This window comes from Peribacillus sp. NPDC096447, from assembly GCF_044762725.1.
GTDB lineage: Bacteria > Bacillota > Bacilli > Bacillales > DSM-1321 > Peribacillus.
The window spans coordinates 692,059-749,729 of the sequence record NZ_JBIWEV010000002.1 but is presented as its reverse complement, the minus strand read 5'-3'; the positions used below and the strand labels follow the sequence as shown (position 1 = coordinate 749,729).

Here is a 57,671-nt window from a genome sequence, read left to right as displayed (position 1 = left end):
ATTGGAAAGTGTGAATGCAAACTTGAATATCGGTAAGCTAAAAGCTGTTTGCTCTACATATATGGAAGATTGTTATGGGAATATGAAGGATACCCTCAATGAAGGACTGTCCACTGATCGATTCATGGTGGAATGGAATATACGGCAGGAAGCAAAGGAAGAGACTCGGCTTCCTGATAAAGCCATACACATCGTAACGACAGCAATGAATGACCAAGGCTTTCCTTACATCAAGGATTATCATTTCGAAACCAATGCCGAGGTGATCGCCATACCCATTCCGACAGATATTCAACAAATCAAAAAAGCTGATCTTCGCCTTGCGATTGATTGGCGGTTAAAAACCGGTGAATTATTCAAAGCTCTTTTTGCCAAAGGATATGTTGCAGCCGGGATCGAACGGGAACAAGGTGAAAACATTCAAAACTATTTATTAAAAAAACAAGAATAAGAGGGGAATCGGGATGAAAATAACAGAAGTGCGTCTACGTCATTTAAATATGGATTTGGTAGCTCCCTTTACAACAAGCTTTGGAACGTTTGTGGATAAGGAGTTCATTCTTGTGGAAGTGAAAAATGGAGAAGGGCTTTCGGGCTGGGCTGAATCTGTGGCGTTTTCAGCACCTTGGTATAACGAAGAAACCATAAAAACCAATTGGACGATGCTGGAGGATTTCCTGATTCCGCTTGTATTGGATAAAGAAATAGAGCATCCTCGTGATGTATCGGATATGTTCTCGCATATTCGTAAAAATAATATGGCAAAATCGGCAATCGAGGGAGCCATCTGGGATTTATATGCGAAAGAAAAGAATATTCCATTAAGTATGGCTTTAGGCGGAAAACTGGAAAAAATCGATGTTGGAATCAGTATCGGCATCCAAAAAACGGTACCTGAATTACTAGCGAAGATAGAAGCTGGATTGAAGGATGGGTATAAAAGAATCAAAATGAAAATACAACCAGGTTGGGATGTAGATGTAATCAGGGAAGTACGCAATCGATATCCCGATGTACCGATCATGGCAGATGCAAACTCCGCTTACCGGCTGAAAGACATCGAATTACTGAAGCAACTTGATCAATTTGATTTAATGATGATCGAGCAGCCCTTGTCATCAGATGATATTGTCGATCATGCCACATTACAAGCGGAAATCAAAACACCTATTTGCTTGGATGAAAGTATACATTCCGTCGAAGATGCAAGAAAAGCCCTTGAATTGGGAAGCTGTAAAATCATTAATATTAAGATCGGCAGGGTTGGCGGTTTAATGGAAGCAATGAAAATACATGAATTATGTAAAGAAAGGAATGTACCGGTTTGGTGTGGAGGCATGTTGGAATCTGGTGTCGGGCGTGCCCATAATATCGCATTGACAACACTTGATAACTTTACGATGCCTGGTGATACGGCAGCATCCGCGAATTATTGGCATAAAGACATCATCCAACCAGAGGTTACAGTGGAAGATGGGGTCATAACCGTTCCAAAGGCGGCAGGCATTGGCTATGAAGTCGATTATGCTGCGGTCGATGAATTCACTTCCTATAGTAAAAGATATCCTAATAAATAAGAGTAAGAATAAAAGAACTCCCGGCTTCATGGACATCGGCCCGTTAACTTGAAGCTGGGAGGCTATTAAAGAACAGGATCATGATGAAAGGGAACATATTTCTTTTAACTTAAATTGTCAGAATAATCATATAATTAGGGTGGTATTTGATATGAAAAACAGCATAAATCTTGCAGGAGCATATATTGGAATCATCATTGGAGCAGGTTTCGCTTCAGGACAAGAAGTATTACAGTTCTTCACGAGTTTTGGAATCTACAGTGTATTGGGAATTGTGGTGGCGACAGCTTTATTCGCGTTTTTAGGCATGCAAGTTACCAAGCTGGGGAGCACTCTCCAAACTCGCTCCCATAAAAGCATCATCGATCATATTTGTGGCCGCTATATAGGCAGGGTGGTCGATATTATCATCACATTTTTCTTGTTTGGCGTTACAGTCATCATGATTGCCGGTTCCGGAACGATTTTTGAGGAACAATTCGGGATTCCAAGCATAGTCGGTGCAATCGTCATGACGGTGCTCACGATTGGTACGCTTTTACTTAATGTTAATAAAATAATGTCCATCATTAGTGCCGTCACACCGTTTTTATTCGTTATCATGATCATTATTTCAGGTTATTCATTTTTTACATCCGATCTAAGTTTCAATCAAATCATTTCATCTTCAAGTAAAGGAACGGCTGCAACCGGGAATTGGATGATGGGTTCATTACTTTATGTTTCATATAATATGACTGCCGGAATTGCCATGCTAGCCGTAATGGGAGGGACCTTCAAGAATAAGAAAGAGGCTGGTATGGGAGGAATTCTAGGAGGTATCGGTTTGGGGATCCTGCTATTCTTGATCAATTTGGGGATGATGTCCGACTTGAAGGGCATAGAAGGCTCAGGAATGCCTACCCTTCATTTAGCGAATCAGATTTCTCCATGGTTGGGATATATCCTATCAATCATCCTTTTAGGAATGATTTATAATACCGCTGTCGGGATGCTGTATGCGTTCACCGCCAGGTTGGTGCCTGCCGAAACGAAACGCTTTAAAATATCCGTGATTATAGTCGGGATCCTCGCTTTCCTTGCAAGTTTCGTTGGCTTTATTAAATTAGTTGGGACGGTATACCCAGTCACAGGATACTTAGGTTTTGTCATCATTGCAGCGCTCATCATTTCCTGGATCCGTTCAAAAACGAAAAAAGAGGCTGTGAATACGGAATTCGTGAAATTTTAATTTCAAAGCGATTGAGTGCAGAACTACACGAAACTTTTGGCCTGACATCTTCTACATGGAGGTGTTTTTTTTCTGTTATCGAGGACCTTTCTCATGATCACGGCATTTTTCCTCCTTTTTTTCATACATTAGTTTAAAGGCGAAAGACAAGGGGGATATCGGATGAATGAAGCGGAGCAAAAGGCTCTGGAATATGCCATTAGTGAAATTACCGAAATAGCAACAGGGTTCGGGTTGGATTTTTACCCGATGCGTTATGAAATTTGCCCTTCAGAAATCATTTATACATTTGGCGCCTATGGGATGCCTACCCGTTTTTCTCATTGGAGCTTTGGGAAGCAATTTCATAAAATGAAGCTGCAGTACGACTTTGGATTAAGTAAGATCTATGAACTGGTCATTAACTCTGATCCTTGTTACGCTTTTCTGCTGGACTCCAATTCACTAGTACAAAATAAATTGATTGTTGCCCACGTTTTGGCGCATTGTGATTTCTTTAAGAATAATATACGTTTCAATAATACTAAGAGAGATATGGTAGAAAGTATGTCGGCAACGGCAGAAAGAATCCGTGAATATGAAATCCTGCATGGCAAAAAGGAAGTGGAAACCTTCCTTGATGCACTTTTAGCCATTGAAGAACATATCGATCCGTCGCTGATGAGACCAAAGCTTGCCTGGACGATGGAGGATGAGGAAGAAGAAGAGGAAATAAAACCGACAGCCACACAATACGATGATTTATGGAACCTTGATAATAAGGATAAACCGAAGAAATCCAACATTAAAAAAAGAAAAAAATTCCCGCCAAGGCCTGAAAAGGATATAATGCTTTTCATAGAACAGTACAGCAGGGATTTAACCGATTGGCAACGGGATATCATGACGATGATCAGGGAAGAGATGCTGTATTTCTGGCCGCAGCTGGAAACGAAAATCATGAACGAAGGCTGGGCATCCTACTGGCATCAGCGCATAATCCGTGAATTGGATCTATCCTCAGGGGAAGCCATTGAATTCGCGAAACTGAACGCAGGCGTCGTTCAACCATCACGGACCAGCATCAATCCTTATTATCTCGGATTGAAAGTGCTTGAAGATATTGAAGAACGCTATGATAATCCAACCGAAGAAATGATCAGGCTGGGCGTCAAGCCTGGATCTGGCCGGGAAAAGATGTTCGAAGTCAGGGAAATCGAATCGGATATTTCCTTTCTCCGCAATTATTTGACGAAAGATCTGGTCATGCGGGAGGATATGTACTTATTCCAAAAGCAGGGCAAGGATTATAAAATCGTCGATAAGTCATGGGAACATGTTCGTGATCAACTCGTCAGTATGAGGGTTAACGGCGGATTCCCCTATATCACAGTAAATGATGGGGACTTCATGCGCAATGGGGAACTTTATCTAAAACATTGGTATGAAGATATTGAACTGGATCTGAAATATCTCGAAAAAGTCATGCCATATATCTATCAGCTCTGGGGCCGCCCCGTGCATATGGAATCAGTCATGGAAGGAAAAGAAGTCCTGTTTTCCTATGATGGAAAAGGTATTCACCGGAAATATTTATAAAGCTGTAAAAACTGCCGGACACTCGGCAGTTTTCTTGTTTCTGTCTCATAAAGATTTACGAAAGAGCGCCTACATTCTGGCAACAGGCTACTAACAAGTCCGTTCCGTGGTGGCTTATCTGACAGGGGATGTCGAGGGTGCAAAAGAAGTTTGCTTGAAACTTCTGAAACAGGAGTTTGCAGTGTGAATCTGGCATCCAGTTGCTGCGATTCTGATATTCCTCCAACTGAAACAATCGATAGTTCTTGCTGCGGCAGTCCTGTTCCAGTGAGATTGGAAATAAAAAATAGTTCCTGTTGTAAATAAAATAGAAGACCAGTCTGAAACCAGGCTGGTCTTTTTATATGATACTTTTTATTTCGAGATGCACCATTAATTTACTTTCGGATAGTCGGACCACTTTCTTTTGCCATATGGAACTCGCACCCGTTAGTTCCATAACAAAAGGAGCTGATTCCAGCTCCTGATTAAATTGTTTTTCTAATTAGCCTTTTAAAACTTTGAATGCTTCTCTAACTTTTCGAGCAAATTCCAGTGGTGGTTCGATTGATTCAAAATGCATATACATGGCTCTAGGATTTTCAAACAACCAGTGATTATGAACCGCTGTTACAATAATATCCCTTTTCCTTAATTCTGTTAACAATGGATTTACCTCGACTTGAAGTAGAACTGTTTCACCTAGATTTAGTGCATTTCCTTTACTATCTAAATTCTCAAAGGTGAAAAATTGAGGGTTTACTAACGGTGAATTAGTTCTCCTTCCAAGTATTTTAAATGGTATGTCTCTAAATCTTTGAACTAGACATACTCCGTTCATAAAACTTGCATCACCGTCAAGAATCCTTGCAAATTCACTACATAAATCCCTTTTTGAGTCCTTACCCATAATACTCACTCCTTATAATATAAAACCATTTGTACCCTTTAGTAATTTGGTTATTGTATGAGAGTAGATTATTTAAGATTGGGCAAATGAGTTGAAATAACAAACCTTATTGGGTCATTTCATAAAAACACTTACTTATTTATATATAGTAAGCACGGTATCTTTTCTTTTTTTATTTTTTGACACGAAAAATTGTGCAAACCATTTATAAAAGAATTTCCGAACTTTGAATTCAATGTTAATCAATAATCCTGCCCCGTTAGAAAATCAACAACACCCAACAACACCCTTTATGAATCTAAGCAGACTAAATTTTAAAATTTTATTGTTGAATAGTTAATGATTGATTAAATAAGAATATGCTTATACAATGATGATGCATAATCAAATAAGCATATACTTATTTACTATGTGCTAGGGGGGATGAAAAGCTATGAATGAAGCGTTGGATTTGGAAACTACGGCAAACATTCTTAAATTACTAGGTGATAAAACCCGTTTGACCATGATTAAGATCATGGCTGAGCATGAATGCTGTGTCTGTGAATTTGTGGACCTATTCGAGATGAGCCAGCCAGCTATCAGCCAGCATTTACGAAAGTTGAAAGATAGCGGGATCGTGAATGAAGCGAGGAGGGGACAATGGGTTTTTTACTCGTTAAACCCGTCTTCTTCCCATTACACATTTATTCAGGCGGTCATCAAGGATTTGCCAAGTCAAAACTTTAAATTAGACTTAACAGCACAAGGAAAACGGATTTGTTGTGACTAACTAGGAGGTACTACTTCAGTGGGATCAGTTATTTTGGCAGTTATCATCTTTTTATTAACACTCATTCTCGTCATCTGGCAGCCGAAGGGATTGTCAATCGGATGGTCAGCATGTGGGGGTGCGGTTTTGGCCTTACTTGTTGGAGTGGTGGACTTTACTGATGTCATAGACGTGACATCGATAGTCTGGAACGCAACACTCGCCTTCATCGCGATCATCATCATCTCGCTTATTTTGGACGAGATAGGATTTTTTGAATGGGCAGCACTGCATATGGCGAGAGCCGCCAAGGGAAATGGAGTAAGGATGTTTGTCTATGTAAGTATCCTTGGTGCTCTTGTGGCTGCTTTTTTTGCGAATGACGGAGCCGCCCTTATCCTCACCCCGATCGTATTAGCAATGGTTCGGGCCTTGAAATTTAGTGATAAAATGATTTTCCCTTTTATCATCGCCAGTGGGTTCATTGCCGATACAACCTCACTTCCTTTAGTGGTGAGTAACCTTGTAAATATTGTATCCGCAGACTTTTTCAATATCAGTTTTGCCGAGTTTGCCTCAAGAATGATCGTACCGGACATCTTTGCACTTGTAGCAAGCATCTTGGTTTTATATCTATTTTTCCGTAAAAGCATACCGAAAAATTACGATGTGTCACAGCTTAAAAAACCAGCGGAAGCCATTCAAGACCACAGGATGTTTAGGCTGTCCTGGATCGTATTAGGAATATTGCTTGTTGGTTATTTTACCAGTGAATTCATTGGGGTTCCTGTATCCATCATTGCAGGCATTGTCGCCATCTTCTTCCTCATGATGGCTAGAAGGAGTCCAGCGGTCAACACGAAAACCGTTATCAAAGGCGCACCATGGGCAATCGTCTTTTTCTCAATTGGTATGTATGTAGTGGTTTACAGTCTAAGAAATGTTGGCTTGACGAATGTATTAACGGATTTAATCCAAGTTACCGCCGATCAAGGATTATTTGTAGCAACAATTGGAATGGGATTCATCGCTGCCATTCTGTCATCACTTATGAATAACATGCCAACCGTTATGATTGATGCCCTTGCCATTTCCGACACCCATACAACAGGCGCAATCAGGGAGGCCCTTATTTATGCAAATGTCATCGGTTCGGACTTGGGCCCGAAAATCACTCCTATCGGTTCTTTGGCTACGTTATTGTGGCTGCATGTCCTTTCATTAAAAGGCGTGAAAATCTCATGGGGAACCTATTTTAAAACGGGTATCATCTTAACCATCCCAACATTGTTCATCACATTAGTTGGCTTATATATATGGTTGCAAATCATTCATTAAACACTTACTTACAAACAAAGGAGAGAAGCAGCATGGCTAAAAAAACACTTTACTTCTTATGTACAGGTAACTCTTGCAGAAGCCAAATGGCTGAAGCATGGGGTAAGAAATATCTAGGGGACGAATGGCAAGTGCTAAGTGCAGGAATTGAAGCACATGGCTTGAATCCGAATGCTGTTAAAGCGATGAACGAGGTTGGAATGGATATTACCAATCAAACTTCCGATATCATTGACCCTGACATTTTAAATAATGCCGATTTTGTGGTCACATTATGTGGCGATGCGGCAGACAAATGTCCAATGACGCCACCGCATGTGAGACGTGAACATTGGGGATTTGATGACCCGGCAAAAGCGGAAGGAACAGATGAAGAAAAATGGGCTACCTTCCAACGTGTTCGTGATGAAATAGGAGAAAGAATTGCACGTTTCTCTAAAACGGGTGAATAAATAAAATTGAAAAGCCGTGGGTGTTAATAGGCGACCAAAGACCATAAAGAAAGAGCTGCCAAAATTGGCAGCTCTTTTCATCATTAAATCTTAATATCGACCTTGGCATTTTTCTGAAGTTCTTCCACATGCTTCACAAGCTTTTCTTGTTTCTTTTGCTGCTCTAGTTGTTCCTTGATTTGCGGCTTCATTTCCTCAAGTTTCTGTACCTTCTGTCCGCTTGTTTTAGCTTGCTCTGCAACCTGGTCATAATACTTTTGGATTTCTTCATCAGTTGCTTCTTCCACTTTAATCTCTTTTTCAACGTACTTCGTATATGGGATGTTCTCTGCAATCTGAGCATTCAGAGTTTCCGGATTCAGGCCTGCTTGCTTCATCGCTTCCTTGAATTTCTCTTCACTCTCATATTGCTTTTTGATTTCGGCAAGTTGCTTATCAATTTCGGCCTTGGAAGCTGTGTAGCCCTTTTTATCAGCTGCTTGAAGCAGCAATGTTTGCCCCACTAAAGAGTTGAGCGTTTGCTCTTTAGTTTGTTTGGCTCCCTCCTTGGTTGTCGGGTCTTGTCCGAATTGCTGCATCTGCATTTGTGTGGTGGACAACACGGTATTATATTCCGCACCTAAAATTTTTTCGTCATTGACGATGGCCACCGTTTTCTTTTCATCCACCTTTTGCTTGTCTAGTTTCTTCTGCATTTCTTCCATCTGTTTTTGCTGTTCCTCAGTTGCTTTAGCCGTTTCTTTCTCAGTTGTTTTAGTCTCTTTCTCGTCATTTTTCTTATCAGCTTCATCGTTCGAACCACAAGCCGTCAGAACAACTGCCAATAATCCAATGATGATTGGGTACAATAGTTTCTTCATATTTCAGTCTCCTCTCGTATTCAATGCTAAAAAATCATCTAATGCGCATTATAAAGGAATTTCCCATTAAAACACAATAAATTCATTCTTTTTTCCAGAAAACAGGAAGATAGTATAGGCATCATCTCATTATATAAGTGTAACATTCGCGGAAATGAACCCATTTACCCTTCGACATGCAAAATTCTTAATGGGAATGCGAAGGCTGATACCTGGTGCAGTCAGAAACTTGTAATCAATCTCTTAATCACAAAACGATACTTAGTAACTATTGTATATAAAACTTGTATGGTATTCTATACCTTATCATTCGAATATAGTTCATTTAACCTATCTAATTAAATTATCAAATCATGAACGGAATGAGCCGTGACACTATGAGACAGAATTGGAAAATCCAGCAGGTTATTGGAGGTATAGATTTTGAAAGGGAAATCAAGGCTGCCATGCGAATTGGCAGGGTATTTAAAGTTGGGGGATGACGTCATCATTACGGATCAAGATCATCGCATACTTGATATTAATCCCCATGTTATGAAAGGACGACAGGGTATTCAAGGAACAGTATCATTGGGTTCAAAGCTGGATTCTTGAAGTCAGGGTTAACACCTTTATGTACATACACATCCCTGAAAAATGAGTTAAGGAAGGGGAATCCTTGGTCAGGGGTTTTCACCAATCGAAAGAAATCGGGTGAGATTTGGCATTCCTCGATTACGATTACCCCTATTATCTGGGGGATCAGTGGTATTTTGTAGGGGTTTTCCGTGAACTGGAACAATTGAAGAAGGGATCTACCTTTCGGAAAAGAAAAGGGCAGAGACTCAAAGCGAATTGTAAAAGGTACTCGCCATTTCATGCGAAATCCGTGATCAAGGCATTGAAGCGCATTTATTGAGAGTTCAAAATCTAACCGAGGAGCTAATTATCGTTCATAATCGAAGATGCCAGCTGGAACTATCTAAAAGCTATTTGAATCATATCGTCCATTCAAGTATTCTACATGATATCGGGAAAGCGGAGATTCCTGAGGGGATATTATACAAACCTGGCTCGTTATCTCCTTATGAACGAAAAATCATCGAGATGCATCCGTTAATGGGATCCGATATTTTGAATAAGATTTCAAGGGAAATAAACAATGATGTGATCAGCAGCATGGAAGTGGCTGAAAACATCATCCTCCATCATCATGAAAAATGGGATGGAACTGGATATCCACATCGGTTGAAAGGTAAGGACATCCCATTGGAAGCTAGAATCGTTGCCATTGTGGATGTATTCGATGCATTGACCAGCAGAAGGACGTATAAAGATTCCTGGTCAGTGGAGCGGGCATTATCTTTCATAAACGAACAAAAAGGAAAGTATTTCGATCCATCCATCGTTGTGTCATTCTTTTGCTATTTTAATGAAAAGGCTTCGAAGCCGTTCTCGGCACAGTGATATAAATCAAAGAACTCGTCGAATATATTTTCCCGATATAATGGGGTCATGCCTCATCCGCCTTCTGAATCTGGTAGTAACCCTTGGAGACCAAGGGTTACTGATTCTTGAAAGGGAGGATTTTTACTACATTCCTTTTTTCTTATTTCTATTAAAGTAATAAACGACTGCGATTACCAGAATCAACAGTACCAAAACAATCCTTACATCGTCCGATGCCTTCAATACTTGTGTCACCGAATACGCCTCGACAAGGAGGGCAGGCAGTTTTCCGATGGATGTGGCGAGGAAGAAAATCATCATTCCCGTCTTGCTTAATGCTGCTGTAAGGTTGATCACGCCGGATGGTATAAAAGGAAGGAGCCTAAGCATCAGGATCATCCAAAATGCATGAAACCCTTGTGACTTTTGCAGCTTCATGACCCACCGGTTCTTCATGAACTTGGGTTGGAATGCTTGAAAGCCCTTTCGATATAACCAAAAGCTGACCACTGCACCGGCAATTTCTCCCATGTAAGAAAGGATCAATCCCTTTTCAAATCCAAATACGGTGATATTGGCGGCCGTGATGAATACGCTTGGAATAAAACCTAGCACGCTAATCAATATATTGAATACTAAACTTACAGCAATGGAAAAAGGGCCGCTGGATAGTAATGCCTCAGAAATGAAATTCATATCAACCCACAGAACTCCATTTATACCCGATGCCCCAGACCGTTTTCAAGTGTTGATCTTCTGGAAAACCGGCATGACGCAATTTCTCTCTAATATTTCGAATATGGGAATCGATTGTCCGATCCTCCGTATCCGTTTTAAATCCCCATATGGTCGAAAGCAGGTGGTCTCTGGAATACACTTGATCTGGTGATTTTAAAAACAAGCACAACAGTGAGAACTCTTTTGGTGTCAATGGGATTGTTTTGGTATCATAATGTGCTTCATAAGCGGATTCATTTAATTTTAGCCCCCTAAAGATCACAGTATCATCCTGATTATGCACTCGCCGCGTCACTGCTTCGATTCTGGCAAGTAAAACATCTTCATTAAATGGTTTCGTAATATAATCGTCTGCGCCCTTTTTCAACCCTTTTACCATTTCTTGTGCAGCATCCCGGGCGGTGAGCATGATTATGGGAATGTTGGTAAACGCACGGATCCTTTCACACGTTTCCCACCCATCCATCTCAGGCATCATAACATCAAGAAGGACTATGTCCGCATGTTTATGCGCTAAGAACTGTAAGGCTTCATGTCCAGATTTCATCTTCATGCATGTATATCCGTGAGGTTTAATGTATAGCTCTAATAGATCAAGCATTCTTTGTTCATCATCAACCAGAACTATTGTCTTCATTTGTTATCTCCTTAAATGTGATAGTGAAGCACGTTCCTTGCTCCACGTTGCTTTTTACCGAAATGGTTCCTCCTTGTATCTCCACTAATTGCTTGACGATGGAGAGCCCCAATCCAAATCCACCGGTATCTCTGGCGCGTGATTTCTCGACACGATATAAACGATCAAAGATATGGGGGATATCTTCAGGGGGAATGCCAACCCCTTGATCGATTATGGAGATGGAAATCCTGCCAAGGCATTCAGTGGCTTTGATGGTGGTGACAGTATATTTGTTCGAGTACTTCAGCGCATTATCGAGCAGGTTAAGAATGACTTGCTCAAACCGCGAGGGATCTATATCTATAAATAAATCATCCTTACATTCCAGATTCAATTGAATACTTTCATTTGCAAAAGCCGGCAGCACTTTTTCATGAATGTTTTGCAGGAATGAAGAGAGCTGGACGGTTTCTTTTGATATGGTGAATGTATTTACATCCATTCTAGCCATATTGAATAGTTCGTCCAATAATCTGTTTAATCGTTCGGATTCATCATGGATGATCTCTAAGTATCGTGTTCGTTCGGCAGCATTCAAGTCTTTCCGGCGGGTAATATCAGCGTACCCTTTGATATAAGTTAGCGGCGTGCGCAGTTCATGAGAGATACTTGCCAAAAATTCATTGCGCTCCTTCTTTAAATAGTTCAATTCATTAGCCAAGCTTTGAATGGATTGGGCAAGCTCCCCGAGTTCATCATGAAATCGTACTGGCACAGCCACTGAAAAATTTCCTTTGCTGAGTTTGGTTGTCGCTTCCTTCATCGCAATAAGCGGTCTAGTCAAAGCTTTTGATAGAAAATAAATGGTGATAAGCATGAAGAAAAGGAGCAAAGCAGTCGCAAAAAGGAAATGCTTATTCAATTGTGCGATTAAATCCTCAACATCTCTAGTATCTTTGAACATATAAACATAGCCTTTTTTTTCTTTATCACTGATAAATGGCGTAACGGTGGCAATATATCTTTCATCCTTCCAACTTGATTGGATGACCATACCTTTTCGGGGGAGTTGCGGGATGTTTTTTGCCAAGATTTTTTTCATTCCCCCATTAACCTTTGCGGAAGATATCAGAATGTCTCCTCTTGTGTTCGTAATCACGACATCTGTATCGGTATGGTATTCCATCAGGCCGATATGCTGAAGGGTAGAGTCGGAATACGTGATTTCCAACACATCACGATGACTATTGCCACGGGCCTTCAGTGATTCCAATTCTTGATTGATACGGGAATGGATCACTTTATTATGCAAGTAAATCATCGAAACGGTTTCCATCAAAAAAATGCAAACAAATATAGATAGTCCGAGCTTAAAGGAGATTTTCATGAGCATTCACCCTCTTATGGAATAAAGTCAGTTTAGCGAAAAAGTATGAAGAAAGTATGCAGTATTTTCAATTTCTTCGCATCTCTTAAACAACGATAATCTGAATGATGACCTGTTGCAAGAGAGACAATATTTTTAATGGACCCAAACTGCATTTTTTCAGTCTTGTATATGGTAATGGGGGGATCGGTTTTTCCGTGCAATAACCCTTTAGGAAGAGGTTATTTAAAAAATAGATGATGATCATTCATACTTGAATTTATATAGACTGCTCTTATTTTATTACACCTATAATAAATTGAAACTGCCGTGAAAATGGGCAGTTTTTTTTATTTAGTCTATTCAAAATGTTTTGTATTAAGGAAACATTTTGTCGTAAATGAATACTATGTAAAAAAGGAGCTGATCCATATGAATTGTACAAACCGTACGCAGAAAAAAATAATGGCTTATTCCGCATTATTCAAAAAAATGGGCATTCTCAATGATGAGGAATACAAAAATATCGCAAAAACCTTTCAAACAAAGGATTGAGGAAGTATCCATTGGAAATTCAAAAACTATTATCCTGCATTAAACGGGCTGTAAAACCCCCGCCTTCCAATTTTAGAAGTAGGAGGGGGACTGCAGTCTGGAACTCAAGGGGGTGTCGGAGATACCGTCATTTGTCCGGCCCTGAGTCTATTCGAATTCCATCTTTTTGGCGGCTGCACTCAGCTGGATGAATGCTGTATCTTAAGTTTGAAAAACTACATATATGATGGACATTCATATGCAAATAGAGGTGGAAATTAGGGCTGACCAAAATTTTCTGCCTTTATTAGAAGTGAAAAGGAAGATTGTTGTGATCCGGTGGTGTTCTCTGCGATAATGGAATAAAGAAATCGAAAAGGAGTTACGTAGGATGGCAGAGGACTTTAAGATTCCCAGCTTGAAAGTTGATGAGATCGATAAGAAAATCATATCGGTTTTACATGAAGATGCACGAATTTCGTATACCGACTTAGCGAAGAAAGTGGAGCTTTCCAGAGTTGCGGTTCAGATGAGAATTAATCATCTTGTTGAAAACGGGGTGATCGAGAGGTTTACTGCGGTCATAAATCCAGCAAAGGTCGGCATCCATGTCTCGGCATTCTTTAACGTTGAGGTAGAGCCAAAATATCTGGAATCGGTCGCACAGCAATTAGAAAGTGAACCGGCTGTAACGAGTTTATATCATATGACCGGTCCGAGTAAGCTCCATATGCACGGAATCTTTACTGATAATCAAGAGATGGAACGCTTTCTTAATGAGAAGCTGTATGCGGTAATCGGTGTTGTCAGCGTTGATTGCCAAATTCTCATTAAACGTTATAAAAGCCGGATGGGCATGAAGCTTTAAATGAAAAAATCCCCCAATATAGGTGGATTTTTTTATTATGTGAGCGGGATGATAAAGCCGCCATACGCAAAGGCAAGAATGATTACGAATGCGGGGTGAATCTTGAATTTACCTAAAGCCAAGAATGCCAAACCAGCGATGACGATTGAATGGATGTAGCCGATGGAACCGACGGCATCCGCGGCCATATTCCAGGTGAGCAATAACATCATGATTGCAATCACGGGCTGCACAAGCAGGGACATGCCTTTTACGATAGGCGATTGCTTGTATTTTTTCAGGATTTTTAATAAATATATCAAAGCCACGGCTGAAGGGATGATCGTGCCTGCCAATGCAGCTAGAAATCCTGGCCAGCCATATACATCATATCCGGCATATGCGGCTATTTTCGTGGCGATCGGTCCTGGGAGTGAATTTCCTAACGCAAGCATTTGTGAGAACTCGGTATTATCAAGCCAGCCATAACGGGTGACGATTTGATCATACATTAGCGGAATCGAGGCTGGGCCTCCACCGTAACCAAGAATATTGGCTATGAAAAACGCCAGAAAAACAGCGACTCCAATTGGGATTATAAGACCCATTAAGCGGATTCCTCCTTCCTATCAACCTTTTTATTTTTCAATCTATCCTTTAATTTAAAATGGAACGCCCCATATAAAAGGAAAATCATTATGACGATACCCGGATGCAGGGAAATGACTTGCAGCAGTAAAAAGGAAATCGCAAAAAAGGTGATTCCGAGCACCTTTCCTAAACCTTTTACCGCCTTTTCGCCAAACTCATAAGCCATTTGGCCAAGCATGACGGCAACCACCGGCATGACAGCAGCGATCATATTATTGATCATTGCTGAATTACTTAAAACATTAATGAATGCAATCAAGAAAACCATCGCAAAGCATGAAGGTAAAACGTGAGCGGCCACACTTACGAGGGCTCCCGGCCAGCCTTTTAATTTATAACCAAGATATGCTGCCATCTTCGTGGCAATCGGTCCTGGGAGTGTATTGGCAATCGCCAAAGTGTCCCCGAATTCATCATCGTCGAGCCAGTTATAGCGGGAAACTGCTTCATGGCGGATGAGCGGGATGACAGATGGCCCACCGCCAAAACCTAAAATGCCCGTTCTCATCATCCCAACCGTTAATTCCGTATATGGATTTTTCAAAAGCGATTCCTCCTTTGCGTTTAATATTTAGAGTTCATTTCCATGATTATGAATTAATGATAACAAAAATGATTTCGAAATGTATATAAAATTCAAATGATATTTACGTAATGAATGTATAAATGGTATTTACTAATTAAATAGACTGATGATAATGAAGAAAAACAACTTTTTGTCTTAAAGAAGGATTTCGATTTCCAAAAAAAACCAAACCGGTTATAATACAATTAACATTAATTTTTAGAAAAATCAAATAATTAAGAAGGAGTAGATTTATGAACCAATCGATAATTGGAACGAAAAGTATGGTGGTAACCCCACACTATTTAGCATCGGTGGCAGGGCACAAAATTCTTGAAAAAGGGGGGAATGCTTTTGATGCGGCAGTGGCAGTCAGTGCCTGTTTGGGTGTAGTTTATCCACATATGACCGGACTCGGTGGAGATGCTTTCTGGCTTACATATGAAAAGAAGGACGGGGAAATTCGTGCTTTCAATGGAAGCGGACGCTCCGGTAGCGATGTTAATCGTGATGCATATAGAGGTGAAAAGAAAATCCCTTTTCGCGGGGTAAGAAGCGCAATTACAGTTCCGGGGATGGTAGACAGCTGGGATGAGATATTGAAAGAATGTGGAACACTTACTTTTGCTGAAGTTCTCGAGCCGGCGATTGAGTATGCTGAAGATGGTTTTCCGATTACGAAAAATCAAGTGATGTATACGGAAAAGAACTGGGATTGGCTTTCGACGGAACCGATAACAGCTGAAATATATGCACCGGGTCGGCAAGTTCCGAAGGTAGGTGAACGGTTTGTTCAAAAAGATCTTGCCCGGAGCTTAGCGTTGATTGCTGATCAAGGCCGTGATGTCTTTTATAATGGAGAACTTGCAAAAGCAATCGTATCCTATTTGAAAGGGCAAGGGGGTCTGTTAACCGCATTGGATTTCGCTGATCACCATGGAAAATGGGTAGAACCCATTTCGACTCAGTATCGAAATTATACGATTTATCAGGTTCCGCCAAATTCTCAGGGGTTCGTCGGGCTGATGGCGCTCAATATTCTTGAGAATTTCAACTTTGACAACATTGATCATGGTTCTGCTGAATACTATCATTTATTGGCAGAGGCTCTAAAAGCAGGTTTCCGCGATCGTAACGAAGTCCTTACAGACCCTGAATTCTTTGATATTCCAATAGATAAGTTGCTAGATAAGCAGTATGCAGCGAAGCTAGCATCAGCAATTCAGACAAATGCCGAGAAAGTTACGAGTCCACCAATGGGAAGTGACACGGCCTATGCTGCAGTGGTCGATAAAGATGGAAACTCGGTTTCCTTTATTCAAAGCCTTTATTTTGAGTTTGGATCTGGTGTCACTGCCGGTCAAACAGGGGTCATGTTACAAAATCGAGGATCGTTTTTCTCGCTTGATTCCAATCATGTCAACTCACTCGAACCTAACAAGCGCTCATTCCATACATTGATGCCGGCTATAGCCTGCAAAGATGGAAAACCGAGCATTTTATATGGTACTCAGGGTGGGGAAGGACAGCCGCAAACACAGACTGCTATCATTACCAGGATGATAGATTACGGAATGGACCCACAAGCTGCAATCAATGAACCGCGATTCGTCTGGGGAAGAACCTGGGGTGAAGATAGCGAGTCGTTGAAAATCGAAAGCCGTGTCAAAAAGGAGGCGGTTGATGAACTGAAAGAAAGGGGACATCATGTCGAAGTGGTGGAAGAATTCGATGGGGTGATGGGCCATGCACAAGCAATTCGGATTGATGAGCATAACTTCCTCAAAGGCGGGGTCGATCCGCGTGGGGACGGTGCGGCGGTCTGTTCTTGAAGGTTTCTCCTTCTTAATAAGACAAAAGGGAATAATGAAAAAAATTACAAACAAAAAAACTTTTTCCCAATCTCCCTTTTTAACACAAAAAGAACCCTATAGGCAGCCTTTTTTAAAGAGACCGCTCTATAGGGTACATTTTAATATATAACACTAATAAACTTTTTAATGTGGGTTATTCTTCCCGAATGACTAATAACACACCGATAAAAATTAATATTGTACCGATCCAAAAAGACAAGCCGATTTGTTCACCTAGTATTAACCAACCTAAAAAAGTACCGACTATAGGCTGTAAAAAGAAAAATAATCCACCACTTGAAGCGGTAAGCATTTGCAGTCCGCGATTCCACAGTAAAAAGGCACATGCAGTGGAAATAACGCCCAAGTATAATAGGCCGCCCCATATGGATGGATGCATGATTGCTTGGAAATCAAGCTCATCCAATCGACTGATCGTAACAGGTGTTAAAAAGACAATTGCCACAAGCACTGCATAGGTCGTTATAACAATTTGTGAATATTGCCCAGGGACCCGTTTAATTAGAACAGACATGAGTGCCCAAGTTAAGGCAGCAATAAGCAGTGATAGGCCCCCAAGTTGGTGAGATGAGCCAATATGGGCATTCCCGACAATGATACCGACTCCGATTGTCGCTAAAATTACAGAAATCGATTTCTTGATAGTGATCTTTTCTTTTAAAACGATACGTGCAAATATCACCATAAATGCAGGTGTTGTGGAAGTAATGATAGCTCCCATTTGTGCAGTGGATAGCAGTGTACCGACTTCCTGGGTTACGATGGAAATTGTGTTTCCAACAAGTCCTATAATGAAAACCAAAAGCCAGTCTCGTTTTTCAATCCGCCAAGATTGTTTTGTTATAAAACCAATTGTCAGCAAAGCAAAAATCGCAATTACATATCGTAATAATACTAATTCAAGTGGCGGAACAACTTCTACCACAACTTTTACCACAACATACATCCCGCCCCAAATGCTAGCAGCGAGTGATAAATATAAAGAACCTAATATAGTGTTTTTCATTTTGTACCCTCCGTTTTAACTAAACATTTCCAGTCCTTAACGGAGATGCAATTTTTCTGCCGTTAAGGAAGAATAACTGCAGGTACATCATTTTCGAATAGTGGTGACCACATCATCAGCTTTCAGCTCACTTTCAAAAAATATTTATTTTCAATGATTAGCTATTCCGAGCTGCTACTGATCATTCGTTTCAAACATCAGTAAGTTATAAAATATACTCATTTAAATATACAAGATTTTAGATTGATAAAACAACAAATAATAGTTTTAAAGCTAGCGTACCATTAAGATTATCCGTCAATCAAGATAGTATACTAAAACTTGAAACACATGAAAAAACCCCACCTGATCCTATTAACAACTGGTGGGGATTCTATTTGGGATAAAAAGAGGGGTTTAAAGGGAAGGGAAGCAAATGGTACAGTAATAATGCTGGTCAAATGGTCGGTAGCTAATAATGTAAGTGATAAAGCTGGAAAGAAAAGGTGGATTAGGATTAAAGAGCTCCCTTAAAGAGTTTAATCCTAATCCACCGTTAAGTTAAATTTGGTGCATGACCTTTCCGGAAGCATCACAATCCGTTATATTTTCTTTCAATTTTCCTGAACTCGTCTGATAGTTCAAATAGGGTGTGTAATACGGCTGTTTGAATATATAGATTCATATAATTATCATTGCTCTTCTTTTGAAAAGATAAATCATGTTTTTCATTAATTTTCCGAGTTATACATGCATTAATTTCGCTCCACATTTCTTTCGTTCCTTCTTTAATTTTAGTCTCCATAATCTCCCACTCCTTTTTTATTAGTTTATCCACTCTATTACATTCTTATACTTATTTTTTGGGCAATCTGGTAACTTTTTTATCTTAAAATTAATGTCTACAGTTTTTTGGGTATCCTTCTGTTTGAGTGCATACTCGAAAAATAGGAGAAGTCATCACCCATTAGTGGTTATTAATTGCTGATAAAAATATTGTGGACTAACACTATAGTCGCTTGGCTCAGTTTGTAGACAAAAGGGCTCTAGCTAAAAGTTAAAACAAGTTTATTGGAGCGGGTGTGGGAGACTCCTGCGGGAAAAGCGCGTCAAGGGAGACCCCGCAGGCGCAAAGGCGCCGAGAAGGCTCCCGGACCGCCCGCGTATTTATCCTGGATTTCTTCAATATTCAATGCCTGAATGACTGGTTTCAGTCGTCTTTCCATCTCATCCGTAGAAAATTTCCTCAATGAAAGGGGCAGGAGAATGTTCTCTTTTATCGTTAAAGTATCAAGCAAGTTGTAATCTTGAAAGATGAACCCCATTCGTTCTTGGCGAAACGTACGCAATGCTTTTTTGTTTAAATCCAACAGGGCCTGTTCTTCAAGCCAGACCTCCCCGCCAGAAAATTTATCTATTGTCGAGAGCACATTCATCAGTGTGGTTTTTCCTGAACCGGATGGCCCCATAATAGCCGTAAATTCACCCGAAGTAATGGTAAGGTCAATATTTTTTAAAACCTGTGCCTTTCCATAGGATTTAGATAAGTTTTTAGTTTGTAATACTTTTTTCAACGTAAATCTCCTCCTCATGTTACATACTATAAAATTCATCCCTTTTCCCACCATAGATGTAACAGGAAGTAAGATTACAATTTTGTCACATTACAATTTGAATATATAAAATTATCGTGTGAACAGTGAATGTAATAAATGGAACTTCCTAAATCAATTATGCATTTTCAGCAACTTGGTAGCAACAAGTTGAAATAAAGAGGGATAAGTGAATCTCAGCAAAAGGGGATTAAATTGAAAGATAAGGAATAAAAACAAATTTTCTACAAAGAATACTTCTATTAATTACAAGTTAGGAGTGTATATATGGAACAAACACTTTATGAAAAAGTCGGCGGGGAAGAAGCGATAGCAAAAGTTGTGGACTATTTTTACTCCGAATTGGTTCTTAAGGATGAGACAGTTAATCACTTTTTTGAAAAGACGGATATGGAAAAGCAACGCCGTCATCAAACTAAGTTCATTAGTTTTGCATTAGGTGGTCCAAAACAATATTCTGGACAATCCATGGCAAAAGCTCACCAAGGATTGAATCTGCAACCAGACCATTTTAATGCCATTGTAAAACATCTTAACGATGCACTAGCCCACTTTGGAGTAAATGAAGCTGACATAGATACAGCTTTAACTAAAGTTGCTACACTAAGAGATGATATCTTGTATAAATGATTGTTATTGAGCTATCAGGTGCTTTGCTAAGGAGCTGACTAGCAGCTCTCCTTTGCAACCAAATTAATAGTAATAATATATTAATGGATGAGAAAAAATAGTGTTAGGGAAGGAAGGATTGCGAATGTCTGTGAAAAAGCGGGTAATAGGATTGGTTGTTGTGCTTGCAATGTTTGTAGTTGTGACAACTCTAGGCTCACTCGGCGTATTTGCCGAATCCGGTGTTGTAGCTCAGCCTTCGGTGAAATCGATTGAGGTAGAGTTGAACGATGATTACTTTAATCCGGAAGTCATCACTATTCCGAATGGAACAGCCACAACGTTGATATTGAAAAACAAAGGTACAAAAGAACACACCTTCACAGTGGAAAAGCTCGGAATTGACGCCGAGGTCCAGCCAGGTAAAGAAAAAACCATTACCGTGCAACCGAAACAGCCCGGTACATATGAACTGACTTGCCGGTACCATTTCCAGGAAGGAATGGTTGGGAAAGTAATAGTCAAATAAAAAGCAGGGCCAATAAGGCCTTGTTTTTTTATTTATTAAGCTATTTTTCATTACACAGGAAATTGATGTTTGGATTATTAATAATTGTTCCACCTCTAATAAATGGTAATATAATGTATCGTAACGTATAAACCAAATGGAAGGAGGTGGAAAGGTGTATTTTTTTAAACCTATTTCTGATGAGGTTCGTTTATCTCAAATAATATTCAATAAACATAAAAAAACGATGAAGCTCATTCTAGGATCTATTTTTGCCTGTATTGCTGCTATTCTACAGGCTGCTGCTGGCTTTTTACCAGGTATAGGATATTTTATAAGTCCGCTAGCCACTGCACCTATTCTGATATGTTCCATGTTTTCCATTCCATATGGAGTGATGACCTACCTTCTGACAATTATGTTGTTATTCATCCTACAGCCAACCGAACTGATTGTATTTCCTTTTACAACAGGATTGTTAGGACTTGGCATAGGGGCATCTTTTTACTTCTTTAGGAAGAGATTAAGTATTATTGCTGCTGGTGCAATTCTTTTAATGTTAGGGATTCTGAGTCTAATATTTATTTTTCACTTTCCGGTTTTAGGTCCAGCCGTCTCTGTTTCCTTTTCATTTCTAATAACTGGCTTTATATTTGCTTTCATTTATAGCTGGTTATGGGTTGAAATTGCTTTAATCATTTTTAAAAGATTAAAAATGATTATAATTTAGTGATTCTCCATCACTTGGTTTTAATTTCGATTCGTAAGAGAATTATCAAGAATTTTATAGTTATGATTCAAGGAACAATTTCAAAAACAGTACCCTGGTTGAAATCAGTCACTTTCATAGAGCCATAAACCCCTAAATATAATCTGCTTTGATCCAGGTTCGTTCCCAAATTAACATAATAAGCTGATTGAGACCCAAAATCATAATCGGTTTGTATCACACTAAAATCATTTTGTTCACCATTTGGCCTAACGGTAGTATAAGCTAGAGCCCCTCTAACCTGAGGGTGAGATTCTTTCCGGGCAAGATCGGTAAACAGAACGCTTCCTGTTAAACCAGGGATGCTTTTCCCCATATATGCTTGCACTCCTGTAAGTGCAGTTCCCCCAAACTTATCGGGTCTGGTATCTTTATGAAAATAACTAGTTAAAGGCTGAAGACGACTCCCTGAAAGTGTTGCTGCTTCATTGTAATAAGCAATTGTTTTTTCATCCAAATTCCGATTTTCAGTGCAGCCTTTTATAATCGAAGCAGGAAAAGCACCTTCCCAACCTCGCCAGCCAAAGTTAATAAATCCTTCTTTGTCAGGTTCAGAATTCATGAAAGAAGCTTGAATAAGCTGAGTAACCGGCATTGGTTTATAATGAACGAATGAAAAAATCGACTCGACCATACTCTGGCCGACATTTCCCGCATATTTAATATACTGATTATAAAACCTTTGAAATGAAATGCCTGGTATATTGCGAACCCCTTTGGCCATTACCATGAGCGCTTCCTGAATGGTTGTGGGAAGTTCATTGAAACGTGTGACAATGGGTGGATCATTGACGTACATATTCTTACCTACATCAATTTCAATTATTTTACCAGCGATTTCTAGATTATCCTGGCTTAAGTTAAATGGATCATAGCCTGATCCACCATCTCCGGTTGTTAAAACAAGATTTCCTGTTTCAGGTGAAAAGTTTAAACTATTGACCCCATTATGATTTGAAAATGGTCTTCTTAAGTTAAGTAATGTCCGTCGTTTTTGGGGTTGGCCATTCGATTGTAAAATCCATTCTTCAATTGTATCAATATGATCATATTGAGTTTCTCTATTTATCCACCTTAGGTTTAAAGTTCTGGGATTACACGGATCAGGCTTAAAAGATTCAGGAAGAGCACCTGGTCCTTGTGTTCCAGCCACTGAATAATGAAGATAAAACAGACCGTTATAATAAAACTCGGGATGAAACGCTAGCCCTAGCAATCCCCGTTCATCATATCCGCCAGAAGCACCTAGTTTCAGGATTCGCGGGCGAATATCTAAAAAAGTCCTTATATCTCCGTTTCCTATGTAAAAGATCTCTCCTACCTGGGTTGCAATAAATAATCTTTCAATTGAGTCACCTGGAAGTATGGTTGTTTTCAAAACAGTAGGTAAATTTATTTTACTTACAATGGGCCGTAAACCAACCTTAACTTTTATCAACTGACTTTGCACCCCTTCTTATTGTTTTCTTTTTATAAGAATATGATTAGAGCTGTCCATTAGTACCAAATTAGGCCGGGGAATCTGATAAGGCATTGCACCACTTTCCGTACGAGCGGAATTAAACTGAAGGAGTGCGTTAGTTGAACTTTTTTTAAGAATGAGGATAAATTCAAGTACTATGGTTTAATGGGTAGAAAAATTGGAGCCTTTTTAAATAAAACTGGATTTATTGCTAGTCAAAATCTTAACAGATTTCTAAATGTTAGGCCGTATGAGTATTTTAAAAAGATATGCATGTACTGGGTTAACTTAACAATTATTATATGAAATATAACAAAAAATCACGGTCCCTTTATACGGATATAAAATTCAAGAGTTATTCTTAATTTACATCTAGAGGGAGGGATCGGAAATTGTCAAAATTTCAGGCCATATCTTCTTTGTTCATCTTGGTATTTATCATCATTTTCGTAACTTATAAAATCTCAGCATTCTCATCCAATCATTCCACAACGGATCATTCCACATCCAACCGCTACATTCAAGTACAATTGTTAGGCGTTAATGATTTTCACGGCCAACTAAACAAATATCAAATGGTTTCAGGAACCATGGCAGGTGGGGCTGAATACCTGTCTGCCCATTTAAAAAAATATAAACAAGAAAACCCAAATACACTACTTGTTCATGCAGGTGATATGGTAGGAGGAAGTCCTCCAATCTCTTCTCAATTTAAAGACGAACCCACGATTGAATTTTTAAACCTTCTGCACTTTGATGTCGGGACACCTGGAAATCATGAATTGGACCAAGGCGTAAATGAAATGAAACGTCTTATTTATGGAGGATTCAATAAAAAAACAGGTTATTTTCAAGGGGCCAATACTTCTTATAGTTCTGCAAATATAATCGATAGAAAGTCGGGTACTCCCTTGTTACCACCGTATGTTATTAAACAAATTGACGGAATTAATATTGGATTTATCGGGGTGGTAACAAAAGAGACCAACCTGTATGTGGCACCTGAAAATCGAAAAGAAGTAGAAATTACGGATGAAGTTTCAGCTATTAACCGAACCGTTAAGATTTTAAAGGAAAAAGGGATTAAAGTAATTGTTGTACTGGCACATAATTCAGCTAAATCAGATAAGGCAGGAGCAAATTCCAGTGGAGATTTAGTGGAGATGGCACCAAAAATCGATGATGAGGTCGATGTCATTTTTGCCGGTCACAGCCATGAATATGCCAATACCGTTGCAGCCGGTAAACTGATCGTTCAAGCTTATTCTAATGGGAAAGCCTTTTCTCAAGTAAAACTTGAAATTGACCCACATACTAAAAATATCGTTAAGAAACAAGCAAAGATTATTGTCACTGCACATCATCATATAAAACCAGATAAAGAAACGGTTGCTCTTCTAAATAAATATAGAAAAAGATTGGGGAGCCATTTTAATCAGGTAATAGGACAAATGCCTAAAGAAATCAAACGAAATCAAGATGCAAACGGTGAATCCCCATTAGCGAAAATGATTGCAGAATCTGAGCGGGAAGCCATGGGGGTAGATATAGCTTTTGTCCATCAAGGCGAAATGCGGAAAAGTTTAAAAAAAGGGGAAATCACTGTAGAAGACCTTTATACAGGCTTGCCTTTGGGTCATAGTGTCAGTAAGTTAATCTTAACAGGTGACCAAATAAAACTAGCTTTAGAACAGCAGTGGACGAAGGATTATGAAAATAGGTTGCAAACGGTGGGTTTAACGTATAATTGGGACCCCGATGCTCCAATTGGCAACCGCATTAATGGGCTGAAAGACATGAAGGGTCAAGAGATTCAGGCAAGCAACGAATATGAAGTAGCGGTTAGTAATTATTTGGCTTCAGGCGGTGATAACTTCACTGCATTTGAACAAGGTAGACTCGTAGAATCCGGTCCGCAGGTTGTCACTGCACTAATACGCTATATCCAACAGAAGTATCCCCACGAAATTTTTCACCCTTCATTGAAAGAATGAAGGGGAAAATACAAGGCCTTGCATAAGTAAGTGAACCCAAAAAGTTAGACACTATATTTACTTAGGCAGCCTTGAGGGCATGAACCCGGTAATCTACCGGGCTCATGCCTTTTAATTTTACCTTGATTCGTTGATGATTTTAGTAAATGAATAAAGATGATATTTGATACATCTCCCGAAATCTTACTACCAATATAAATATTCGGAGGGGTTTTGAGCAAAGGGGTAACGTGTCATACGACGGTAGATATATGAATAGAACATCACTAAATTAAATAATATGATAACGGGGAGAAATGAGGTGATTGTCTGTTAGAAAGACTTAGAAAAATTGATATGAAAACAGCTTTATTTATGGGGATTAGCTTTTACTCTTTGACAATCTTAATCCATGTTCTTATTATTAACGGCATTATTCCATTGACATGGGTTAATGGTGGAAGGTCTGAATCTCTGGCTGCTCAGCTACCAATTTCTATTATGAATACCATTATTTCTATAATTGGAGGTTTTTTCACACTGTTTGTTGGCAGAAATATATTATATAAAGGAATAACCGTGATATGTTGGTTTTTTGTTGTGCTTTGGTCATTTGGGTTTATCCTGCAATTATTTGGAACAGCTTTTGAAAAAATGGTTTGTTCGTTAATATTGCTTCTTGGAGTCATCTCGAACCTGCGTATGGCGATTGAAACAAGATAGCATTAATACTTAAATCTTTATATGTACAGAAAAATGCACGTAAATAAGGGGTGCCTTAGCTTAAGAGCGAAACTGTCTTTAGAGAAACTTATTATAAACCTATAAATATTTTCGACTATTGTTAATTTACTCTTTCAAAGGAGTTGCTTTGGCAGCTCTTTTTCTTATGGAATAAAAGGGGAATTCAAGAAGTAGTCGAGCTGGTATTAACTTCCGACACTGACGACTAATTATGCAATATTAAATAATTGATGTAGAATTGCATAAACCTATTAATTCATTAAATAATCTGTATATTGCAATTGTTGGCAAAATACCATTAATCCCCACTTGGTATGGTATTTGCATATAAGTTAATTAATCACGAATAAGGGTGGAGTGATACATGGAAAATGCAAAATTAAGACGTTCGTTAACAGTATTTCCTTTAGTGCTATTTGGATTGGCTTATATGGCACCTACAACAGTTTTTTCTACTTATGGGGTTGTTGCGGAAATAACGAAAGGGATGGTACCTGCTGCCTATATCATAGCTTTGGCTGGTATGTTGTTTACAGCCTATAGTTATGGCCAAATGGTTAAGGCCTACCCTGTTGCCGGTTCTGCATATACATTTACTCAAAAGGCTCTTAATCCTCACCTTGGGTTTTTAGTGGGCTGGGTTATCCTATTGGACTATTTATTTTTGCCAATGATCAATGGATTACTGATCGCTATATACTTAAACGCATATTTTCCATCCGTTCCTTTTTCCGTCTGGTTAATTGCCTTTGTCATTTTAATCACCACTGTAAATATAATTGGAGTGAAAATAGCAACAAAAATAAATGTTTTATTAGTTGCCTGTCAATTTCTAATAATCGTTATATTTACATTCCTCTCGATTAAAGGGTTACTTAACGGAATGGGTTCAGGAACATTATTCATGAGTTCTCCATTTGTGAATGGAGATATACCACTATCTTTAGTATTAGCAGGATCTTCTGTTTTATGTTTATCATTTTTAGGATTTGATGCTGTTACCACATTTTCAGAGGAGACCATTAATCCGAAAAAAATAATACCAAAGGCCATTTTCCTCGTCGCATTAATAGGGGGAGGTCTGTTTGTCACCATCTCATACATCAGTCACCTTGTTTACCCTAATTTCCAAGCTTTTAAAGATCCAGATTCCGCTTCCTTGGAAATTGCCATGTACATAGGGGGTAATTTATTTCAATCTATTTTTCTAGCAGGATATATTACCGGGGGGCTGGCATCTGGTTTATCAGCTCATGCAAGTGTTTCGCGGCTTTTGTATGCGATGGGGAGAGATGGAGTTCTTCCAAAGAAAATATTTGGTCATATTCATCCAAAATTTCAAACTCCAACACACAACATCATCTTAGTGGGTATTTTTGCTTTATCTGCTTTATTTGTTGATTTAGTGACAGCATCATCCTTTATTAACTTTGGGGCGCTTGTTGCCTTTACATTTGTTAATCTTTCGGTTATTTCCCATTATTTTATTAGAGAAAAACAGCGAAACGGAATGAACACACTAAAATACCTAATATTGCCGCTGATTGGTACCGGTTTTACAATTTGGTTATGGACCAGTCTTGATTCAAAGGCACTTTTACTCGGACTGGGATGGTTTGGAATTGGTGTCATCATGCTGCTATCAAATACGAAAATGTTTAGTAAGCGGCCGCCAGAGCTTTCTATCGATAGTGCGATTGAAAAAGAAATTCAGGCATAAAAGCTATATTCATCAAGGAGGATAAAAATGGTAATTGCAGACATCATTCTTTCTGGTCAACATGTTTTTACTGGGTTACAAGATGAGCCAATAAAAGCAGCTATCGCCATTAAAGATAATAAAATTATTAAAATCGGTTCTAAAGAAAATATAATGTCATTCCTTGGAAAACAAACAAAAGTGTATGACATGGAAGACGGACTAATTGTTCCGGGATTTCATGATTTTCATATGCACATTATGATGGGAAGCATTTTACAGAAGGATAGTGCCAAATTATTTGATGCCGCTTCAGAAGAAGATGCAGCCAAAATAGTAGGTGAATTTGCAGAAACGAGACCAAATGATGAGTGGATATTTGGTGTTGGCTGGGATCATACCAATTGGAAGAACAAAGTGCTGCCACATAGAACAACACTAGATAAATATATTTGTGATCGTCCCGTATTATTATTCAATGCAGAAGTGCATTACGCATGGATTAATAGTAAAGCAATGGAAATGATTCAATTAACGAAGGATACACCAGATCCGGAATATGGAGAAATTGGAAAAGATGAAAATGGGGAACTGACAGGCCTTTTATTTGAACAGGCAATTGGGTATGCATCAGAACATGCATACAAATTACCGAAGGATAAACGTGTAAGCCTATTCCAAGGTTTTCTTAATGAAACAAAAAGATTGGGAATCACATCCGTTAATGATTTATACGGAGCTAAAATTGCTCCAAATCCATTAGACGATCTTGAAATTTTCAAGGAATTTGAGAGAGAAGGATTACTTACAACTAGAATTCACTTTTCGCCGGAGTTAAAAATGGATTTAGCTGACGCAAAGGAATTACAAAAAAAATATCAGTCAGACAAGCTTACCTTTTCTGGGTTAAAACAATTTATAGATGGTGTTGTGACAAGTCATACTGCTTTTTTATTGGATCATTACAAAGACCGTCCTGAAACAAAAGGCGGAACCACTTATCCAGCTGAAACAATTAAACAATTAGTAAAAAAGGCAGATAAGGAAAATTTTCAAATTCGTTTCCATGCAATTGGTAACGGTGCTGTCCGCTTAGCATTGGATGCATTTGAAGAAGCGAGAAACGTAAATGGACAAAGAGATGCCAGACATGTCATTGAACATGTGGAGGTATTGCATCCGGATGATGTTCGCCGCTTTAAGGAATTAGATGTAATCGCTTCCTTTCAACCTAAACATATCGAATTAATGGAAAGTGAGGCATATACAGCCAGAATCAGTGAAAAACAACAACCTCTCTATTATCCTATCAAAACACTAGTGGATACTGGTGCTAAAATTGCCTTTGGTACAGATTTTCCTGTAGTGCCCCTAAATCCCATGATGGGTATTTATCAGGCAATCACGAGAAAAGATTTAACCGGGAAGGCGTGGCAAGAGTCGGAAGGAGTAACATTAGCACAAGCGTTAAAATATTACACGGCTACACCGGCATTCGGATCTTTCAGAGATAAAGAATTAGGCACATTGGAAGCAGGGAAGATAGCGGATATCGCAGTATTAAATAAAAATTTATTCAGCATATCAACAGAGGAAATTCTTGAAACAGAAGTGAAGATGACGATTATGGATGGAAAGATCGTATATGAAAACCAGGTCGTCCAAAAGGTATAAGGTAAAAAATATTAAAAGGTAGGTAGTGAGAAAATGTCAAAAGTAAAAGTTGGTCTTATTCAAATTCATTGCGGAGAATCCATTGAGCAAAATATCCAAAAAACGATAGAGAAAATAAAAGAAACAGTAAATAAAGGTGCACAAATCGTTTGCTTACAGGAATTATTTTCTTCACAATATTTTCCGCAAACGGTCAGTGTGAAAAATTATGATTTAGCTGAAAATGTGGATAGCGGTACATTAGCCGAAATGGGTGAATTAGCAAAGGAATTAGCAATTGTCCTGATTGTCCCTTTTTACGAAAGAGCAGGTGCTGGAATTTATTTTAATAGTGCAGCTGTATTTGATGCTGATGGAGAATGTTTAGGGATTACAAGAAAAAATCATATTCCGGATGGTCCCCAGTATCATGAAAAATATTATTTCGTTCCAGGCAATACTGGATATCCTGTCTATGAAACGGCTTATGGAAAAATAGGAGTCGGGATTTGTTGGGACGAGTGGTATCCAGAAGTTGCTCGAATTTTGAGCTTACAAGGTGCAGAAATATTATTCTATCCTTCCGCTATTGGTTCAGAGCCAGATCATCCCGAGATATCAACAAGATCATCCTGGGAAAAGGCAATTTCCGCTCATGGCATTTCTAATGGTGTATTCGTTGCTGCGACAAATCGAGTGGGCCAGGAAAAGGACATGAATTTTTATGGCGGTTCATTCATTAGCGATACCTTCGGGAATATTCTAGCTTCACTTGATGATGAAGAAGGAATTATTGTGCAAGAAATTGATTTGAAAGAAATAGAAGAGACTAGAAAAATTCTGCAATTCTTTAGAGACCGTCGTGTCGATACATACGGCCCTATTTTACAAAAAGAAATACTCCCAACCCCATCCCCTTCAAAAAAGGGAACAAACAAAGCGCTGTTTAGTTAATCATTAAAAAATAATGCTCTTAGGAGGTCCCGTACCCATCAAGCTAATTCTGTTTTTTTAAAAGTAGGGTTGCTGTCTTATTTTACGCTTACCATATCGTAATTAAGGCTGTGCAATCCTTCTTCTCAAAATTTGGTATACTTGGCCTGAAATTTAAACGAACGGTAGATTAATAGAACGATTGTTGGTGATCTAATGTTTACTTTATAAAGGTAATTTTAAGAGCATGAATAAGGGACATTGGAAGTGGGGAAGCTTGCTGATATCGTTGTCCTCGACCGTGATCTTTTTGCGGTTCCGCTTGAGGAGATACCTGAAACAAAAGTGAAAATGACCATCATGGACGGTAAAATCATCTTCACTGTTCCTGAATAACACAAATATGCTTAAATGCGTAATAAATTATACAATGGAGGTATAATAGGGTTCAGTCGATTATAGCGAAATATATTTAAAAGAAATAGCAGGTGGGACTACCTGTTATTTCTTTTTTGCTAACTGAGAGCTATGCCTTAAAAGGTATAGCGTTTTTGTTTATACAAGCAGTTTTATCAAAATTTAAAATAAACAGGTGTATAAGTATAAAAACAAGGAAATAAATTCTGAGGAAATAAAAATTTTAGGTGGAGTTATTAGTTTATTATACATGACTAATAGGTGTGCTTTTTTATATTTTAAGATTATTTCAGGACAGGGATTTTCTTATAGGGGTACCGCTAAAAGGTCTGGCAAATACAGTCCTAGTATCAAAAAAGAATCCATTACGTGTTTTTAGATACCCCTGAAATACGTGGAGCATATATACTTTTTCTTATTTACCCTCAAAAAAGCCAGATTCCTCTTGAATTATATTGGGAGAAAGCAATATTATTTTGCTATTCTTATTTTAAGGAGGATTGTTTTATTGGGTATCTTTATCGTATGTTTGTTCTGCTTATCTATTGTTTTTTCTTTACTTCATTTGTTCCATTGTTTACCTTGGTTTCGTGGACAAAGCGAAGGGATAAAACAAATTCTTGAAAAGGAAAAAGGAATTAGTATTCTAGTCCCTTGTTACAATGAACAGGGAATTATAGAAACCTCCATTAAGAGTATGAAATCATTATCTTATTCACAGTTTGAGGTCATTTATATCAATGACGGTTCAAATGATAAGACTATGAATCTCTTTCATAAATTTCTAAAGTTAAAACCATGTTCAAAATCTGCACTTAGAAAGCTTTCCCATAAGAAAGTAGAAAATTTTTATCAATCCAAACTTTATCCTAATATCTACGTTATAGATAAAAAGAATGGGGGAAAAGCTGATTCCTTAAATGCAGGTATTGAATATTCTAGCCAAAGTTTGATTGTAACATTAGATGCTGACACCATATTGACAGAACAGGCCTTATCAATTGTTAACAACACATTTGAGGATAAGGATGTAGTTGCTGCAGGTGGTATGGTGCACGTTTTGCAAACAAAAACATCTAATCCTTTGAGAGACTTGTCTTTACTTCATACAAATATGCTAGTTCGTGTCCAAGTGTTGGATTTCCTAAAAGCATTCTATATTACTAAAGTATCTCTTGCACGCTTTCGTGCATTAGCTATCATATCCGGAGCGTTTGGTATTTTTACAAAACAAGCTCTTGTTGATGTAGGAGGATATCGTACAACAATAGGAGAAGATATTGATATAACACTGCGCATTCATAGGTACATATCGGGACAGAAAAAAAAGAAGATTGTTTTTGTACCGGAAGCTGTTTGTTATACAGAATTACCTGAGAACTGGAAGGATTTTATCAAACAACGCATACGATGGCAAAAAGCATTTATTGATTGTTTTATCCATTTTAGATCTTTTTTTTGGAAAACGTTTTTCACTAAGCCGGTTTCCTTTTTCTACATAGCCGAATCTTTTCTAGTAGGGACCATCGGTACTTATGTTACGACAGGTATTTTTGTGATAAATAGTACCTTAACCCCTCCTACTTTCTCTCCTTATTATATATTTACCTATTTGTCTTACATTTTTTTATTTAGTTTAACGTATGACTTGGTGGCAATTGGTATGGGTAAGCATTACGGGTTTACGTTTCAGAAGAAGGATAGATATCGATTATTTATTACAATTATTTTTGATATATTTGTCTATCGATTTGTAACTTTGTATATTGTTATGTATGGGAGCATTGCTTATTTCTTTAACAAAGACTGGAATAAAGTTGCTCGAACAGGAAGAAATTATCAAACTGATTCAAAATCTGCAGCATAGTTTGAAATCTGGCCTGATGTTCTGTTTCATCACACTGCTTTTTTTAATGTCAAATTAGGCATCTAAATGCCAATTATTGCGTTTATAGAAAGATTAATTTAGCACAATTCTAGAAGACCGCCCTTAAAAGGGGGCGGTTATTTTGTTCAGCTGTAGCTTTAAATGAAGATTGTAGCTTTCATTGTCGTAGCTTTTTCTAATGCAACTAATGGGGACTTTATTTCCATAATAGGGTTGTATTAGGGGAGCCTTGGAACTAACGGTGCAGGTTAGTTCCATAGGAAATATAGAATGAATAAGATGAAAATGTGAAACGATAAATGAATAAAATACCTCGATTCATATTAACGTCATAAGTGAGCCGCCAATAGCACCGGTTATCACTATAAACCAAGGCGGCAATTTCCAATACACAAGCATGCTGAATAAGATGGCGGCAAAAGCAAAGTCTATAGGAGCTAAGATGGAGCTGGTCCAAATGGGATTATAAAAAGCCGCAATCAAGATGCCTACAACTGCTGCATTTACTCCCATTAATGCCCCTTTTACTTTAGAATTACGGCGTAATGTGTCCCAAAATGGCAATGTCCCTAGAATAAGAAGAAATGCAGGTAAGAAAATAGCAATTGTTGCTAATAAGCCACCTTGCCATCCATTTATCACGGCACCTATGTACGCTGCAAACGTAAATAATGGTCCTGGTACAGCTTGTGTTGCACCATATCCAGCAAGAAATGCCTCTTTGTCTAGCCATCCAGTAGGGACAAATTCACGTTCAAGCAATGGCAAGACTACGTGTCCACCACCAAACACTAAAGAACCAGACCGATAAAAGCTGTCAAACAGAGCAATCCAATTTGATGAAGTAACCTCTCGTAAAATTGGAAGTAGAAACAGTAATCCGAAAAATAAAGCTAAACTAACAAAACCGACACCACGCGAAATCGGAAAATGAACGTTAGATTCATAACTTTCGTCGTGTTGTTTATAAATTAGAAAACCAATAAATGCGGCCAGTAAAATAATACCAACTTGCACATAGGCAGTCTGCCAAATCAAGGTCCCAACCAAGGCTATTAATGCAATTGTCTTTCTCTTTATATCTGGAGTTAAATTTTTTGACATCCCCAAAATGGCGTGTGCAACTACGGCTACTGCTACTATTTTTAATCCGTGGATCCAGCCTGCATTTGAAACATCCATTCCTTTGAAAAATAATGCTAATATTACTAACGCTATCACTGAAGGCAGTGTAAAACCAAGGAAAGCTAAAATTCCACCGAAGAAACCTCCCCGCATAACTCCGACTCCAATTCCAACCTGACTGCTAGCTGGACCAGGCAAGAATTGACACAAAGCAACTAAATCAGCATAGCTTTTTTCATCCATCCATTTTCTTCGTCTAACATACTCATCATGAAAGTAACCTAAATGTGCTATTGGCCCACCAAACGATGTTAAACCAAGCCTTGTTGAAACCAATAGTATTTCAATTAGTGACTTAAAACTTCTGTTTGTTTTGTTTTGATCCACTAAAGTATTCCTCCTATTATTTAAGTTCATAAGCTTTCTTTCTGGCTTCCATAAATATTTCCTTTTTCAGTGGTCGAATAAATAATTATCTTATTTTCCCATCGACGTTTCGTTCCTCATTTATTAAAAGTCCATCAGATTCCATTGTGTATAAAGTACCTGAATTGACGGTTTATCCATGTCATTTTAGTTCTTCGAACATAGACCAAAATCGATTATCTATATTGAAGTATACTATTTATAAATATTTAGTTTCTAATTCCAACAATTAATTTACACACTCTTAATATTTGCGCTCAACCTAACATTATTTATCAAAAAGTGGAAACATTTATAGCCTTTAATGTTTAGGTAAATCCATAATGAAAGTCATTACCGGAAGCTGATCAGCAGCTTCTTTTCTTTTGGAGGAAAAAAGCAGTATTTAAAAAGAGGAGGGATTTAACACTTAGCGTACTCCTTTTTTTTGTTAAGTGAGACGGTTAGCGAAGAACAATATGGGAAATACTAAGGGAATGAAAATGTTACCGAATTTTCAGAAAATACATTGACGGGAAAGTATAGTTGTTATATATTATTAATAAGATAAATTTATTGTTATATAACAGAAGGAGGAGTCAAGATGATGAACATTCAGGATAAAGCTTATGAAAGTTATTTAAAGATTTGTGAAAGGTATGAAATCGAGTCGATAAACTTCGACCGCTTCATCAAAAATTTAACTAAAGATCAGTTGGATGAATACAGTAAATTAGCCGTTTAAATGAAAGGACGTGATTGCACAAGATGGACCTCCCGGTTGATGTAGATGTAGAAGCCAGTTAGAAACCCCACCAGTTGCTATTGGGAACAGGTGGGGTTTTGTCATGTGTTTTATAATCCAGACTGTAATCGATCAAAAAAGAAACTGCCGGAGAAGGTCTTCTCCGGCAGTTTCTTTTAACTTCCCCGATACACTTGATAGCCCCATGGGGAAACGAGCAGTGGCACATGATAATGAGAGGTTGGGGAAGATAGTCCGAAACGGACGGGTACCTGGTCCAAAAAGGGCGGATCAGGAAGCTCGATGGACTTATTACGGAAGTAATCCCCGATATGAAAAATGATTTCGTAGTTTCCCCTTTTAGTGTTTTCTGCGTTTAGTAGCGGGGCATCGAGCCTCCCGTCTGTATTTGTGACAGCTGACTGGAGCAGCTGCCAGTCAGCGGTGGATGATTCGGAAAAGTATAATTCAATCGTCACGTTTTCGGCAGGCTGGCCATGCATTAAATCCAATATATGTGTTGTTATACCAGGCATAAATACTCCTTAACCGATGTTTTCTTCAGCAGCAGCCAGGATTTTGTTATTTTCGAGATTTTCTTTTTTAACGGTGAAGACCTGAAAGCCGTATGGCGGGCGCGGCTCTGTATATACTTTTCCTTTGGATTCCGGGATTTCGGAAACGACAGTATCCCATGTGTGGTTTTGGGATTCGAATGTAACTTCAAGAAGCTGAGGGAATCTGGTTAAAATACGGCAGCCGATTTCATAAATCAGATTTTGGATCGAAGGAGTCTCCATTTCATGGAAAACGGATGTAGCGATATCGATTATCTGTTCAGCAGCCACGTATTTAGAGGGTTCCACGCCGAATGCATCCTTTTGATCCTCATAGACCCAGTGGAGATTCAAATAGATGAAAAGCGGACGATTTCCATCTTCGGGAAGCGTGGTATACTCATCATGGACAAAACCGACAAAAGAGTTCCCGCTTACTTTGATTAATTGGAGGTCAAGGATGGAACTGCTTTGCTGAACGATTTCGCTGCCGTTTTCCCCGCGGATGATTTCGACGGATGCCTTGGCCCGTTCGTTGCGGGATTTTTTGAATACAAGGTCACTCGGTTTCAATTGAAGATCCGTCGCTTCAGTCACAGTTTCGAAAGGGATATCCTCGGCAATCAATTTAACAGTATCGATTTGAGGATATTTGTTAAGGAAGGCTTCTGACACATATGAAGCAAATCCTTCTAATGTTGCTCCTTTGAATGTGGCTAAATGCCGTTGAATGAAGTTTTTCATCGAATCTGTAGCGACGACCATGGAATTGTCTCCTTCCGTGAAGGAGGGAAGAAAAGATGAGCCGCCAACGGAAACTTTTACATTGGTGCCAAAAATGATATGAGCTCTGCCTGAAAAAGTGGATTCTGGTATTTGTTTGATTCCGGTTAAAGGCTTTGAATAGGTCCTATAGGCAAAAACATTTCCTTTTCCATAACTTAGTGTTTGTGCGGCTGATTTATTTTTCATTGAATTCTCTCCTTCGATTTTGATTTTATCCTGTAAACGAAATAGGGCAATTTTATGAATTTCAGATAGTGCCTTATCGAACTCTATTGTTTCTGAATGGTGAATCCTTGTTTTCATCGATTGATATATGTCATTTTTATCTTTGCCGCGTACAGCCAGGATAAATGGAAAGCCGAATTTATTCATATATTGCCGGTTCAATGATATGAAATTTTCATATTCATCGGCAGTAAGGTCCTTTAAACCGGCGCCATGCTGTTCCTTAGTCGAATCATCACTCATTTCAACTTTGTCCCCTAGGTTCGGGTGCTTCCTGATTAATGTTAACTTTTCTTCCTTTGACGAATTGCTTACAATGTCCACCATGCATCGATGCAGATTGATTATGGATGAAAATGGTCTATTGGCTGCCGCCTTTTCTGCAATCCAAGGTGAATGTTCGAAAGTATCACCAAGGAACATTGTGAACTCCTTTTCGCTAATTGCATTTAGTGACTTAATAGTAATCATTCTAAGGGCTCCTTTTTAAATGCTTTTTGCCATGAACTGATCTGCATCCGTGAAGGTTTTATCTGCCGCCTTTTTCCTTCGAGGAGTCAAGATCACATTCAGGATGATGGCTGTCAGGCTTCCTGTGATGATTCCATCACCGACAACTATTCGGATTGTTTCCGGCAGGCTTGAGAATAACTCGGGAACGACGGTGGCCCCCAGTCCGAGTGAGACGGAACAAGCAATGACCAATAAATTAGCATTATCCGAAAAATCGACGTCATTCAACATTTTAATTCCTGATGAAACGACCATTCCGAACATGACGACGGTAGCACCTCCGAGAACGGCAGTAGGAATCAGTGTAGCGAGTGCTGCGATTTTTGGTACAAGTCCAAGCCCGATTAGAATAAAGCCGGCTACAATGGTGATTGTTCTTTTTTTCACACCGGATAATTGAACGAGGCCTACATTCTGGGCGAATGTACTATAAGGAAAGGCATTGAAAATCCCGCCTAAAGTGAAGGCAAGACCTTCTGCACGGTAGCCCTTGACTATATCTTTTTCACTCAATTCCCTGCCGGTTATTTTTCCTAGAGCAAGGAATGCGCCAGTGGATTCGACAAGGATGACTGTGCCAACCAACATCATCGTAAGTATGGGTGCTATTTCAAAGCTGGGAGTACCGAAGTACAAAGGAGCGGGGATATGGAACCAAGAAGCCTCGGCAACGGTGGAAAAATCCATCTTCCCAAAAAACGTTGAAGCGATCGTTCCTGCTATGATGCCAATCAGAACGGAAATGGAGCGAATGAATCCAGTGAAGCAGCGATTGATTAACAGAATAACGGCGAGGACTCCAAAAGAAAGCATCAAGTTCTCGGCTGATCCAAAGTCTTTGCTGCCGGAACCGCCAGCCATATTCTTTATGCCGGTGGGCACTAAGGATAATCCAATGATGATGACGACGGTACCGGTCACGACCGGCGGGAATAGTTTAAGCAGTTTACCAAATATGTTGGAGAAAAAAATGATGAATAATCCAGCGGCGATGATTGATCCATAGATAGCGGAAATGCCATAATTGCTGCCGATGGATATCATGGGGGTGACTGCTACGAAAGAAGTTCCCAAAACTATCGGGAGGCCAATGCCAAAGTATTTATTTTTCCAAGATTGCAATAATGTAGCGATCCCGCAGGTCAATAAATCAATGGCAATAAGGTAGGCTAACTGTTGAGAATTGAATCCCAATGCCCCGCCGACGATGATCGGCACCAATATGGCACCAGCATACATGGCAAGAACGTGCTGAAGACCTAACGAGAAGGCCTTGGACTTGTTAATTCTGTCATTCATAAAAATAACTCCCTTCTACAATAGCATGTCATTTTATATCACGTGATTTTGTTATGATTAATATCATCATAATAAAAAATCAGAAAATTGTCATTAGTTAGATTAGACAATTTTTGGTTGTGGATATAGACAACTTGCATAAAGTGATGGGAGGCTTTTGCTTTATATTTTAAGTAAGGATTTAATGCGAAGGGCAAGCCGTATCTGGAGTGTGGTCTCCGAATCTTTCAGGCTCTTGCCGAGCAGTTCTTCGCATTTCTCGAGTCTGTATACAACTGTGTTTCGATGTACGAATAACCTTTTGGCAGTTTCGGATATTTGACAATGAGTTTCGAGATAGACGGATAATGTCTGTAATAAGGATTGCTCCTCCTCGGTGAAAACCTTTGAAAATCCCTGTAGTGCATAATGGTGAAAATTCATGAGGTCTTCTTCGGGGATGATCCTCAATAATTCCATAATATCCTTCGTTCGGAATATTTGGATGTATTCGGTCCTTTTCGATAGACCTCCTTCGAGAAGGGAGTCGTTCGCTTCTTTGTAAGAGTTCTTGGTCTGTAAAAAACTCTGGCTCAAATGGCTCACTCCGAAGGAAATCGTACAGCCGAACTGGCTGGCTGTTATCCTTTGCAATGATTTTAGCGAGGTTTCGACAGTTTGGAGAACGTCGGCAGATACTTCATTCACTTCATATAAAAGAATGCATTTCTTGCCTTTGGTAAAGAGATGAATGGGATTGGGTGATAGGCAAAGTTCATCTTCCAAAAACTCGTATATCGAATCAGCCCTTCGTTGCAGCTGTGTGTAACTTATGTCCGAATCGGATTCATCGATCTTTCCGACTGCGCATATATAGGTTTGTTCATTGTGTAAGGAAAACTCCTTTGCCCGATTTATGATTTCCTCTTGTGAGGAGAAACTGCCATCAAGAAAATGAAGGAAGAAATCATTTCGGATATTCCGATCATGCTGTTTAAGGGCGTGTTCTTTCATCAAGGCAAAAGAAATGACATTAGTTGCCTGTTCTATCGTCAATGTTATAAGGTTATCGCTAGTCTTGATTTCTCCCGATATCGTCAAATAACCAAATTTTTCTTCATTCATAAAGATGGGGAAGACAGTATAGGGCTGTTTATTGGAAAGGGACGAAAATGAAAAGAAAGACGTTTTGGTTTTGTGGAATCGGAATCCCTCTTCGCTCATTTTTTTGATTATTGGAGTAATTCCGGCTGTTGAGATTGGTTGGAATATCGGTTTTAGGTACTGGTCAACTAATAAGATGGGGTATCCAATCATATCCGATAAATGATCAAGCAGCTTTTGAATCCCTTTGCCGCGCATGATTAAGTTTGTGAATTGCTTATGTGTTTCCATGGCAAAAGTCAATTCCGCTGCACGTTGATCCAAAATCCCCCGTAATGTATGGTTGATGATTTCCCCGAGTGACAATTCGGCCGGGAGTTCAATGATTGGAAAGGATAAATCATTGGCAAGAACCAGTGCCTCCTCAGGTATTTCCTTTAGGTACCTCCTTGTCTTTATTCCTAGGGCTGCGCAGCCTTGGCTTGCCATCGCTTCGACGAGTGATGACAAGAGATACGGTTTGTCCTTTATGTGATAAGCCGTCGTTACAAGGAATTCATTTGGTTTTAAAAAGTTGATGATATCCGGAGCGTCCATCATATTGACTGTGCGGACTTCCCGTTCGATCCCTGTTTCTCCGGCGATTAAATGCATGCCGTTTAATGCTGGCAATGTTAAAAGTTCGGCTACCTTCATCTGAAACACCTCATTTTGGAAAATTAGAGTATTGAGTGTAAGTTTATAAATACAGGGGAAATGAATCGGTTTTAAATTAGTGCATGTTACTGATATTAGTCAGAATCCCTCGGTTTACTAAGGTGCTTTGCGGATTTTCATTATCATATCATACAAACCCTTTGGCATATCCTACAAATTTCATTGTTTGGATTGCCGGATAAATAAAAATTTTTTTGTATGTTAGGTTTTATAACATTGTTAGTGACATATTATCTTAATTTTGTTAATATTTATAAAAAAATAACGTGTGGATAAGGGAGACCGATAAAATGAGTGAAGGCACAGTTGCTTCCAGTAAGAAAAAAAGAGTAACGCCGTTTCCGAAAGAATGCACATTCAGTAAAGGGGACTGGGATGTATTATCGCAATATTGGTTTCCTGTGGCTGCAGTCGAGGAAGTATCGGAAAAACCGATAGGCATTAAACTTCTGGATGTGCACCTTGTCCTTTATCGGGCCAATGGGAAGATTATCGTTGCGAGGGACCTTTGTCTGCATCGCGGTGTGCCATTAAGCATGGGGTGGGTGGATGGTGATGATATCGTATGCCCTTACCACGGTTTTAGGTATGGTCCGGAAGGGAATTGTACGGGGATACCTGCGCATCCCAACGCTAAAATATCCCCTCGTCTTTGCATTAATATTTATCCCACGATAGAGCGCTACGGCTTGGTTTGGACTTCGATTGCGAGCGATAAAGAGGATATTCCGAAGTTACCGGCCTGGGATGATGAGGAATATTTGAACATCCTGCCGCCATCCATAGACATTGCCGGTTCAGCCGGTCGGCAGATGGAAGGTTTTTTGGATGTGTCCCACTTTGCTTGGGTTCATTCGGAAAGCTTTGCTGATCGTAACAATCCTATCGTTCCTAGTTATAAGGTGGAAAAAACGGAGTATGGCCTGCATGTGGAATACTTAAGTTCCGTCAGTAATTACGGAAAAGGCATGCGGCATTTAGAACCTGACAACTTTGAGTGGCTGCGTGTTTTTGATATCTATCCACCGCTGGCGGCCAGGCTTACTGTCCATTTCCCGGAGGATGGAAAACTTCACATCCTGAACTGTGCCAGTCCGGTTTCGGCACGAAAGACAAGAATGTTTTCGCCGATGGCCCGTAACTTTGATTTAGATGCCCCGGTTGAAGATACTTATGAATTCAATTTGCAGATTTTCAATGAAGATAAGGAAATGGTGGAAAATCAAAAGCCGGAGGAGCTGCCGCTCGATTTGCAAGCGGAAGCGCATATCGCGGCAGATAAGACGTCGATTGCTTATCGTCAGCTATTGAGGGAATTGGGCTTAGGCTCAAATTATACAAGTTGATAAAAAGAGGGTGTCCGGTTTAATGGGCGCCCTCTTCTTTTATTGGTTTGCTTTCAGTTGGTTATTATGCACAAAAAAACACCGAAATACTAACAAAATTGTCAATGAAGTTAAATGTGAAAGCAAGTAAAATAATAGATAACATAAATTTGTGAATATTCATAACATGAGTGGATATTGAGAAGGGAAGCGATGTGATGGGCATTCAAATCGAAAAATTCATAGATGAAAAGGATGATGTTGCGTCGATGATAGAATGGTTAGCATCTTTCGGGGCAACGGAGAGTAATGGGGTGACCCGGTTATTATATTCCAAGGAATGGATGAGCGCTCAGCAGGCAATGAAAGCTGAGATGGAAAAAGAAAATCTCAGAACATATTTTGATAGTGTAGGCAACTTGTTTGGCAGGCTTGAGGGAACGGATCTCTCCGGTGGAATCATTCTGACCGGTTCTCATATAGACACGGTCAAGGATGGGGGGAAATATGACGGCGCATATGGGGTCATCGCTAGTTTCCTGGCAGTTAAGAGGTTGTATAAAGCCTATGGGGCGCCGCGAAAGACGATTGAAGTCGTTTCCTTTTGTGAGGAGGAAGGAAGCAGATTTCCCTTAACGTTTTGGGGGTCGAGGAATATTAAAGGAGTCTATGGCCTTGAGCATGTCAGGGATTTAAAAGATACAGAAGGAATTCCTTTTTTGGAAGCCATGAAAAAGTCAGGGTTTGAACCTGAAGCCTATAAAACCCCGGTCCGCGATGATATTGAACGGTTCGTCGAAATTCATATAGAACAGGGGATGGTGCTTGAAAAGAATGAGAATGCAATTGGGGTCGTCAGCCATATTGTCGGGCAGCGCCGTTATACGGTTAAAATCATTGGTGAGAGTGATCATGCGGGCACCACTCCCATGTCATACAGGAAGGATGCTGTCGGTTTTGCTTCGGAATTCATTTCTTTTTTAACGAAAAAAGCGAAGGGTATGGACCCGGGTTTAGTTGCGACGGTTGGCAGAATGGATGTTAAACCTAATGTTCCGAATGTCATTGCTGGTGAAGTGGAGCTCAGTCTCGATATCAGGCATCACGAGGAAGAGGTTCTTGAAAGGTTTTGTAAGGAAATCTTTTCGACTTTAGATTCCTTGGCAAGGAAAGTTGAAATGAAGCTGGAGGTTTCACAATGGATGGATGTCAAACCTGTTGCGATGGATTCGGAAATGAATCGCCTTGTCCGAAAGGTAGCTGAAGATAAAAATATACCATACCAAGATATAATCAGCGGAGCCGGCCATGATGCACAGGTATTTGGTTCGTTTTGTCCGACTTGCTTGATGTTCGTTCCAAGTAAGGGGGGGATCAGCCACTCGCCTAAGGAGTTTACGAGTGTTGCGGATATGGAAAAGGGAATCGACGTTTTAAGTGAAATACTATATAAATTAGCCTATTAAAGGAGTTGGGGAAAATGGCATATTCAGAATTGAATGCACCGATGAGAACGATCATGACACCAGGACCGGTCGAAGTGGACCCGCGTGTTTTAAGGGCAATGAGCACACCGATATTAGGGCAATTCGATCCTGCATTCACTACAATCATGAATGAAGTGATGGAAATGCTGCGTTTGGTTTTTCAAACGAAAAATAAATGGGCATTCCCGATCGATGGCACCTCAAGATCGGGTAATGAAGCGATTCTATGCAGCATCATTGAGCCGGGAGATAAGGTTTTGGTTCCCATATTCGGTAGATTCGGTCATTTGTTGGTCGAAATCTGTGAGCGATACGGAGCTGAAGTCCATACGATGGAATGTCCTTGGGGAGAGGTGTTCGAACCGCAAGCTGTCATCTCGGAAATCAAGAAAGTCTCCCCTAAAATAACAGCAATCGTTCATGGGGAAACTTCCACTGGTTGTATGCAGCCTTTGAAGGAAATCGGGTTGGCCTGCCGTGAATTGGGTGTCCTGCTTGTCGTGGATGCGGTTGCCTCCATCGGGGGCACCGATGTTAAGGTGGATGAATGGTGTATTGATGGGTTGATAGGAGGGACACAAAAATGCTTGTCCGTTCCTTCAGGTATGGCACCGATTACGTATAATGAGAGAATAGAAGAAATCATCCAGTCCCGCAAAAAGGTGGAACGTGGTATTGCGACGGATGAAGACAACCAAAAGGTTTCGCTCCGCCGTCCGATCACCAGTAATTATTTCGATTTAAGCATGCTGCAGGATTATTGGGGACCGCGCCGCTTGAATCACCATACAGAAGCTACTTCCATGATTTATGCGTTACGTGAAGGATTGCGCCTTGTGCTTGAAGAAGGTCTGGAAACGCGCTTTGCCCGTCATGAACTCCACGAAGCTGCTCTCATTGAAGGGATCAAGGCAATGGGGCTAACATTATTCGGGGATGGGAAAAACAAACTTCCGTGTGTAACTTGCATCGAAATTCCAAAAGGGATCGACGGTGAAGCTGTAAGAGCCATGCTGTTGAATGAATTTGGTATCGAAATCGCTTCCTCGTTTGGTCCGCTTCACGAGAAAATCTGGAGGATCGGGACCATGGGATTCAGTTGCAGGAAAGAAAACATCCTCTTTGTATTGGCTTCCTTGGAAGCTGTCCTTTTGCGCCAAGGGTTCCAAGTTAATCGGGGAGAGGCTTTGCAGGCTGCTCTGGATGTGTATGTGGGAAAGACGGAGAAAGTGGCTGCATCAAAGGGATCTCTTTAATTATAAAACTATTTTGGAGGAGTGGTCCGTATGTCAATATATGATCTTATTATCCGCAATGGATATGTAGTTTTTCCTGATGGAGTGAGGAAAGCTGATCTTGCCATCCAGGATGGGGTGATTGTTAAGATTGGGGATATCCTGGATGGTAAAGGTGATGTAGAGTATGAAGCGGATGGCCAGCATATCTTTCCTGGTATGATTGATGTCCATGTGCATTTTAGCGAACCTGGCCGCGCTCATTGGGAGGGCTTTGAAACAGGATCGCAAATGATGGCGGCGGGAGGCTGCACCACATATTTCGATATGCCATTGAATGGAATCCCTTCAACGATTGATCGAAAGGCTCTCCTTGAAAAGGGCAAGCTCGGTGAGATGAAGTCGGTTGTAGACTTTGGATTATGGGGAGGACTGGTCCCGGGAAATATCGATGATTTAGAGGATCTCGCCAAATCCGGAGTCATCGGATTTAAGGCCTTTCTTTCAGCGACGGGAAATGAGGAATTTGAACGAGCGGATGATTATACCCTTTTACATGGAATGAAGAAAATTGCAGAATTGGGCAAGGTCTTGGCCCTTCATGCGGAAAGTGATCCGATCACTCAGTGGTTCAAGCGGGAAAAAGAGAAGGATGGACTATACAGTGCAAATGATTATGCAGCTACAAGACCTGTGCAAGCGGAAGCGGAGGCTGTGGAACGTGCCATTACATATGCAGAGTTAACGGGCTGTCCGCTGCACTTTGTCCATATTAGCAGTAGTTTGGCCATCGAAAAAATTGAATCGGCCAAACAAAAGGGGCTGGATGTGACGGTCGAGACGTGTCCGCATTATTTATTATTCAATCAGGATGATTTAATAGAAAAAGGTGCGGTTGCAAAATGTGCTCCCCCGCTAAGGGAAAGAGAAGAACAAGAAAGATTGATTACCCGTTTAATAGAAGGGAAATTCGATATGATTTCTTCCGACCACTCACCATGCCCTTATGAACTGAAAGATCCTGCCATACATAATATTTTTGAAGCGTGGGGCGGAATAAGCGGGGGGCAATTTTCGCTGATGTCGATGATAGAATTGGCTGTTTTACATGGTATCCCGCTTCATAAAGTCGCTGAGTGGACAGCTTCAGCCCCGGCAAAAAGGTTCGGTCTCTCCTCTAGAAAAGGACAAATTAAGGTAGGGAAGGATGCAGACCTTGCCATCGTTTCCCTTAATGGTACGCATGAAGTTTCGGAAACGAATTTCTTCGCCAAACATAAGCAAAGCGTTTATATGGGCCATACCTTTCCTTGCCAAATCACGGCTACCATTAATAGAGGGAAAATAGTTTACGAGACTGATGTAATCAGTGAAAGGGAGCGTGGGGAGTGGCTAAAAGTGATAGATTCCAGTATTGCGGTCAATAGCTAGGAAGAAGGGTTATAAAATAAGGGAGGGGGATTCCAAATCGGGAATCCCCTTTTTATAATCTCTGCGTATGTATCATGGGCAAATCAAGGGGAAAAGAAACCGGACAAGTGGATTGCTTGTCCGATTTCAAGCGTTACTTATTCAACTTGGTCGACAAAATATTGATTTTTCCTGTATACCATCGCTTCCATGGTTGCAATCAATTCCCTTTCATTAAACACGTTTATTTTATACCATGCCAGTTTATGGTTTTTCTTTATCCCTTCCGCTCTGGCAGTTAAAGTCTCACCCCGTTTGCCAGCTGATAAGAAGTTGATGTTGTTTGAAACGCCAACAGCAATTTTACCATATGAATTGCTGGCTGCTGCGAACACGTAATCAGCAAGTGAAAAGATAATGGCACCATGAACCGTTCCGTGGCTATTTAGCATGTGGTCACTTGGAATCAATTCTGCTTCCGCTGTGCCGGGACCGAGTTTCGTCAACTTCATCCCGAGAAAAGAAGCATATGGTTCGTCGACCAGAACTTGTTTGATTTGATCGTAATGCAATTCGTGAATATCCTGATCTAAATGTGTGGTCATGGAAATCCCCCTTCTTAATGGTCTTTTGCTGAACTTATCCCATATCCGGTGTTTGATTTGAACAGTACTTCAGCAAAACTGTTTTCGTCATCTTTTGCCTTTGACAAGATTGTGCCTAAATAAGCTCCAATAAAGCCGAGCGGAACGGTGAAAATGGTCGGGTTGCTCATCGTGAAGAGGGGATCGCCTGTGAAAATCCCCATTCCAGGTTCCGGATTCCATACATTGGGGCTGAGCATGACCAGTATGATGGAGCTGAGTAACCCGAATGACATTCCTGTGATCGCTCCGGTTGAGTTGAAGCGTTTCCAATATATTGTGCAAAGGATAATCGGTAAATTGGCACTGGCAGCAATTCCAAGCGCGAGGACTGAAAGAAAAGCGACATTCATTGATTGTGCAAATAAAGCAAGTAGAATCGAAATGACCGCTACGCCGACAGAAGCCAATCGGGCAACGAGTACTTGCTGTTTCTCCGTAATATTTCCATCCTTGATGATTTCACCGTATATATCATGTGCAAAAGCGGATGCCGACGTTAAAACAAGACCGGATACAACCGCTAAAATCGTGGCAAATGCTACAGCAGAAACGAATGCGAATAAAAATTCACCGCCCATGGTTAATGCAAGAAGGGGTGCGGCCATGTTTCCAGCCGGGTTTGCTTCGACAATCCGATCAAACCCAACGAAAGATGCAGCGCCGAAACCAAGGAAAATCGTCATGATGAAAAATATCCCTATAAACCATGTGGAATATACGACGGACTTCCTTGCAGTAGCTGCGTCCTTTACTGTAAAGAAGCGGACGAGTAAATGCGGAAGTCCGGCAGCCCCAAGGACAAGCGACATATTAAATGAAATCATGTCGAGTCCATCGGTGTATTTATTTCCTGGATTCAAAAATTCCTTTCCAAGCGGTGTTGCAGTTTGGACATGATGGAACATCTCTGAAATGTTGAAATTAAAACGGGAAAATACGATGAACGTCATCACAGCAGAACCGCCTAGTAAGAGAACCGCTTTGGTGATCTGCACCCAGCTTGTCGCTGTCATCCCGCCGAAAATTACATAAATCGTCATCAGTACACCGACAAGCAGAACGGATAGCCAATAATCGATGCCGAGCAGCAGCTTAATTAAACCTCCTGCACCGACAAGTTGTGCAATCATGTAAAAGATTGAAATGACAAGTGTGTTAGCCGCAGCAATCCCTCGGACTTTTTTTGATTTGAATCGTGCTGAAATCATGTCTGCCAGCGTAAACTTACCTAAATTGCGAAGTGGTTCCGACACAAGATACAATAAGACAAGAAAGGCAACAAGGTTCCCGATGCTCATGTAAAAGCCATCGAAACCAATCAGTGCGATTGCACCTGTAATTCCCAGGAAAGAAGCGGCTGACATAAAGTCACCTGCTACGGCAAGTCCGTTTTGCCATGCTGTCAATCCGCCGCCAGCAGTATAAAAATCACTGGCATTTTTCGTCTTCTTAGAAGAGTAATAGGTTATTGTAAGCGTTAACACAATGATGCCCAAAAAAAGCATGAGGGAAAAAATGCTCATTAGCCCAGCTCCTTCTCATATTTATTCAAGATATTTTTAGCCAACTTGTCGTACTTCGCTGATTTTTTTATATAGACGATTCCCCCTATCCATACGACGGCAAATTGGAGGAGTGCGTATACCCAAGCCCAAGTAATATGGAAGAAGGCCTCGCCTTTCAACACTTCGCTATAAGCAGCTAAAATTGGCAGAACAAAATAAAAAGCAAGAAAGAAGAGAGTGACAGGTACGATGAAGGCTTTTTTCTTTTGGATTAGTTCCTTGAATTCCTTCGTTTCAATTAATTGACGATACTTGTTTCCGCTGTCATGACTTGCTGGTTTATGCCCTGTTTTAACCGGTGATTCCATAATAATCCCCCTTTTTCGTTATAGTACATTTTTGAAACGTCCGTTAAAAAAGTGATACATCACTATTAAGTTAACATAGTCAGAATATTTAGTAAATTAAAAAATGATTTTTTTGTTTATTCTGTCATTTTTTGTAGAATTATAAAAAACTTTATTGACAACGTAGAAATGACGTATTAATCTTGAAGTGAATCATAACAATAATTAAATCTCCGTTTTATTACCGTTATGCATGTCGGTGGGACAATAGTAAAATTGAGGGGGACTTAAAAAATGTACAATCCGGAAGTTGAAACGGCTTCGCGTGCTGAAATGGAAAGTCTACAAATGGCTCGCTTAAAAAAAACGATAAGCCATGTATATGAAAATGTACCTTATTACAGAGAAAAATTTAGAGAGATGGGCCTGGAACCAGAAGATATTCAAACTCTAAACGATGTGATAAAGCTTCCCTTTACAAAAAAACAGACTCTTCGTGATCAGTATCCATTCGGTTTATTCGCCGTTCCGATGGAGGATGTCACACGCATTCATGGTTCATCCGGAACAAGCGGAAAGCCTACAATTGTCGGGTATACGAAAAATGATTTGGAAAACTGGGCAACAATTGTTGCACGTGGAATTGTAGCTGCAGGAGGTCGCAAGTCAGATATTTTCCATAACGCATATGGATATGGTCTGTTTACAGGGGGCCTTGGTCTGCATTGCGGTGCAGAAAAGCTAGGAGTTGCGACAGTACCCATTTCAGGGGGGAATACCGATAGGCAGATAACGATCATCAATGATTTTAAACCGCGCGGCATTTGTGGAACGCCTACTTATATTTTGAATATCGCTGAAAAGATGGAAGAGATGGGAATTGATCCTGCTGATAATGGTCTTGAGTATGGGATTTTCGGAGCTGAACCATGGTCAGAGGCAATGAGGGCAACACTTGAGAGGAAACTGAACTTGAAAGCCATCGATATTTACGGACTAAGTGAAATCATGGGGCCCGGAGTTGCGATAGAATGCCATGAAGCACAGGATGGACTGCATATTGCAGAAGACCATTTTCTTGTCGAGGTCATTAACCCGGACACGCTTGAACCAGTTGAGGACGGCGTAGATGGGGAACTTGTCTTTACCAGCCTTACAAAGGAAGCGCTGCCAATCATTCGTTATCGTACAGGTGATATCGCCTCAATTACTCATGAACCGTGTAAATGCGGGCGTACGACAACTAGAATGTCCCGTGTTAAAGGCAGAACGGATGATATGATCATTGTCAGGGGAGTGAATGTATTTCCATCTGAAATAGAGCGTGTGTTATTCCAAATGGAGGGAATTGTCCCTCATTATCAGATTCATCTCGTTAAGAAGGGGAAAATGGACGGTGTTGAACTGCACATTGAAATTGAAAGCGGTTTCTACAGGGAGATTGAAGAAGACTTAACGCATGGAAATGTAGAGATATTAAGGAAAACGATTCAGCATCATTTGAAATCCGCATGTCTTGTAACGATGGATATTGTTGTCAACATCCCAAAAAGCATTCCTCGTTCAGAAGGAAAAGCCATTCGTGTCGTTGATAAGCGGAAGGATGAAGTCCTTCGTTTATAAATTCCGTGCTCATGAAACATAGCGTTGAAACCGTACGATTCTAATCGTTTAGTATTTGCCTGCTTATGTACCGATTGCGATACGTGGAGCTGGAGAAACCAAACAAGAAAACGCGATACATAAAGCGGGGTCATCAGTTAAAGGAAGAGAAGATGGAGCCAATCATGCAATAGAGAAGGAGGAGGGGATCTTGGTTAAGTATACAGTTGTGGATCAAGAAACTTGCATCGCATGGCGCGTGCGGTGCTGCTGCACCGGAAATCTTTGATTACAATGATGAGGGAGTGGCATTCGTTATCCTGGATGAAAATGAAGGAACAGCAGAGGTCGAGGAAGATTTATTTGATGATCTGGATGATGCAGTGGAGGGCTGTCCGACAGATTCAATTAAAGTGGCAACTTCTCCCATTAAAGTTTTAGTGGATTAAAAGATTCGTGAAATTTCCTGGTAATTTCCTTTAATTTCGAAAAAAGACAGAATAATCTTGCATTAAGTATAACAATTAAATATAATAACGTTATATAAACGTTATATTATAAAAAAGAGGTGATTTGAATGAACGTTCTTTTAAATGATATGGCAGGAGAAGAAAAGCTAAATCAATTCATTGCCAGAATCGAAGCAGGAGAAAAGATAGAAGCGGATGATTGGATGCCGGAAGAATACCGGGGAACGTTAATCAAGTTAATATCGATGCATGGAATCAGTGAAATCATGGGGGCGCTTCCAGAAAAGGAATGGGTACCTAAAGCCCCGACCTTAAACAGAAAACTTGGAATCATGGCAAAGGTGCAGGATGAAATGGGACATGGGCAATTATTGCTCCGAGTCGCCGAGGATTTGCTAAAGCCGTACAGTAAAAAACGGGATGACCTTATGCAAGATTTATTTAAAGGAGATTTAAAGTTTCATAATGTTTTCCATATGGAAGCAAAATCCTGGGGCGATGCTGGATTGATTGGCTGGCTGGTTGATGGTGCAGCCATCATTTCACAGACGAACATGCTAGGCGCCTCATACGGACCTTATGCCCGGGCATTACAAAGGATTTGCGCGGAAGAAGTTTTCCATGCCCAGCATGGTGAAGCGATAATCATGGCTTTGGCTGAAGGGACGGAAGAACAAAGGAAATTGGTTCAAGACTCCATCAATTATTGGTGGGAATCTTTATTACTCTTTTTTGGACCTCCCAGCAAGAATGAAGTGGGCACATCCAAACAGGATATAACGATTAAGTACAGAATCAGAACCAGTACGAACGAAGAGCTTCGACAAGCCTTTTTTTCTAAATATGTGAAGCGGATCCTTTCACTCGGATTTAGCATTCCAGATGAAACGCTTAGGTTTGACAAAGCATCTGAAACCTGGATTTACCAACAACCCGATTGGGGGAAATTGAAGGTATTCGCAAGGAATGAAGGTCCCCGTTCACAGGATCGCTTAAGTCTTCGGAGAATTTCTTATGAAAATAATAAATGGGTACGTGAGGCATTGGCGCCAAAGGTCATCTAAGGGAGGGGGAAGGACGATATGGAAACTAGACAAGGAAATTACTTTGAAGAATTTGAAGTATTTAGCCGTAAAACGCAATCATCACCCGTTCAATACCACTTCAGCCTGCTGGCCCCGAATGAGGATATCGCCATCATGATGGCACAAGAAAACTTCATGAGACGTGAAGCGGTTGATGATATCTGGGTCGTGAAAAGACAGAATATACGGAAAATGACGATCGAGGAAAAGAAAACGCTTCAACGTATCGATAATAAAGACTACAGGACCACAAAAGGATACGGGTATTTAAAGAAAAAATGGCGGAAGTATGAGCAGGGAATGCTCGATGAAAAAGAGATAATGTCTTGGGCTGGAGGTGTGAAAAATGAAGAATGAATCATTGAAGGACATCGCAATCAAGGAATTGCTGCTTCAACTGGCTGACGATGACTTCATCCATTCATACCGCGGTGCAGAATGGTTGGGACTTGCACCGCATATCGAAGAAGATGTTGCATCCGCTTCGATATCTCAAGACACGATGGGGCATGCAGCCATATATTATAAATTACTTGAAGAACTCGGTGAAGGGGATGCTGATAAGCTGGCTCACGACCGTCCCGCCAAGGAACGGCGCAATGCAATCATTCTCGAATTGGTCAATGGTCCTGGTTACTATATGAAAGACCCGGATTATGATTGGGCGTTTGCGGTAGTGCGGAATTATTTTTATACCCAAGCCAAAGCGATTAAGGTTCAATCCCTTCATTCATGTTCATATGAACCGCTTGCTGAAGTGGCCCAAAAGGTACAGATGGAACTTTACTATCATTTGATGCACTGGAAAACATGGTTCGTCCAATTGCTGGGATCTGGTCACTTGGAAGCGGTTTCGAGAATGAAAGCGGCGATCGGGAAAACAATGCCCGATTTTGCTGGCGTATTTTCACTTGGACAATATGGAGAGGAAATGGTTGAGCTCGGCTTGATAGAGGGCGAAGCTGTCTTACAGAAAAAATGGATCGAGGCCATCACACCAATTTTTGAAAGTGTCGGCTTGGCAACAACGATTCAAATAGGGATGGCAAGAGGTGATGGTCGTAATGGCCAGCATACGGAAGATTTGGAAAAGGCGCTAGAAACGCTAAGTGAAGTATACGCAAGCGATAAGGCAGCTTCATGGTGAATCAATAGAAAGGGGAGGGGTACCATGGCGACCGTACAGTTAAACACAGAAGAAATATATAAGCTCCTGGAAGACGTTAAAGATCCCGAAATCGATACAGTAAGTATTCTGGATTTAGGGATGGTTGAAGACGTGACGGTTTCGGGCCAGGACGTTTCGGTAAAAATGCTGCCAACTTTTCTTGGGTGCCCGGCATTGTCGATCATTCAAAAAAATGTGGAAACAGCCCTTCGACAGCTGCCTGCCGTAAAAAATGTAAGTGTGGAATTTTTACGTTCCCCTTCATGGACATCCGATCGAATTACGGAAAAGGGGAAAGCTGGATTGAAGGTTTTCGGAATCTCCCCTCCTCCTCGACAAATGAAAAGTGATGGATCATGGCATGTGGATTGCCCATATTGTGAATCGACATATGTCACGATGGAAAATATCTTCGGTCCAACGGCCTGCCGCAGCATTTTATATTGTAAGGCATGCAAAAATCCGTTCGAAGCGATGAAACCAATGATAAAAATAATCTAATAAAATGGAGGTTCTATAAAATGGTAAAGTTAATCGCCCTATACAAACAACCTGAAAACAAGGAAGAGTTCGATGAGCACTATTTCAATGTACATGGTCCGATAACGGAAAAAATTCCTGGACTTCAAAAAATGGAGGTCACTAAAATTGTAGGGACCCCAATGGGCAAAGACTCTGAGTATTACATCCTTTGTGAAATGTATTATGAAGACCACGATGCATTGCAACAAGGAATGCGTTCCCCGGAAGGAAAGGCATCAGGGAAAGACCTAATGGGCTTTGCCGGGAAACTTGTAACGATGATGATCGGCGAAGAAGTAAAATGAATGCGCTTCAATTCATTGAAACGTCAATCGCGGATGGCATTGGTTATATCTCTTTAAATCGGCCGAAGCAACTGAATGCCCTTAACAGGAAAATGGTGAGGGAAATAGTTTCAACAATGGAAGAATTCGACCGGGACCCACAAGTGAAGGTGATCTTGCTATCGGGCAATGGAAAAGCATTTTCCGCTGGAGCAGATATTGACGAGATGGTGAACGAAAATCCAATCAGTATGGAGTTAACGAACCAATTTGCCGATTGGGACCGAATAAGCCTAGTCAAGAAGCCTGTTATTGGTGCGGTGAAAAGTTTTGTATTCGGCGGTGGTTTTGAACTTGCTTTATCCTGTGATTTCCTGATTGCCGCCAGCGATACCCAGTTTTCCTTCCCGGAAGTGACACTAGGGGTCATGCCTGGTGCGGGAGGAACCCAAAGGTTGACGAAATTGGTAGGCAAGACAAAGGCACTTGAATGGATGTTGACGGCTGAAAGGATAAAGGCAAAGACAGCTCTGCAATATGGTTTCATTAATAAGATCGTGGCACCTGAATTGTTAATGGAAGAAACGGTTGATTTTGCCAGGAAGATAGCAAAGCAACCCCCGTTAGCTGTAAGGCTGATTAAAGAATCCGTCAATAAAGCCGTTGATTACCCCTTATATGAGGGCATGCAATTTGAACGAAAGAACTTCTATATTCTTTTTGCATCAGAGGACCAAAAAGAAGGAATGAAAGCATTTGTAGAAAAAAGAGAGCCGGATTTCACAGGCGGATAAGGGGTGCTCTATGTACGAAACCATCAAATATAGGGTTGAAAATGGAGTGGCATGGCTTACTTTGAACCGTCCTGATAAACTTAATGCCTTTACGTCCCAAATGAATAAGGAAATACAGAAAGCGATAAAAATATCTGCGGGGTCAGATGAAGTGCGGGCCATTATCATTACTGGGGAAGGCAGGGCCTTTTGTTCGGGGCAGGATTTATCGGCTGTTGATGAGGGCATGAATTTAGGCCAGAAGCTGCGCGAAGACTACGGTCCGATGATGCAGCAAATAGCAAACTGTGAAAAACCGATCATTGCCGCAGTCAATGGAGTGGCTGCAGGTGCTGGCTTCAGTCTGGCGCTGGCATGCGATTTCCGGCTTGTTTCTGAAAAAGCCAGTTTTTTAAATGCTTTTGTCAATATCGGGTTGATTCCTGATTCAGGGAATCTGTATTACCTTTCGCGGATCGTTGGTCATGCGAAAGCCTTGGAATTATCTTTATTGGGGGAAAAGGTAACGGCTAGTGAGGCGAAAAATATCGGACTCGCTACAAAAGTGATCGGTTTGGAGGAATGGAACGAGGAATTGAAAGCCTTTGCAGAGAATATCGCAAACAAACCAACGAAAGCGATAGGTTTAATCAAGAGATACTTAGAGGCGTCCTACCACCTTTCATTGGAAGAATACTTAAAAGAAGAAGCGGAGGGTCAGCGAATTGCTGGCTTAACGAAGGATTATGCAGAAGGTGTGGCAGCATTCACTGAAAAAAGGAAAGCTCAATTCATAGGCAAGTAATATAGAAAAGGGAGTGGGATTAATGGTTAGAGTACAAGAGGCGGCATTTGAAAAAGCGGAAATGAAGCGTGATTATTATCATCTGATCATTAATGGAGAAAGAGTGGAAAGCTCGGATGGTTCCACGATTGATGCGTATAATCCTGCAACTGGTGAAATCATTGCCAAGGTTGCAAAGGCGACCAAGGAAGATGCAGAAAAGGCTGTTCAAGCTGCACGTGAAGCATTTGATAACGGGAAATGGAAGAGGACTCCGATTAACAAACGGTCTCGTGTTTTGAACAAAATTGCAGCGATCATGCGTTCACGCTTTAATGAATTGGTTGAATTGGAGGTCCTAAACAGCGGCAAATCCATCTCTGCAGCGCAAGGCCAAGTCATGCAGGCAATTGAAGATTTCGAGTTTTATGCAGGAGCTTTAGTTGCACATCGCGGATCTGTCAATAATGTTCCTGGTCAATTCCATAACTATACGGAAAAAGAGCCAGTAGGTGTTTGTGCTCAAATCATCCCTTGGAATTACCCTATGATGATGGCTGCGTGGAAGATTGCACCTGCAATCGCAGTCGGCTGTTCGGTAATAGTTAAACCAGCTTCGTTAACGCCGCTGACTGCCATTGTATTAGGCGAAATCTGTTTAGAAGCTGGTGTTCCTTCCGGCGTGGTCAATATCATTCCAGGACCTGGATCTGACGTAGGGAATTACCTTGTCGAACATCCGAAAGTGAATAAGGTGGCCTTCACGGGTTCTACGCCAATCGGCAGGGATCTCATGGGCAAAGCTTCACAGACATTAAAAAGGGTGACATTGGAGCTTGGCGGTAAGTCCCCTAATATTGTTTTTGAGGATGCAGACCTTGAAGCGGCCATCGATGGATCATTATATGGAATTTTCTACAATACTGGGCAGTCTTGCGAAGCGAGATCCCGTTTATACGTTCACGAAGACATATATGATGAGTTCGTTGCCAGATTCGTAGAAAAAACGAAAAAATTGAAATTGGGCAATCCGCTCGATAAAGAAACACACGTCGGTGCAGTCATAGATCAAGGGCAATTGGATGTCATCGACAATTATGTACAATCTGCCATTACTGATGGAGCGAAAATCCTCACAGGAGGAAAGCCAGCGGTCATCAAAGGTTTCGAAAACGGTTTTTGGTATGAGCCGACGGTCATAGCGAATGTCAATCATGATATGGATGTTGTGAAAGAGGAAATATTCGGGCCGGTCGTTGTCATAATGAAATTCAAAGATGAAAAAGAAGCCGTGAGACTCGCGAATGATACGGAATTCGGTTTGGGTTCAGCCCTCTGGACAAAAGACGGCGGGCGTGCGACTAGAGTGGCCAATCAAATAGAAGCGGGAATCGTCATGGTGAATTGCCCATTCTCCGCATTTCCTGGAACACCTTTCGGAGGGTATAAGCAATCAGGATTCGGCAGGGAACTTTGTATTGAGACACTTGATCTTTATACAGAAACGAAAAGCATCATTTCCTATCATGGAAGCCGTCCCTTAAATCCCTTTGGAATTTAATAAAACATAAAATAGGCGGCTGGCTCAACGGTATGTCGGAAAAGTAATTCAGGTATGAATGAATGCTGATCTGATTCATCCGCAGCCAGCTCTATTTATTTTTGAAGGAGGAATGAACGAATGATTAGAAATCTAGTGATTGTCGGATCTGGTGTCATGGGCAGGGGAATAGCTTATGTAGGAGCAACAGGGGGCTTTAATGTAGTACTGGTGGATGTGAATCAGGACGCTTTGGAAAGTGCAAGAAACGAGATAGATGCCATTTTTGAGAAGGGTGTGCGCTACCAAAAAATCACCCAGGAAGAAGCGGCAGCTGCAAAAAGCAGATTTTCCTATTCTTCCAATTTGAAAGAATCAGCAGCATATGCCGACTTGATCATAGAGGCAGTTCCGGAAAAGGCGGAAATTAAGAGGGCAGTCTTTGAAACGATTGAAGTCCATGCAAAAGAAGACTGTTATTTTGCAACCAATACGTCCACGATGAGCCCGACGGAAATTGGTTCTTATGGAAAACGTCCCGAAAAAACGATTGCCATGCATTTTTTCAATCCTGTACAAAAGATGCCGCTCGTTGAAATTGTACGTGGGCTTGAAACCAGCGATGAAACGGCAGCCGTAATAAAAGAGGTAGCCGGAAAAATGGGAAAAGAAACCGTGGTCATAAATGAATTCCCTGGGTTTGTTACCAGCAGGATCAGCTGTTTGGTTGGTAATGAAGCGTTCTATATGCTTCAAGAAGGTTTAGGCACACCGGAGGAAATCGATAAGGCAATCAAGTTAGGGCTGAATTACCCGATGGGACCATTTGAGCTAGGTGATTTGGTGGGACTGGATGCCCGTTTGAATAATTTAAAATACTTACATAGTAAGCTTGGTGAGAAATACCGCCCGGCTCCCCTCCTTGAACAGTATGTTAAAGCTGGCAGGCTCGGCCGTAAATCAGGTAAAGGTGTGTACGATTATACAAAAGACGGCGAGCTGGTGAGGAAATGAAGGATGTTGTGATCATTGATGCTGTGAGAACACCAATCGGAAGATATAAAGGCGCACTGAAAAGCGTTCGCCCGGATGACCTCGGTGCAATTGTAATCAAGGCGCTTACCGATCGCAATCCAGAGCTGCCGCCAGATCAAATTGAGGATGTCATCTTCGGGAATGCAAATCAAGCTGGAGAGGATAATCGTGATGTGGCCCGGATGTCCGCCCTTTTAGCTGGTCTTCCGGTAAACGTAGCTGGAACGACAATCAATCGTTTATGTGGCTCCGGACTGGATGCCGTCATGTATGCTGCACGCTCCATTGCTGTAGGTGAAGGCGATATTTATATCGCAGGCGGTACTGAAAGCATGACAAGGGCGCCGTACGTCATGGCCAAACCTGATAGTGAATTTCCGCGGGGGTCAATGGAGCTTCAGGATACAACGATCGGATGGCGTTTCACGAATGAGAAACTTCAAGAA

56 protein-coding genes and 1 pseudogene (2 of these 57 only partly in view) are annotated in these 57,671 nt (G+C 40.5%); 38 read left to right on the top strand and 19 right to left on the bottom strand.

The features are described from left to right. From ACIQZD_RS10605 to ACIQZD_RS10590, 4 genes are all read left to right on the top strand, one after another. Nucleotides 1-451 carry the 3' portion of a GNAT family N-acetyltransferase gene (locus ACIQZD_RS10605; protein WP_402901688.1) on the top strand. 344 nt of this gene lie to the left of the window's left edge, so the window shows 451 of its 795 coding nt (coding positions 345-795); the start codon falls outside the window, past its left edge; the stop codon is at nucleotides 449-451. 13 nt (nucleotides 452-464) lie between these two features. Beyond that, nucleotides 465-1,577 carry an o-succinylbenzoate synthase gene (gene menC, locus ACIQZD_RS10600; RefSeq protein ID WP_402901685.1) on the top strand — a complete coding sequence of 371 codons (1,113 nt, stop codon included), beginning with the start codon at nucleotides 465-467 and terminating at the stop codon, nucleotides 1,575-1,577. A gap of 151 nt (nucleotides 1,578-1,728) precedes the next feature. After that, nucleotides 1,729-2,808, top strand: a complete 1,080-nt coding sequence (locus ACIQZD_RS10595; RefSeq protein ID WP_402901682.1) for a YkvI family membrane protein — start codon at nucleotides 1,729-1,731, stop codon at nucleotides 2,806-2,808. A 162-nt stretch (nucleotides 2,809-2,970) separates the two neighbouring features. Further along, complete coding sequence (locus ACIQZD_RS10590; protein WP_402901679.1) at nucleotides 2,971-4,386, top strand: SpoVR family protein; 1,416 nt, start codon at nucleotides 2,971-2,973, stop codon at nucleotides 4,384-4,386. A gap of 484 nt (nucleotides 4,387-4,870) precedes the next feature. Here ACIQZD_RS10590 and ACIQZD_RS10585 read toward each other — a convergent pair whose 3' ends face one another. After that, nucleotides 4,871-5,275: a DUF1259 domain-containing protein gene (locus tag ACIQZD_RS10585; RefSeq protein ID WP_289352487.1), complete on the bottom strand. Its 405-nt coding sequence runs from the start codon at nucleotides 5,273-5,275 to the stop codon at nucleotides 4,871-4,873. Nucleotides 5,276-5,708: 433 nt separating this feature from the next. On the opposite strand from ACIQZD_RS10585, the gene ACIQZD_RS10580 reads away from it, so the two are divergent. Genes ACIQZD_RS10580 through arsC form a run of 3 tightly spaced genes read left to right on the top strand, consistent with a single transcriptional unit; the run spans nucleotide 5,709 to nucleotide 7,816 of the window. Then, on the top strand, nucleotides 5,709-6,047 hold the full coding sequence (locus ACIQZD_RS10580; protein ID WP_402901676.1) for an ArsR/SmtB family transcription factor: 339 nt from the start codon (nucleotides 5,709-5,711) through the stop codon (nucleotides 6,045-6,047). An 18-nt stretch (nucleotides 6,048-6,065) separates the two neighbouring features. Next, nucleotides 6,066-7,364 carry an arsenic transporter gene (locus tag ACIQZD_RS10575; protein WP_402901673.1) on the top strand — a complete coding sequence of 433 codons (1,299 nt, stop codon included), beginning with the start codon at nucleotides 6,066-6,068 and terminating at the stop codon, nucleotides 7,362-7,364. 32 nt (nucleotides 7,365-7,396) lie between these two features. Further along, the gene (arsC, locus tag ACIQZD_RS10570) at nucleotides 7,397-7,816 is read left to right on the top strand and encodes an arsenate reductase (thioredoxin) (protein WP_063593232.1); all 420 of its coding nucleotides are present in this window, start codon (nucleotides 7,397-7,399) and stop codon (nucleotides 7,814-7,816) included. Nucleotides 7,817-7,899: 83 nt separating this feature from the next. Here arsC and ACIQZD_RS10565 read toward each other — a convergent pair whose 3' ends face one another. Continuing rightward, a complete protein-coding gene (locus ACIQZD_RS10565) occupies nucleotides 7,900-8,676 on the bottom strand; it encodes a SurA N-terminal domain-containing protein (RefSeq protein WP_402901669.1) in 777 nt (258 codons plus the stop codon). Nucleotides 8,677-9,099: 423 nt separating this feature from the next. On the opposite strand from ACIQZD_RS10565, the gene ACIQZD_RS10560 reads away from it, so the two are divergent. After that, nucleotides 9,100-9,270, top strand: a complete 171-nt coding sequence (locus ACIQZD_RS10560; RefSeq protein ID WP_402901666.1) for a hypothetical protein — start codon at nucleotides 9,100-9,102, stop codon at nucleotides 9,268-9,270. Nucleotides 9,271-9,570: 300 nt separating this feature from the next. Beyond that, nucleotides 9,571-10,122 carry an HD-GYP domain-containing protein gene (locus ACIQZD_RS10555; RefSeq protein WP_402901663.1) on the top strand — a complete coding sequence of 184 codons (552 nt, stop codon included), beginning with the start codon at nucleotides 9,571-9,573 and terminating at the stop codon, nucleotides 10,120-10,122. A gap of 126 nt (nucleotides 10,123-10,248) precedes the next feature. Here ACIQZD_RS10555 and ACIQZD_RS10550 read toward each other — a convergent pair whose 3' ends face one another. From ACIQZD_RS10550 to ACIQZD_RS10540, 3 genes are read right to left on the bottom strand one after another with little or no spacing between them, the layout of a single operon-like run. Further along, a complete protein-coding gene (locus ACIQZD_RS10550) occupies nucleotides 10,249-10,800 on the bottom strand; it encodes a TVP38/TMEM64 family protein (protein WP_402901660.1) in 552 nt (183 codons plus the stop codon). Nucleotide 10,801: 1 nt separating this feature from the next. Then, nucleotides 10,802-11,479 (bottom strand): response regulator transcription factor, encoded by a 678-nt coding sequence (locus ACIQZD_RS10545; RefSeq protein WP_402901657.1) that lies wholly within the window; start codon nucleotides 11,477-11,479, stop codon nucleotides 10,802-10,804. Then, nucleotides 11,457-12,848, bottom strand: coding sequence for a HAMP domain-containing sensor histidine kinase (locus ACIQZD_RS10540; protein WP_402901654.1), 1,392 nt, complete (start codon nucleotides 12,846-12,848; stop codon nucleotides 11,457-11,459). The genes ACIQZD_RS10545 and ACIQZD_RS10540 overlap by 23 nt, the downstream gene beginning before the upstream one ends. A 904-nt stretch (nucleotides 12,849-13,752) precedes the next feature. Here ACIQZD_RS10540 and chrS point away from each other — a divergent pair. Further along, the gene (chrS, locus tag ACIQZD_RS10535; RefSeq protein WP_402901651.1) at nucleotides 13,753-14,229 is read left to right on the top strand and encodes a chromate efflux transcriptional regulator ChrS; all 477 of its coding nucleotides are present in this window, start codon (nucleotides 13,753-13,755) and stop codon (nucleotides 14,227-14,229) included. A gap of 35 nt (nucleotides 14,230-14,264) precedes the next feature. Here chrS and chrA read toward each other — a convergent pair whose 3' ends face one another. Beyond that, nucleotides 14,265-14,816 (bottom strand): chromate efflux transporter ChrA, encoded by a 552-nt coding sequence (gene chrA, locus ACIQZD_RS10530; RefSeq protein ID WP_402901648.1) that lies wholly within the window; start codon nucleotides 14,814-14,816, stop codon nucleotides 14,265-14,267. Further along, the gene (gene chrB, locus ACIQZD_RS10525; RefSeq protein WP_402901645.1) at nucleotides 14,816-15,403 is read right to left on the bottom strand and encodes a chromate efflux transporter ChrB; all 588 of its coding nucleotides are present in this window, start codon (nucleotides 15,401-15,403) and stop codon (nucleotides 14,816-14,818) included. The genes chrA and chrB overlap by 1 nt, the downstream gene beginning before the upstream one ends. A 275-nt stretch (nucleotides 15,404-15,678) precedes the next feature. Between chrB and ggt the strand changes: the two genes are divergently transcribed. Further along, nucleotides 15,679-17,256: a gamma-glutamyltransferase gene (gene ggt, locus ACIQZD_RS10520; RefSeq protein WP_402901642.1), complete on the top strand. Its 1,578-nt coding sequence runs from the start codon at nucleotides 15,679-15,681 to the stop codon at nucleotides 17,254-17,256. A gap of 175 nt (nucleotides 17,257-17,431) precedes the next feature. On the opposite strand, the gene ACIQZD_RS10515 is transcribed toward ggt, so the two are convergent. From ACIQZD_RS10515 to ACIQZD_RS10505, 3 genes are all read right to left on the bottom strand, one after another. Beyond that, nucleotides 17,432-18,304 carry a DMT family transporter gene (locus tag ACIQZD_RS10515; RefSeq protein ID WP_402901639.1) on the bottom strand — a complete coding sequence of 291 codons (873 nt, stop codon included), beginning with the start codon at nucleotides 18,302-18,304 and terminating at the stop codon, nucleotides 17,432-17,434. Between the two features lie 571 nt (nucleotides 18,305-18,875). Next, nucleotides 18,876-19,088 carry a hypothetical protein gene (locus ACIQZD_RS10510; protein WP_101224302.1) on the bottom strand — a complete coding sequence of 71 codons (213 nt, stop codon included), beginning with the start codon at nucleotides 19,086-19,088 and terminating at the stop codon, nucleotides 18,876-18,878. A gap of 304 nt (nucleotides 19,089-19,392) precedes the next feature. Continuing rightward, entirely contained in the window at nucleotides 19,393-19,857 is a 465-nt protein-coding gene (locus tag ACIQZD_RS10505; protein WP_402901634.1) for an ABC transporter ATP-binding protein, read from the bottom strand. Between the two features lie 306 nt (nucleotides 19,858-20,163). Here ACIQZD_RS10505 and ACIQZD_RS10500 point away from each other — a divergent pair, with 306 nt between their 5' ends. From ACIQZD_RS10500 to ACIQZD_RS10490, 3 genes are all read left to right on the top strand, one after another. Beyond that, entirely contained in the window at nucleotides 20,164-20,526 is a 363-nt protein-coding gene (locus ACIQZD_RS10500) for a group I truncated hemoglobin (protein WP_241593607.1), read from the top strand. Nucleotides 20,527-20,650: 124 nt separating this feature from the next. Next, on the top strand, nucleotides 20,651-21,034 hold the full coding sequence (locus tag ACIQZD_RS10495) for a cupredoxin domain-containing protein (RefSeq protein WP_402901629.1): 384 nt from the start codon (nucleotides 20,651-20,653) through the stop codon (nucleotides 21,032-21,034). Nucleotides 21,035-21,188: 154 nt separating this feature from the next. Next, a complete protein-coding gene (locus ACIQZD_RS10490; protein ID WP_402901626.1) occupies nucleotides 21,189-21,743 on the top strand; it encodes a hypothetical protein in 555 nt (184 codons plus the stop codon). Nucleotides 21,744-21,810: 67 nt separating this feature from the next. Here ACIQZD_RS10490 and ACIQZD_RS10485 read toward each other — a convergent pair whose 3' ends face one another. After that, a complete protein-coding gene (locus ACIQZD_RS10485) occupies nucleotides 21,811-23,220 on the bottom strand; it encodes a PQQ-dependent sugar dehydrogenase (protein WP_402901623.1) in 1,410 nt (469 codons plus the stop codon). Between the two features lie 416 nt (nucleotides 23,221-23,636). On the opposite strand from ACIQZD_RS10485, the gene ACIQZD_RS10480 reads away from it, so the two are divergent. From ACIQZD_RS10480 to ACIQZD_RS10445, 7 genes are all read left to right on the top strand, one after another. Then, the gene (locus tag ACIQZD_RS10480) at nucleotides 23,637-25,238 is read left to right on the top strand and encodes a bifunctional metallophosphatase/5'-nucleotidase (RefSeq protein WP_402901620.1); all 1,602 of its coding nucleotides are present in this window, start codon (nucleotides 23,637-23,639) and stop codon (nucleotides 25,236-25,238) included. 336 nt (nucleotides 25,239-25,574) lie between these two features. After that, nucleotides 25,575-25,940, top strand: a complete 366-nt coding sequence (locus tag ACIQZD_RS10470; protein WP_402901617.1) for a hypothetical protein — start codon at nucleotides 25,575-25,577, stop codon at nucleotides 25,938-25,940. A 385-nt stretch (nucleotides 25,941-26,325) separates the two neighbouring features. After that, complete coding sequence (locus ACIQZD_RS10465; protein WP_402901614.1) at nucleotides 26,326-27,681, top strand: APC family permease; 1,356 nt, start codon at nucleotides 26,326-26,328, stop codon at nucleotides 27,679-27,681. A gap of 27 nt (nucleotides 27,682-27,708) precedes the next feature. Further along, a complete protein-coding gene (locus ACIQZD_RS10460) occupies nucleotides 27,709-29,334 on the top strand; it encodes an amidohydrolase (RefSeq protein WP_402901611.1) in 1,626 nt (541 codons plus the stop codon). Nucleotides 29,335-29,367: 33 nt separating this feature from the next. After that, on the top strand, nucleotides 29,368-30,267 hold the full coding sequence (locus ACIQZD_RS10455) for a carbon-nitrogen hydrolase (protein WP_402901608.1): 900 nt from the start codon (nucleotides 29,368-29,370) through the stop codon (nucleotides 30,265-30,267). A gap of 246 nt (nucleotides 30,268-30,513) precedes the next feature. After that, nucleotides 30,514-30,642, top strand: a complete 129-nt coding sequence (locus ACIQZD_RS10450) for an amidohydrolase family protein (protein ID WP_402901605.1) — start codon at nucleotides 30,514-30,516, stop codon at nucleotides 30,640-30,642. Nucleotides 30,643-31,171: 529 nt separating this feature from the next. Continuing rightward, complete coding sequence (locus ACIQZD_RS10445) at nucleotides 31,172-32,530, top strand: glycosyltransferase family 2 protein (protein WP_402901602.1); 1,359 nt, start codon at nucleotides 31,172-31,174, stop codon at nucleotides 32,528-32,530. Nucleotides 32,531-32,869: 339 nt separating this feature from the next. On the opposite strand, the gene ACIQZD_RS10440 is transcribed toward ACIQZD_RS10445, so the two are convergent. After that, nucleotides 32,870-34,093 carry a chromate transporter gene (locus tag ACIQZD_RS10440; protein WP_402901599.1) on the bottom strand — a complete coding sequence of 408 codons (1,224 nt, stop codon included), beginning with the start codon at nucleotides 34,091-34,093 and terminating at the stop codon, nucleotides 32,870-32,872. 592 nt (nucleotides 34,094-34,685) lie between these two features. Here ACIQZD_RS10440 and ACIQZD_RS10435 point away from each other — a divergent pair. Beyond that, nucleotides 34,686-34,826: a hypothetical protein gene (locus ACIQZD_RS10435; RefSeq protein WP_157831099.1), complete on the top strand. Its 141-nt coding sequence runs from the start codon at nucleotides 34,686-34,688 to the stop codon at nucleotides 34,824-34,826. A 176-nt stretch (nucleotides 34,827-35,002) separates the two neighbouring features. On the opposite strand, the gene uraH is transcribed toward ACIQZD_RS10435, so the two are convergent. From uraH to ACIQZD_RS10415, 4 genes are all read right to left on the bottom strand, one after another. Continuing rightward, a complete protein-coding gene (gene uraH, locus ACIQZD_RS10430; RefSeq protein WP_402901595.1) occupies nucleotides 35,003-35,362 on the bottom strand; it encodes a hydroxyisourate hydrolase in 360 nt (119 codons plus the stop codon). A 9-nt stretch (nucleotides 35,363-35,371) separates the two neighbouring features. After that, entirely contained in the window at nucleotides 35,372-36,865 is a 1,494-nt protein-coding gene (gene pucL, locus ACIQZD_RS10425; RefSeq protein ID WP_402901592.1) for a factor-independent urate hydroxylase, read from the bottom strand. Nucleotides 36,866-36,880: 15 nt separating this feature from the next. After that, nucleotides 36,881-38,206 carry a nucleobase:cation symporter-2 family protein gene (locus tag ACIQZD_RS10420; protein ID WP_402901589.1) on the bottom strand — a complete coding sequence of 442 codons (1,326 nt, stop codon included), beginning with the start codon at nucleotides 38,204-38,206 and terminating at the stop codon, nucleotides 36,881-36,883. Between the two features lie 162 nt (nucleotides 38,207-38,368). Next, on the bottom strand, nucleotides 38,369-39,985 hold the full coding sequence (locus ACIQZD_RS10415; protein WP_402901586.1) for a PucR family transcriptional regulator: 1,617 nt from the start codon (nucleotides 39,983-39,985) through the stop codon (nucleotides 38,369-38,371). Nucleotides 39,986-40,296: 311 nt separating this feature from the next. On the opposite strand from ACIQZD_RS10415, the gene ACIQZD_RS10410 reads away from it, so the two are divergent. From ACIQZD_RS10410 to ACIQZD_RS10395, 4 genes are all read left to right on the top strand, one after another. Next, nucleotides 40,297-41,352, top strand: coding sequence for a Rieske 2Fe-2S domain-containing protein (locus ACIQZD_RS10410; protein WP_402901583.1), 1,056 nt, complete (start codon nucleotides 40,297-40,299; stop codon nucleotides 41,350-41,352). A 197-nt stretch (nucleotides 41,353-41,549) separates the two neighbouring features. Then, nucleotides 41,550-42,797, top strand: coding sequence for an allantoate deiminase (gene allC / locus ACIQZD_RS10405; RefSeq protein ID WP_402901580.1), 1,248 nt, complete (start codon nucleotides 41,550-41,552; stop codon nucleotides 42,795-42,797). 14 nt (nucleotides 42,798-42,811) lie between these two features. After that, a complete protein-coding gene (locus ACIQZD_RS10400; protein ID WP_402901577.1) occupies nucleotides 42,812-44,074 on the top strand; it encodes a pyridoxal-phosphate-dependent aminotransferase family protein in 1,263 nt (420 codons plus the stop codon). Nucleotides 44,075-44,104: 30 nt separating this feature from the next. Further along, nucleotides 44,105-45,484: an allantoinase gene (locus tag ACIQZD_RS10395; protein WP_402901574.1), complete on the top strand. Its 1,380-nt coding sequence runs from the start codon at nucleotides 44,105-44,107 to the stop codon at nucleotides 45,482-45,484. Nucleotides 45,485-45,621: 137 nt separating this feature from the next. On the opposite strand, the gene ACIQZD_RS10390 is transcribed toward ACIQZD_RS10395, so the two are convergent. The 3 genes from ACIQZD_RS10390 to ACIQZD_RS10380 are packed head-to-tail and all read right to left on the bottom strand — an operon-like array spanning nucleotide 45,622 to nucleotide 47,983. Continuing rightward, nucleotides 45,622-46,068: a PaaI family thioesterase gene (locus ACIQZD_RS10390; RefSeq protein WP_402901569.1), complete on the bottom strand. Its 447-nt coding sequence runs from the start codon at nucleotides 46,066-46,068 to the stop codon at nucleotides 45,622-45,624. 14 nt (nucleotides 46,069-46,082) lie between these two features. After that, nucleotides 46,083-47,633, bottom strand: a complete 1,551-nt coding sequence (locus tag ACIQZD_RS10385; protein WP_402901564.1) for a solute symporter family protein — start codon at nucleotides 47,631-47,633, stop codon at nucleotides 46,083-46,085. Beyond that, nucleotides 47,633-47,983: a DUF485 domain-containing protein gene (locus tag ACIQZD_RS10380; RefSeq protein ID WP_402901561.1), complete on the bottom strand. Its 351-nt coding sequence runs from the start codon at nucleotides 47,981-47,983 to the stop codon at nucleotides 47,633-47,635. Before ACIQZD_RS10380 ends, ACIQZD_RS10385 begins: the two co-directional genes overlap by 1 nt. A 273-nt stretch (nucleotides 47,984-48,256) precedes the next feature. Between ACIQZD_RS10380 and ACIQZD_RS10375 the strand changes: the two genes are divergently transcribed. From ACIQZD_RS10375 to ACIQZD_RS10320, 12 genes and pseudogenes are all read left to right on the top strand, one after another. After that, a complete protein-coding gene (locus ACIQZD_RS10375) occupies nucleotides 48,257-49,585 on the top strand; it encodes a phenylacetate--CoA ligase family protein (protein ID WP_402901556.1) in 1,329 nt (442 codons plus the stop codon). 190 nt (nucleotides 49,586-49,775) lie between these two features. Next, a pseudogene (locus ACIQZD_RS10370) lies at nucleotides 49,776-50,013 on the top strand (ferredoxin). A gap of 128 nt (nucleotides 50,014-50,141) precedes the next feature. Next, nucleotides 50,142-51,098: a 1,2-phenylacetyl-CoA epoxidase subunit PaaA gene (gene paaA / locus ACIQZD_RS10365; RefSeq protein WP_402901551.1), complete on the top strand. Its 957-nt coding sequence runs from the start codon at nucleotides 50,142-50,144 to the stop codon at nucleotides 51,096-51,098. A gap of 18 nt (nucleotides 51,099-51,116) precedes the next feature. Continuing rightward, nucleotides 51,117-51,476: a 1,2-phenylacetyl-CoA epoxidase subunit PaaB gene (gene paaB, locus ACIQZD_RS10360; RefSeq protein WP_402901548.1), complete on the top strand. Its 360-nt coding sequence runs from the start codon at nucleotides 51,117-51,119 to the stop codon at nucleotides 51,474-51,476. Continuing rightward, the gene (gene paaC, locus ACIQZD_RS10355; protein WP_402901545.1) at nucleotides 51,466-52,266 is read left to right on the top strand and encodes a 1,2-phenylacetyl-CoA epoxidase subunit PaaC; all 801 of its coding nucleotides are present in this window, start codon (nucleotides 51,466-51,468) and stop codon (nucleotides 52,264-52,266) included. The genes paaB and paaC overlap by 11 nt, the downstream gene beginning before the upstream one ends. Nucleotides 52,267-52,290: 24 nt before the next feature. Continuing rightward, the gene (gene paaD, locus ACIQZD_RS10350; RefSeq protein WP_252280041.1) at nucleotides 52,291-52,788 is read left to right on the top strand and encodes a 1,2-phenylacetyl-CoA epoxidase subunit PaaD; all 498 of its coding nucleotides are present in this window, start codon (nucleotides 52,291-52,293) and stop codon (nucleotides 52,786-52,788) included. Nucleotides 52,789-52,808: 20 nt separating this feature from the next. After that, nucleotides 52,809-53,114 carry an EthD family reductase gene (locus ACIQZD_RS10345; RefSeq protein ID WP_352922276.1) on the top strand — a complete coding sequence of 102 codons (306 nt, stop codon included), beginning with the start codon at nucleotides 52,809-52,811 and terminating at the stop codon, nucleotides 53,112-53,114. After that, nucleotides 53,111-53,887, top strand: a complete 777-nt coding sequence (locus ACIQZD_RS10340) for an enoyl-CoA hydratase/isomerase family protein (protein ID WP_402901540.1) — start codon at nucleotides 53,111-53,113, stop codon at nucleotides 53,885-53,887. Before ACIQZD_RS10345 ends, ACIQZD_RS10340 begins: the two co-directional genes overlap by 4 nt. A gap of 10 nt (nucleotides 53,888-53,897) precedes the next feature. Continuing rightward, nucleotides 53,898-54,671: an enoyl-CoA hydratase-related protein gene (locus ACIQZD_RS10335; protein WP_402901537.1), complete on the top strand. Its 774-nt coding sequence runs from the start codon at nucleotides 53,898-53,900 to the stop codon at nucleotides 54,669-54,671. Nucleotides 54,672-54,693: 22 nt separating this feature from the next. Then, on the top strand, nucleotides 54,694-56,211 hold the full coding sequence (locus ACIQZD_RS10330; protein WP_402901534.1) for an aldehyde dehydrogenase family protein: 1,518 nt from the start codon (nucleotides 54,694-54,696) through the stop codon (nucleotides 56,209-56,211). Nucleotides 56,212-56,331: 120 nt separating this feature from the next. After that, entirely contained in the window at nucleotides 56,332-57,204 is an 873-nt protein-coding gene (locus ACIQZD_RS10325; protein ID WP_402901532.1) for a 3-hydroxyacyl-CoA dehydrogenase, read from the top strand. Next, nucleotides 57,201-57,671: the beginning of an acetyl-CoA C-acyltransferase gene (locus tag ACIQZD_RS10320; RefSeq protein WP_402901529.1), read on the top strand. 738 nt of this gene lie beyond the right edge of the window; only the first 471 of its 1,209 coding nucleotides appear in the window; its start codon is at nucleotides 57,201-57,203; the stop codon falls past the right edge of the window. The genes ACIQZD_RS10325 and ACIQZD_RS10320 overlap by 4 nt, the downstream gene beginning before the upstream one ends.

Coding starts and splice junctions, on each gene's coding strand:
- menC (WP_402901685.1), top strand. CDS start 465: ATGAAAATAACAGAAGTGCGTCTACGTCATTTAAATATGGATTTGGTA.
- ACIQZD_RS10595 (WP_402901682.1), top strand. CDS start 1,729: ATGAAAAACAGCATAAATCTTGCAGGAGCATATATTGGAATCATCATT.
- ACIQZD_RS10590 (WP_402901679.1), top strand. CDS start 2,971: ATGAATGAAGCGGAGCAAAAGGCTCTGGAATATGCCATTAGTGAAATT.
- ACIQZD_RS10585 (WP_289352487.1), bottom strand. CDS start 5,275: ATGGGTAAGGACTCAAAAAGGGATTTATGTAGTGAATTTGCAAGGATT.
- ACIQZD_RS10580 (WP_402901676.1), top strand. CDS start 5,709: ATGAATGAAGCGTTGGATTTGGAAACTACGGCAAACATTCTTAAATTA.
- arsC (WP_063593232.1), top strand. CDS start 7,397: ATGGCTAAAAAAACACTTTACTTCTTATGTACAGGTAACTCTTGCAGA.
- ACIQZD_RS10565 (WP_402901669.1), bottom strand. CDS start 8,676: ATGAAGAAACTATTGTACCCAATCATCATTGGATTATTGGCAGTTGTT.
- ACIQZD_RS10550 (WP_402901660.1), bottom strand. CDS start 10,800: ATGAATTTCATTTCTGAGGCATTACTATCCAGCGGCCCTTTTTCCATT.
- ACIQZD_RS10545 (WP_402901657.1), bottom strand. CDS start 11,479: ATGAAGACAATAGTTCTGGTTGATGATGAACAAAGAATGCTTGATCTA.
- ACIQZD_RS10540 (WP_402901654.1), bottom strand. CDS start 12,848: ATGAAAATCTCCTTTAAGCTCGGACTATCTATATTTGTTTGCATTTTT.
- chrS (WP_402901651.1), top strand. CDS start 13,753: ATGGCAGAGGACTTTAAGATTCCCAGCTTGAAAGTTGATGAGATCGAT.
- chrA (WP_402901648.1), bottom strand. CDS start 14,816: ATGGGTCTTATAATCCCAATTGGAGTCGCTGTTTTTCTGGCGTTTTTC.
- ggt (WP_402901642.1), top strand. CDS start 15,679: ATGAACCAATCGATAATTGGAACGAAAAGTATGGTGGTAACCCCACAC.
- ACIQZD_RS10515 (WP_402901639.1), bottom strand. CDS start 18,304: ATGAAAAACACTATATTAGGTTCTTTATATTTATCACTCGCTGCTAGC.
- ACIQZD_RS10510 (WP_101224302.1), bottom strand. CDS start 19,088: ATGGAGACTAAAATTAAAGAAGGAACGAAAGAAATGTGGAGCGAAATT.
- ACIQZD_RS10500 (WP_241593607.1), top strand. CDS start 20,164: ATGGAACAAACACTTTATGAAAAAGTCGGCGGGGAAGAAGCGATAGCA.
- ACIQZD_RS10495 (WP_402901629.1), top strand. CDS start 20,651: ATGTCTGTGAAAAAGCGGGTAATAGGATTGGTTGTTGTGCTTGCAATG.
- ACIQZD_RS10470 (WP_402901617.1), top strand. CDS start 25,575: ATGAAAACAGCTTTATTTATGGGGATTAGCTTTTACTCTTTGACAATC.
- ACIQZD_RS10465 (WP_402901614.1), top strand. CDS start 26,326: ATGGAAAATGCAAAATTAAGACGTTCGTTAACAGTATTTCCTTTAGTG.
- ACIQZD_RS10460 (WP_402901611.1), top strand. CDS start 27,709: ATGGTAATTGCAGACATCATTCTTTCTGGTCAACATGTTTTTACTGGG.
- ACIQZD_RS10455 (WP_402901608.1), top strand. CDS start 29,368: ATGTCAAAAGTAAAAGTTGGTCTTATTCAAATTCATTGCGGAGAATCC.
- ACIQZD_RS10440 (WP_402901599.1), bottom strand. CDS start 34,093: ATGAACTTAAATAATAGGAGGAATACTTTAGTGGATCAAAACAAAACA.
- ACIQZD_RS10435 (WP_157831099.1), top strand. CDS start 34,686: ATGATGAACATTCAGGATAAAGCTTATGAAAGTTATTTAAAGATTTGT.
- uraH (WP_402901595.1), bottom strand. CDS start 35,362: ATGCCTGGTATAACAACACATATATTGGATTTAATGCATGGCCAGCCT.
- pucL (WP_402901592.1), bottom strand. CDS start 36,865: ATGATTACTATTAAGTCACTAAATGCAATTAGCGAAAAGGAGTTCACA.
- ACIQZD_RS10420 (WP_402901589.1), bottom strand. CDS start 38,206: ATGAATGACAGAATTAACAAGTCCAAGGCCTTCTCGTTAGGTCTTCAG.
- ACIQZD_RS10415 (WP_402901586.1), bottom strand. CDS start 39,985: ATGAAGGTAGCCGAACTTTTAACATTGCCAGCATTAAACGGCATGCAT.
- ACIQZD_RS10410 (WP_402901583.1), top strand. CDS start 40,297: ATGAGTGAAGGCACAGTTGCTTCCAGTAAGAAAAAAAGAGTAACGCCG.
- allC (WP_402901580.1), top strand. CDS start 41,550: ATGGGCATTCAAATCGAAAAATTCATAGATGAAAAGGATGATGTTGCG.
- ACIQZD_RS10400 (WP_402901577.1), top strand. CDS start 42,812: ATGGCATATTCAGAATTGAATGCACCGATGAGAACGATCATGACACCA.
- ACIQZD_RS10395 (WP_402901574.1), top strand. CDS start 44,105: ATGTCAATATATGATCTTATTATCCGCAATGGATATGTAGTTTTTCCT.
- ACIQZD_RS10390 (WP_402901569.1), bottom strand. CDS start 46,068: ATGACCACACATTTAGATCAGGATATTCACGAATTGCATTACGATCAA.
- ACIQZD_RS10385 (WP_402901564.1), bottom strand. CDS start 47,633: ATGAGCATTTTTTCCCTCATGCTTTTTTTGGGCATCATTGTGTTAACG.
- ACIQZD_RS10380 (WP_402901561.1), bottom strand. CDS start 47,983: ATGGAATCACCGGTTAAAACAGGGCATAAACCAGCAAGTCATGACAGC.
- ACIQZD_RS10375 (WP_402901556.1), top strand. CDS start 48,257: ATGTACAATCCGGAAGTTGAAACGGCTTCGCGTGCTGAAATGGAAAGT.
- paaA (WP_402901551.1), top strand. CDS start 50,142: ATGAACGTTCTTTTAAATGATATGGCAGGAGAAGAAAAGCTAAATCAA.
- paaB (WP_402901548.1), top strand. CDS start 51,117: ATGGAAACTAGACAAGGAAATTACTTTGAAGAATTTGAAGTATTTAGC.
- paaC (WP_402901545.1), top strand. CDS start 51,466: ATGAAGAATGAATCATTGAAGGACATCGCAATCAAGGAATTGCTGCTT.
- paaD (WP_252280041.1), top strand. CDS start 52,291: ATGGCGACCGTACAGTTAAACACAGAAGAAATATATAAGCTCCTGGAA.
- ACIQZD_RS10345 (WP_352922276.1), top strand. CDS start 52,809: ATGGTAAAGTTAATCGCCCTATACAAACAACCTGAAAACAAGGAAGAG.
- ACIQZD_RS10340 (WP_402901540.1), top strand. CDS start 53,111: ATGAATGCGCTTCAATTCATTGAAACGTCAATCGCGGATGGCATTGGT.
- ACIQZD_RS10335 (WP_402901537.1), top strand. CDS start 53,898: ATGTACGAAACCATCAAATATAGGGTTGAAAATGGAGTGGCATGGCTT.
- ACIQZD_RS10330 (WP_402901534.1), top strand. CDS start 54,694: ATGGTTAGAGTACAAGAGGCGGCATTTGAAAAAGCGGAAATGAAGCGT.
- ACIQZD_RS10325 (WP_402901532.1), top strand. CDS start 56,332: ATGATTAGAAATCTAGTGATTGTCGGATCTGGTGTCATGGGCAGGGGA.